Here is a 41,120-nt window from a genome sequence, read left to right on the forward strand (position 1 = left end):
CGGCCCGCTTGCCCAGCTCGCCCACCGCCGCCTTCATGTCGGCCACGAACCGCTCGGGCGCGATCTCCCCGAGCTTGGCGGTGGCCTGCGCGGTGTCGGTGAACGTCGCCGTACCGCCCTCCCTGGACAGCAGGTCGAGCGCCAGAGCCGAGTAGCCGCTGGCGGCCAGGCGGCCGGCGACCGAGCGGATGTGGTCGGTGAGCCCGCGGTTCTCGTGGATCACCAGCACCCCGCCCTTCGGTGAGGCGGCCGCCGCCCAGGCCCCCTGCAGCGTCGCCCCCTCCGGCCCGGGGAAGGTGATCGCCTCGGTGGGCAGCGGCGACGGCCCCGCCGGGCTCGCCGTGGTGGCCGGGGGAGCAGGGGCGGAGGTGGTGGGGGCCGCGGGTTCCGGCGGCGCGCCGCAGGCCGTGAGGAGGGCCGTGGCCGCGGGCAGGCCAAGGCCGAGCAGGGCCAGCCGACGCAGCGCTTCGCGGCGGGGGATCAGGCCGTCCACGTGATCGTGGGCGACCTCTTCTGCGAGATAGCGCTGGATGGGCGTCATGTCGGAGGTCTAACCCCATCGACCGAAAAACCGTGTAAAAGCGGCGGTTACGCGGGTTTTCGCGGTCGCTTGATGGCATGGGCCCCACGCCGATACGAGGGACGAGGAGAACATGCGTACATCACGTTTCGCTCTTGTGCTGCTGGCCGCGGGGGCCGTGCTCATGACAGGCAGCGCCGCGTTCGCCGACCCCGAGCCTTCCGCGCTGGAGCTACGGCTGGTCGTGGACGACTGCCCCCTGAAGAGCGTGCAGCCATGACCGACCCGGCACTGCTCGAACGGGCCCTGTTCGAGGTCAAGCGAGTGATCGTCGGGCAGGACCACATGGTCGAGCGGCTGCTCGTGGCGGTGCTCGCCAAGGGGCACTGCCTGCTCGAAGGCGTGCCCGGCATCGCCAAGACGCTGGCCGCCGAGACCCTGGCCACGGTGGTCGGGGGGACGTTCGCCCGCATCCAGTTCACGCCCGACCTGGTGCCCGCCGACATCATCGGCACCAGGATCTACCGGCCCTCCACCGAGTCGTTCGACATCGAGCTGGGCCCGGTGATGGTCAACCTGCTGCTCGCCGACGAGATCAACAGGGCGCCCGCGAAGGTGCAGTCCGCGCTGCTGGAGATCATGGCCGAGCGGCAGGTCAGCATCGGCGGTGTCACCCACGAGGTGCCCACGCCGTTCCTGGTGCTGGCCACGCAGAACCCGATCGAGTCCGAGGGCGTCTATCACCTGCCCGAGGCCCAGCGCGACCGCTTCCTCATGAAGATCGACGTGGACTATCCCAGCGAGTCGGAGGAGCTCGCGATCGTCTACCGCATGAGCGTGGACCCGCCCGCCGCCCAGCCCGTGCTCGACGCGGCCACGGTCGTCGCGCTGCAGCGCCGGGCCGAGCAGGTCTTCGTGCACCACGCCGTCGCCGAGTACGCCGTCCGCCTCGTCTACGCCACCCGCGAACCCGAACGGTACGGGGTGGAGGACGTGCGGCGGCTGCTGGGGTTCGGGGCCAGCCCGAGGGCCACGCTCGGCCTGCTCGCGGCCGGCCGGGCGCTGGCGGTCCTGCGGGGGCGCGACTACGTGCTGCCCGAGGACGTACGGGACCTCGCCCACGACGTCATGGCCCACCGGCTCGTGCTGTCGTTCGACGCGCTGGCCGACGGGGTGGCGCCCCGGCAGATCGTGGACCGGGTGGTGGCGGCCGTACCGATGCCGATCATCTCTCCGCAGCAGCAGGAAGCCGTGGCATGAAGCCGTACCTGATGGCCGAGCCCGCGCTGCGCAGGCTGGAACTGACGATCACGCGGAGGCTGGATGGGCTGCTGCAGGGCGAACACCTGGGCCTGGTGCCCGGACCGGGGAGCGAGCCGGCGGAGTCGCGGGCGTACCAGCCGGGCGACGACGTGCGGCGGATGGACTGGAACGTCACCGCCCGCACGAACGAGCCGCACGTGCGCGACCTGGTCGCCGACCGGGAGCTGGAGATCTGGGCGCTGCTCGACGCCACCGCCAGCATGGACTTCGGCACCGCGGCGATGGAGAAGCGGGAGCTGGCCCTGTCCGCCCTGGCGGCGGTCGGCTTCCTCACCCAGCGCACCGGCAACCGGATCGGCGCCCACCTGCTGCACGGCGGCGGCGTCAGGACGCTGCCCGCCAGGACGGGCCGGCCGCACCTGATGGCGCTGCTGCAGGCGGCGTACGCGCTGCCCCGCACCCGGCCCGGGGTCACCGAGCCGCTGATCGGGGTGGCGGCCGACCAGCTCGGCCGGGTCGTACGCCGCCGCGGCCTGGTCACGGTCGTGTCGGACTTCCTCGACCCGCCCGAGACCTGGGAGACGCCGCTGCGCAGGCTCACCGCCCGCCACCAGGTGCTGGCCGTGGAGGTGCTCGACCCGCGCGAGCTGACCCTGCCCGACGTGGGCGTCCTGACGCTGGTCGACCCGGAGACGGGACGCCGGCGCGAGGTCGCCACCGGCAACGCCCGGCTGCGCCGCAGGTACGCGGAGGCGGCCACGGAGCAGCGCGACACCATCGCGCGGGCGCTGCGCCGGGCCGGGGTCACGCACCTGCGGCTGCGTACCGACGGCGACTGGGTGCGCGACCTGGTCCGCCACGTCATGAGACAGCGTCGTCTGGCCATGCTGGCCGTGAGCCCGCCCGGAGGAGGTGATGTGGCATGACGCTTCTCGCGCCCATCTGGCTGCTGCTGCTCATTCCGGTGGCCCTGCTCGCCGTGACCTACGTGGTCATGTCACTGCGCAAGAGCTCGTACGCCGTCCGCTTCACCAACCTCGACCTGCTCGACAAGGTCGCTCCCCGGAACCCCGGCTGGCGCAGGCACGTGCCGGCGGCGGCGCTGCTGCTGATGTTCGCGCTGCTGGTGGTCGGGTTCGCCCGGCCGACGGCCGAGCTGCAAGTTCCGAGGGAGCGGGCCACGATCATGGTGGCGTTCGACGTGTCCGCGTCCATGAGCGCGACCGACGTGGCCCCGAACCGGTTCGAGGCGGCCAAGCAGGCGGCCAGGCAGTTCGTCCAGGGGCTGCCGGAGCGGTTCAACCTGGGGCTGGTGTCGTTCTCGTCCGACGCCACGGTGGCCGTGCCGCCCACGCTGGACCGGCGTGCCGTGCTGGACGCGGTCGAACGGCTCGGCACCGCCTCGGGCACCGCCATCGGCGAGGCCGTCTACTCCTCGCTGGAGGCCATCGCCGCCCTCGACTCGGAGGAGGAGGCGCCGCCCGCGCACATCGTGCTGCTGTCGGACGGCTCCAACACCACCGGCCGCACGGTGAGCGACGCGGCGGCCGAGGCGTCCTCCAGGGGTGTGCCGGTCACGACCATCGCCTACGGCACGGCGGACGGCACCATCAGCCTGTCGGGCCGCCAGGTCCCGGTGCCGGTGGACGGGCCGGCGCTGCGCGACCTGGCCGAGGCGGCCGGCGGCGGGTTCTACGAGGCGGCCAGCGGCGACGAGCTGCAGGCCGTCTACGAGGACATCGGCACGTCGGTCGGCTACCGCACCGAGACTCAGGAGATCTGGCAGTGGTTCGTGGGGGCGGGACTGATCTTCGCGCTGATCGCGGCGGCGACGTCGATGCTCTGGTTCTCGAGGCTCCCGTGAGAGGGCTGGGCCGGCCGAGCGGGCCGGAGTTCCTGACCCCGCCCCTCGTCATCCGCGAGGAGGAACCGCCGCGGGTCGTGAGGGGCCCGCGCGGGGGACGCCTGCTGCTGACCGCCACGCTCGTCGCGGCGCTCACCGGGGCGGCGGCAGGCGTGGCCGGGGCCAGGCTCTCCGAGGGCCCGGCGCCGGCGGCCCTCCCGAGGGCCGCCCCGAACCCGTCGGCGAACCTTGCTGGGCTGAGCGCGACGGCCGCCCGCGTGCTGCCCAGCGTCGTCTCCATCGAGAGCGACGGCTCGGGCGGCTCCGGGTTCGTGGTGGACGGCCGCGGGCACGTCCTCACCAACGCCCACGTCGTCAGGGGCAGCGACCAGGTGACCGTCGTGCTGAGCGACGGCAGCCGGCTGACCGCCCAGGTGATCGGCGAGGACGACGACGAGGACCTGGCCGTCCTGGAGGTGAACTACCCGCGCGAGCTGACGCCCGCCACGCTCGGCAGGTCGGCGGACCTGTCCGTCGGCGACCAGGTGCTCGCGATCGGCTCGCCGCTGGGCCTGTCGGGCACGGTCACCGCCGGCATCGTCAGCGCGCTCGACAGGGAGGTACGGCTGGGCGGCGCCCGGCGTACGGCCGTGCAGACGGACGCGTCCATCAACCCGGGCAACTCGGGCGGCCCGCTGGTGAACGCCCGCGGTGAGGTCGTGGGGGTGAACACCGCGATCGCGACCGGCCGGGGCGGCGGGAACATCGGCATCGGTTTCGCCATCCCCATCGACCGGGCCGCGCCGATCGCGGAACGCATCATTCGAAATTAGGGTCCTGAACATGCGATTGCTGGTGGTCGAGGACGAGGAAGACCTGGTCGACGCGTTGCGCGTGGGTCTCATCCGGGCGGGATACGCGGTGGACGTCGCCTACGACGCGCCGACCGCCCACGAGAAGGTCCAGGTGAACACGTACGACCTGGTCCTGCTCGACCTGAACCTGCCGGGCGGCGACGGCTTCCAGCTCTGCCGCACCGTGCGCGCGGCCGGCCAGGGCGTGCGGATCATCATGGTGACCGCCCGCGACCGGCTGGACGACCGCGTGCGCGGCCTCGACGAGGGGGCCGACGACTACCTGGTCAAGCCGTTCGCGTTCCCCGAACTGCTGGCCAGGGTGCGGGCGCTGCTGCGCAGGGACGCCGGCGGCGGCACCTCCGTGCTGGAGGTGGGCGGTCTGCGGATCGACACCGCCCGGCTGGAGGTGTCGCTGGACGGCAGGTCGCTGGCGCTCACCCCCAAGGAGTACGGCGTGCTGCACTACCTGATGACCAGGCCCGGCCACGTCGTCTCCGCCGAAGAGCTGCTCGAACACGTCTGGGACGAGCACACGGACCCGTTCACCAGCACCGTACGCGTCACGGTGGGCAACCTGCGGCGCAAGCTGCAGGAAGAGGGCCTGATCGAGACCGTGATCAGCCGGGGCTACCGGCTCAAGGAGCCGACATGATCCACACCATCCGCTTCCGGATCACCGTGCTGTACTCGGGGCTGCTGTTCGTGCTGGCCACGATCGTGCTCGGCGGCATCTACTTCGCGGTCTCCAAGAGCACGGACCAGCGCCCGTACACGACGCGCTACGCCAAGACCTACAACGGCGGCGAATACGTCGGCAAACAGGAAGTGGTCTTCGTCGAGGAGGTCGAGAACGCGGTCAACGTCGAGACGCTGGCCACGCTGCGCACCTACTCGCTGCTCACGCTGGCCGGCCTCTACGTCGCCAGCCTGGGCATCGGCTGGGTGCTCGCGGGCCGCGTCCTGCGCCCGGTCAGGTCGATCACCCACACGACCGAGGAGATCCAGGCCACCGACCTGAAGCGGCGCATCAAGCTGAACGGGCCGCGCGACGAGCTCAAGGACCTGGCCGACACCATCGACACCATGCTCGACCGGCTGGAACAGGCGTTCAGCGCGCAGCGCCAGCTCATCGACGACGCCTCGCACGAGCTGCGCAGCCCGCTGACCATCATCAGGGCCAACGTGGACGCCGTGCTGGCCGCCCCCGACACCAGCGACGAGGAGCGGGCCAGGGCCGTGGCGATCATCGACCGCGCCACCACCCGCATGACCAGACTGGTCGAAGACCTGCTCGCCACCGCCAGACGCCAGGGCACCGCGTTCGCCGACGCCGACCTCGACCTGGCCAGGGTGGTGGCGGAGGCGTGCGAGGAGTACGCCGCCCCGGCCGGGGCCCGCGACGTGACGATCACCCGGGTGCTGGGGTCCGGCCTGGAGACGACCGGCGACTCCGACGCGCTGCGCCGCGCCGTGGCCAACCTGCTGTCCAACGCCGTGCGCCTCTCACCGCCCGGCGGCACGATCCGGGTCGCGGCGGGCCGGTCGGAGGGCTGGCTGTGGGCGGCCGTCCGGGATGACGGGCCGGGGCTGGAGGAGGCCGACCAGGTGCGGGTGTTCGACCGCTTCTGGCGCGGCGAGGCCAGCCGCCGCGATCGTCACACGGGCCTGGGCCTGGCCATCGTCCGCCAGATCGTGGAGTCGCACGGGGGGCGGGTGGCGGTGTTCTCGCGGCTCGGCGAGGGGTCGACGTTCGTGCTCTGGCTGCCGCCGCGCGACGGCGTGCCCGGTTCGCCGCCCGAGGACAATCCGCTGTGAACCGCCCGGTGATCTCGGACGTGTGATGAGGTGAAGGAGGCATACATGCTCACACGTCGTACGTTGATCACCAGAGGTGGCGCCGCGGGCGCCGGGGTCGTGTTCCTGTGGCCGCGCCCGGCCGAGGCCGCCGAGACCGCCGAGACCGCGGGCCCGGCGCTGGCCAAGGCCAGGAGCATCCCCGTGGGTGGCGGCAAGGTCGTCAAGGGCAAATACGTGATCACCCAGCCGAAGAAGGGCGTCTACCGGTGTTTCAGCGCCAAGTGCACCCACCAGGGCTGCACCGTGGCGAGCGTGAGCGGGGGCACGATCAACTGCCCGTGTCACGGCAGCAAGTTCAGCGCCTCGACCGGTGCCGTGGTGCGCGGCCCGGCCAAGCGGGCGCTCACCCGTAAGAAGATCAAGGTCGCGAAAGGCGTGATCAGTCTGGCCTGACCGGTGCGGCGCGTCTGGCGCACACCGCCCGGGTGATGAGGAAGGCCAGCACCGGCAGGACGAACACCGCCACCCGCAGCCCCGTCACGATCACCTCGTAGGTGCTCTGGGGGACCGTCAGCAGCGCGCCGGGCGCGGGCGGCGGCTGCGGGAGGCCGGGGGCCGAGTGCATCGCCGGCGGGACCGCCGACACCCACATGCCCGCCCACAGCACGGTGAAGAATGTGATCACGGCGGCGCCCAGCGCGGCGCGCACCGGGGCCTGCGCGGGCCGGTCGAGCAGGTGGTGCACGTCGCCGTCGCCGGTGAAGCGCCGTTCGAGGAACGGGTAGAGGAACAGCAGGGCGAAGAAGGCCAGCAGGACCAGGGGCGGGATCCAGAGGCCGAGCTGGAGCACGTACCCGCCGATGGGGATCTCCCACGCGGGGACCAGCCGTTGCGCGCCGTCCAGCACGCCCGCGTACCAGAACGGCTGCGCCGACGGGGGAGCGGCGCCCGGCCGGTACGCCCCGTGCTCCCACACCGGGTTGACCCGGACGAACGTGGCCAGCAGCGAGATGAAGCCGATCGTGAACAGCGCGGTGGCGCCGTTCTTGATCGCGAAGTAGGGGAAGAACGGCCCGCCGGTGACCTTGTCTTCGGCGGTGGCCGCCGCGCGCCGTTCGTGTTCATGGCCGCGACCGCTTCGTCCCTCGCTCTCTCGTCGCGGGCTCCTTCGCTCGGTGTGCTTCTGCCGCCACGTGAGGATCAGCGCGTGCCCGGCACCACCGCCAGCAGGATGCCGGGCACCAGCAGCACGTGGGTGACGAACACGCGCGGGATGACCTGGCCGGGGAACGGGCCGTCGAAGACGAAGGCCGCCAGGTAGGTGCCGATCAGCGGGATCGACAGCAGCAGCCCCTCCGCCTGCTTGAGCCCCGTCATCCCGAGCTGGTCGCCGGGCAGGGACACCCCCAGGAACGACTCGAACAGGGCCAGCGCGAACAGCGTCACGCCCAGCATCCAGGTCAGCTCGCGCGGCTTCCTGAAGGCGCCGGTGAAGAAGACACGGCACATGTGGGCCACGATCGCCAGCACGAACACCGTCGCCGACCAGTGGTGGAGCTGACGTATCAGCAGCCCGCCGCGTACGTCCAGGCTGAGCTCCACGACCGACTCGTAGGCCACGTCCGGGTTCGGTTTGTAGAACAGCGTCAGGAACGTCCCCGTGAGCACCAGCATGACGAACGCGTACAGCGCCAGCTCACCCAGCAGGAACGACCAGTGGCTCGGGAACAGCTTGCGCAACTGCGGCCGGAGCCAGCGCGCGAACGGCAGCCGGTCGTCGAGGGAGATCAATGAGTCTCGGGCGACCTTTGCCGAACCGGCGACGATCTGCGCGCGCCTCTTGGGCTTGGTAGGAGTGGCCATGGGGGCCTCCTGGTGGGGGTGTGATCCGATTGTGCACCTAACCTCCTCCTTTCTCAAGAATTGGTTTATACCAATTGGTCTAATCCAATTTTCCGATGTTCGGTCGTATAATTGGATTAGACCTGTCATAGGCCGTTCACCTGCACAAACGATGACTTATACGAGGAGTGCAGTTTCATCATCAATTCCACCGGTAGAGTCCGGGCAGAGGCGTTGGATTGGAGCGTGTGGTGGCCAAGTATGTTTACGACTTCACCGAGGGCAACAGGAATCTCAAGGATCTTCTCGGCGGTAAGGGTGCGAACCTCGCCGAAATGACCAATCTCGGGCTGCCCGTTCCCCCCGGCTTCACGATCACCACCGACGCCTGCCGCCACTACCTGGCGGAAGGCGCCGCGCCGGAGGGCCTCGAACGGGAGGTCGCCGGGCAACTGGAGGCGCTCGAATCCCGGATGGGCAGGAAGCTCGGGCAGGCCGGCGACCCCCTGCTCGTCAGCGTCCGGTCCGGGGCGAAGTTCTCCATGCCCGGCATGATGGAGACGGTGCTCAACATCGGGCTCAACGACGAGTCGGTGCACGGGCTGGCCAAGCAGGCCGGCGGCAACGACCGCTTCGCGTGGGACTCCTACCGCAGGCTCATCCAGATGTTCGGCAAGACCGTGCTCGGCATCGACGGCGACCTGTTCGAGGAGGCGCTCGACGAGCTGAAGGGCCGGCGCCAGGACACCGACCTGGACGCGGGTGAGCTGCAGCGGCTGGTGGAGACGTACAAGGGGATCGTCAGGGAGCAGACCGGCAAGGAGTTCCCCACCGACCCGCGCGAGCAGATGCGGCTGGCCGTGCTCGCCGTCTTCGACTCCTGGAACGCGCCGCGCGCCATCCTCTACCGCCGCCAGGAGCGCATCCCCGCCGACCTCGGCACCGCCGTGAACATCATGGCCATGGTCTTCGGCAACTACGGGGACGACTCCGGCACCGGCGTCGCCTTCACCCGCGACCCCGGCTCGGGCCGGCAGGGCATCTATGGCGACTACCTGCAGAACGCCCAGGGCGAGGACGTGGTGGCCGGGATCCGCAACACGATCCCGCTCGAAGACCTCGAACACCTCGACAAGGACTCCTACGACGAGCTCGTCGGCATCATGGAGACCCTGGAGAACCACTACAAGGACCTGTGCGACATCGAGTTCACGGTCGAGCGCGGCAAGCTCTGGATGTTGCAGACGCGGGTCGGCAAGCGTACGGCGGCGGCCGCGTTCTGCATCGCCACCCAGCTCGTGGACCAGGGCCTGATCACGCTCGACGAGGCCGTCACCCGCGTCACCGGAGACCAGCTCGCCCAGCTCATGTTCCCCCGCTTCGACGCCGACGCCCCCAAGAAGAAGATCGCCAAGGGCATGAACGCCTCACCGGGCGCGGCCGTCGGCAAGGCCGTCTTCTCCTCTGAGCGCGCCGTGGAGCTGGCCGGCCAGGGCGAGGACGTGATCCTCGTCCGCCGCGAGACCAACCCCGACGACCTGGCCGGCATGATCGCCGCCAAGGGCATCCTGACCAGCCGTGGCGGCAAGACCTCGCACGCGGCGGTGGTGGCGCGCGGGATGGGCAAGACGTGCGTGTGCGGGGCCGAGGAACTGGAGGTCTCGGTCTCCCGCCGTACGTTCACCGCGCCCGGCGGCGTGGTCGTCTCGGAGGGCGACGTCATCTCCATCGACGGGACGACGGGCCAGGTCTTCCTCGGGGAGGTGCCGGTGGTGGACTCGGCCGTGGTCGAGTACTTCGAGGGCGCCTCGCCGGACGACGACCTGGTGCGCGCGGTGGACCGGGTCATGCGGCACGCGGACGGGGTGCGGCGGCTGGGCGTACGGGCCAACGCCGACACGCCTGAGGACGCGGCGCGGGCGCGGCGGTTCGGTGGGGAGGGGATCGGGCTGTGCCGTACGGAGCACATGTTCCTGGGGGAGCGCCGGCAACTGGTGGAGGACCTGGTCTTGGCGACGACGGACGACCAACGCCAGGCCGCCCTGGACGCTCTGGAGCCTCTCCAAAAGACCGACTTCATCGGGATTTTTCAGGCTATGGACGGCGCTCCCGTCACGATCCGCCTGATCGACCCGCCCCTGCACGAGTTCCTGCCCGACATCATCGACCTGTCGGTGAAGGCGGCCACGGACCAGGCCACCTCGAAGGACCACGAACTGCTGGCGGCCGTGAAGCGCCTGCATGAGCAGAACCCGATGCTGGGGCTGCGCGGCGTACGGCTCGGCCTGGTCATTCCCGGCCTGTTCACGATGCAGGTCAGGGCCATCGCCCAGGCGGCCAAGGAGGTGCCCGGGGCCAAGCCGGAGATCATGATTCCGCTGGTGGCCGCCGTACAGGAGCTGGAGTCCGTACGCGAGGAAGCCGCCGCGATCCTCACCGAGGCCGGCGTGGACGCCCTGATCGGCACCATGATCGAAGTCCCGAGAGCGGCCCTCACGGCCGCCCAGATCGCGGAGGCCGCCGAGTTCTTCTCCTTCGGCACCAACGACCTGACCCAGATGGCCTGGGGCTTCTCCAGGGACGACGTGGAGGCCGCCTTCTTCTCCCGCTACCTGGACCTCGGCATCTTCGGCGTCTCCCCCTTCGAGACCCTGGACAGGGAGGGCGTGGGCCGCCTGATGCGCATCGCGGTGGAGGAGGGCCGGTCGGCCCGACCGGACCTGCACCTGGGGATCTGCGGCGAGCATGGCGGAGATCCGGACTCGGTCCACTTCTGCCACGAGATAGGCCTGGACTACGTCTCCTGCTCCCCCTTCAGAATCCCGGTAGCCCGCCTCGAAGCCGGCCGAGCCGCCCTGACCCAATCCGACTCCGACACCCGCTGACCGTGAGGGCGCGCGCCCACCCGTTGCCTGGCTACACGGTGGGCCGGCTGATACCCGCCCCGAGCGGTCCTCGCTAACGCTCGGGCGTCCACATGTGGGGCTCGCGGCTCCGCCACGAGCCCCACGGTGAAAGGGCTTCCAGCCCTCTCACACTCTCCCGGCCGTGGACCAGGCTCCATCCGGCCGGCTGGTCGACCTGGCACCACACAACCGTGTTGCGAACTGCGGCGGTCGCCATCGCCTCGGGACCGGTCCCGAGGGGTGCGTGGAAGGCTTCCCGAACATGACGAGCGAGCAAGATTCCCCGCCGTCCGACGAGCGGTTCGGCGAGGGCCACGAACCGGACGAGAGCGTGTACCGGACACCTCCGCCCCGAACTGTGACGATCGCCGCGACCCTGTGGATCTCCCTCGGAGCCCTGCTGGTCGCCGGCATGGTGTACTACGCCTTGGACCCGCGATCAGCCCCTCTGAGCACAGGCCTGCTGACCCTGGTCGTGTGGATCGGAGTCGGCGTGGCCTTCATCGTCCTCGGCAAACTCATGCGCCAAGGCAGCACCCGCGCCCGGACCGCGCTGACCGTCATGGGAATCGTGTCATTGGCCGGCCTCTGGACCGCCCTGCTCGTCGTCCCGGCGATCGTGCTGCAGTTCCGGCCGGCGAGCAGCGCCTGGTTCAAGGCCATCAACACGGGCAAACCCTAGCGCCGCGACTGGAACGATCGCCCGGGCCGGACGTACCTCCTCCGACTATCGAGACGCGATCAAGGTCATCGCCACCGTTCGTATGGCACCAAGCCGGGTCACGCTGGTTGAGCCAACAGGTGACGGTGGCGATGGTATGGCCCTTGACCTGGCCGAGCAGCCCCTGCTGCTGGACAGTTCCACGGACCCGGAAGCCAGCGATCCACCGCATTCGTCCACGTGCGGGTGTTCTCATCCAGCGTCCAATGGGCCGTCCCCGGCGCGCCGCGACCACTCGGGCTGGGTGGGCAGCACCCGGTGTGCGTGTTTGGTGAACGCCGCGGACGCGATCGGCCAGTACGTCCTCCGGCCGGCCCAGAAGGTATCGACCTGGTTCTTCCGCCGGCTCGCTCCTACGGGTATCCGCGTTCGCTCTTGCCCGACCATAGACGGGCAGGGCCAACGCGTACGTACACGCCGCCTACCGGTTCCACATGCGTCGCCCGGCTCAACTTGCAATTCAGCCGCACGTAAGACTTCGAATGGCGGAAGCCAGGCCGCTCCTGTCCGTAGGATGGGGGAAGCTCTGAGCGAAGGACGGAATCGATGACAGACCCCGCGCGTCCTCAAGACGTGATCGAGGAGCACTTCCTGGATAAACCGTTGGACGTCGAGGCCGAACTCGATGACGGCGATTTGGATCGTGGGTTGCCCTGGCAGCCGGATGACATCAGGGTCAGCTCCCGGAACTTTTCCCTCCGCAATGTCCTTGACATGATCGACGAAGGTGAGCTGGAGTTGGCACCAGATTTCCAGCGCAACCAGGTGTGGAAACTTCCCCAGAAATCCGGCCTGGTCGAATCGATTTTGTTGCAGATTCCTCTGCCTGCCTTTTATTTCGCTCAGGACAAAGATGGCAGCATGAAGGTGATCGATGGGCTGCAGCGCCTATCAACTGCGCATGATTTCGCCCGTACGGAGAAGTTCGCTCTCGCTCATCTAGAGTATCTCGACCTTGCGAACAAGCGTTTTTCCGATCTGTCTCCAGCGTGGCGTCGGCGTTTTAATCAGACCCAGCTCGTGGTGCACGTCATCGACCCACAGACCCCCGCCCAGGTGAGATACGACATTTTCAAGCGAATCAACACCGGTGGCACGCCTCTCAACGCCCAGGAAATCAGGCACTGCCTGACCAGTGACCGCTGCCGTAATTTCCTCAAGCGCTGCGCGGCTCGCTCCGAGTTCCTCGACGCCGTAGGGAAAACCTTCCGGGAGCATGTGCGGATGGCCGACCGTGAACTCGTCCTTCGTTTCTGCGCCTTCCGGCTTATGGGTCTCGACCAGTACCAAGGAGCGATGGACCCCTTTCTCGACGACGCGGCCGCGCTCATCGACAACCCAAAGCAGGTTTCCACGGAAGACCTTGCGCGCCTAGAGAACGACTTCATTCGAGCCATGGTCCTGGCTGTGGAAATCTTCGGGTCGCGCGCGTTCCGAAAAAGTCCCAGCTCGCCACTCAATCGCCCGATGTTCGAGAGCCTGGCAGTGACATTGGCGGAGGCCGTCGACCGAGGAGATAGGCTTGACGCTCCCCGGATCTCGGCCGAGATGAAAGTTCTCATCAGCGAAGACCGCGAGTATTACGAGGCCATCAGCTCATCGACCGGTGGCAAAAGCAAGGTCGTGTACCGTTTCAGCAAGGCGAGGGCATTGGTGCTCGATCGATGATCACTGGGCTATGCGTCCGGAACTTCAAACGCTTTCTCGATCTCTCACTGCCATTGCGCTCGCTGACCGTGCTGACAGGACTCAACGGGGCAGGCAAAAGTACACTGATCCAGTCTTTGTTGCTTGCCCGGCAGGCGGCGTACCGGGTTGAACTGGATGTGGTCGCGCTCAACGGTGTCTTCGGTCTTGCTCTGGGCGAAGCCGAAGATGTCCAGCACCCGGAGGCTGAGGAGTCCGCCGAGGTGGCGGTTCAGCTAGAGATCGACGGTGCCGTGGAGGTGAAGTTCGGTTTCCGGCCGTCAGCGGCTCGAGCATTGAACCTTGTCATCGCCCCTCCTCGTCCCGATGGCCCAGCCATCCTCAAAGGCCATGGCACCGCCTTCACCTACCTGTGCGCCGAGCGGCTCGGACCACGTGACCAGCTCGAAGTGACCGCCGAAGACGTCGCGCATCTCGGGGTGGGAGAGCAGGGGCAGTTCTCTGGGCAGTTGCTCGCCGTCCACGAGAACGACGAGGTACGGCCGCCGCTCCGGCACCCGCGAACAGAGGAACACGGAGTGACCACCCTGCGCGCGCAGGTGGAGGACTGGGCCAGTGAAATTATCCGGCCTATCCGGGTCACCGCGCAGTGGCCACCAGGAATCGCCGCAAGCGTCATCCGCTATTCCGAGCCCGGCTCGCTTCTGGACGGCATTCGGCCGCCGAACATGGGATTCGGCGTTTCTTACGCCCTTCCCATCATCGTGGCGGGCCTGCTGGCACCTGAGAACGGCCTTTTCATTGTCGAAAACCCCGAAGCCCATCTCCACCCCGCCGGCCAGAGCAAGATAGGCCGCTTCCTGGGACGGTTGGCGGGCAGCGGTGTCCAGGTGATCGTGGAGACCCATAGCGACCATGTACTTAACGGGATCAGACTTGCGGCGGCCGATGAGCGTACCGTTAGCCCTATGGACGTGATCGTCCATTACTTCGATGGAGTCGAGCCAGTATCAATTGAGATGACCGAGCGCGGTGGCCTGACAAAGTGGCCCGACGGTTTCTTCGACCAGCTCGAAAATGATCTGGGAGGGCTCGCCCGTGCCCAACGGCGATGACTCACCGCGTATCGTCATCGATGAAACCAGTTTTGACTTCAGAGAGGTGCCGGGCGACCAGCTCACTGAATTTCTGGACACCTTCAACGACGTACTCATGCAACTGCGTCAGGATGGGAGCCCAGCCTACAAGCCGCCGTACTTCGAGAACGTCCAGTGCACCGACGGCCATGAGTTGTACGAATATCTCGCCTCGGAGGCAGGCGACGAGGTGGACCGTGACGCCAAGTTTCGCTTCTACAGCCTCGTTCAAAAATGTCCGGAGTGGGATGCATCAGTTCCGGTGTGCGATCGTATGGGGATCGATGGCGGAGAAGACCGTGAGGCATGGTCGATCGCCTACGCCCTTACGATGGTTCTCCAGAACCGCGGCGTCGCCTGCCTCGCCTTAGGTCTTCGTGAGCGCCGCGGTTTCCTTCCCATCCGTGCCGATGTCGGCTGTGCCGAAGTTTTCTTTTTCGCCGAAAACGGAGAACTACCCGCTTTCTGGCGATCCCTCTTCAGGCTGGAGAACGTCGCCGAACAAGAGTTCTTCGTCCTCGCCGATCGGGCCTTCCCCAATCTGATCTTCCACGAGGACCTGACCTTCCGTCGTTTCCAGGGCGCCTATCGTGATCTGCGCGAGCCGGTCGTCGTGCAGCTGGCCGTCCTTAACGACCACTTTTTGATCGTATATGCCGATTATCTAGGCAACTCCCGTACCATGAAGATGGCCATGGCCGAGCACGGCTGTGATGGCTTGTCTCCAGAAAGCCCGAAAACTCGTAGCAACGCCGCTGCTATGCGTCTGCGAGATATAGAGTATGCCGGCAAGATCTACCGCTGCGAATGGCATATGAAGATCAGGCCCAACGTTGAGCGTATTCACTTCGCTTTCGGAGGAGACCTCGAAGACCGAATTCTTATTGGGATCTTCGTCGACCACCTCACAGTCTGATATGCCAATCGTCCAGAGCTTCGGCGTATTTTGTCCTGTTTCTCGATCATGCGAGGCCGAGGACGGTGCGGGCGGTGTCGCGCGAGCTGAGGCAGAGGGTCTGAGCGATGTGGTCGCTGTTGGTCGGGTATAGGCCCGACCGGCGAGGCCGCGCAGGCTGGCCATGGTGCGGGGCGTTGCTGGTACGGGCCTGGCCAAGCGGCTGGTGGAAGAGGGAGCCCTGACCGATCCCGGCTGGCACCGAGCGGTGGAAACCGTACCGCGGGAGACATTCCTCGGCGAAGCCGTCCTTTCCAAGACGAGGGGATGGCCGGTGACGAGTGGCGTTCCATGCCGCGAGGTCGTACGCCCGAGGAGAAGTGGCTGGAGATGGCCTACTCCAACAAGACGTGGATCGCCCAGGTCGACGGCGGGCATCCGCGACGGCGACAAGATCCTGGAAGCCGGCGCTCGCGCATCTGACCCTGGCCGACGACGGCGCGGCCAGCGGCCGGTTCCTGCCGGACAATGTCTCTACGCCCGCATGGAAGGCCGCCCCGATCGTCGTACGTGATCGGGATCGGCTACGAACGCGAAAGCAGGATCGACCCGGACCTTCTGGGCGACTCGACGGGGCGCTTCGTCGCGCCCTCCGCCGAGAAACCGGGGTTCGATGAGCAAATCATCCTGCTCGATGTGGCAACCGGCTCCCAGGCCACCACGCGCCGCACCCCGGAGGGCGATGGGTGGCTGGTCCGGCAGCACGGCCCGCTTGAGCTGTGGCGGGCAGCGGAAGACACCATTCTGACCTGGCAAGGCGCGGGCAGCCCGCACCAATCCGGCTTCGGGCTCCCCGTGACGCCCGAGCGGCAATCGGTGTGGCTCGGTGACCCCGATGGGGCGAGCCGAGATCTTCCCGCCCAGCAACGAAAGGTCCCCGTACGGAGCTCTGCTTCCTCTCAAAGGCGTCCATGGCATGGCGGCGTGGCGCGGATCACAGAGAAAGGGTGACACGCCGCTGTCGCGGGTGGCTGCCACCCTCGACGGCATGACGATCACAGACGAAGACTGCCTCCCCGAGACCCTGGCGTTCAACGAGCAGTTCGAGGCGGCCGCCGCGAGCCGCCCGGCTCGCGGGCCGGCGCCGAGTGCGGCCACGCTGGCGCTTCTGCGGCGTAACCGGCTCGGTGGCGACAGGCCGCCGGTGAGACTGCCGCACGGCCGGGACCGCGTCGTCGAGGGCGGAGTGAAGGTACGGGTCTTCGCGCCCGACCACGTCGACGGCGTCTACCTGCACATCCACGGAGGCGGCTGGGCGTTCGGTTCCGCGGACGGGCAGGACGAGCGGCTCTGGCGGCTCGCCGGGCAGGCACGGCTGGCGGTGGTGAGCGTGGACTACCGGCTCGCGCCGGAGCACCCGTTCCCCGCCGGGCCCGACGACTGCGAAACGGCCGCCCGGTGGCTGGTGAAGCACGCCGGGGACGAGTTCGGCACCGACCGGCTGATGATCGGTGGTGAGTCGGCCGGTGCCCACCTCAGCGTCGTGACGCTGCTGCGCCTGCGCGACCGGTACGGCATCACCGGCGCGTTCCGGGCGGCCCACCTCCTCTTCGGCCCCTACGACCTGTCCATGACGCCGAGCCAGCGGTCGTTCGGCCCCCGGCGGTTGCTGAGCAACACCGACACGCTCCGGGGCGGATATGAGCTGTTCACGCCCGGGATGGGGGCGGAAGAGCGGCGCAGTCCGGAGGTCTCACCCCTGTTCGCGGACCTGGCCGGGTTGCCGCCCGCCCGGATCGTCGTCGGCACCGAGGACCCGCTCCTGGACGACTCGCTGTTCCTGGCCGCACGGTGGCAGGCGGCGGGCGCGCCGGTGCGGCTCGGCGTCGTCGCCGGCGCGATGCACGGCTTCACCCTGTTCCCGCTGGCCATCACCGAGCGGGAGCTGCGGCGAGAGCGCGACTTCCTGGTCTCCGCGTGACGGTACCGTCAGCGGCATGAACCGAACGGCCCGGTTGTACGCGCTGGTGGAAGAGTTGCGCGCGGCGGTGCCCCGCCCGCTGACGGTCGGGGCGCTCGCCACCCGGTTCGAGGTCAGCGGGCGTACGGTGCAGCGCGACCTGCAGGCGCTGATGGAGACCGGTGTCCCGGTGCGCTCCATACCCGGGCGGGGCGGGGGCTGGTCGATCGACCCGGGGATGACCCTGCCCCCGATCCGTTTCACCGCCGACGAAGCCTCGGCGCTGACCGCCGCGCTCGCCGCGGCCGGCGCCGCCACGCCCTACGCCGGCGCGGCCCGTACGGCGGCTCAGAAGATCGCGGCCTCGATGGCCGGACCCGCGTCGGCGGCGGCCCAGGAACTCGCCGCACGGATCGTGGCACTGCCGGCGCGCGGCGACTCCGCGATCCGTACCGCGGTGGAGCGGGCCCTCGCCGGCAACCTGGTGCTGCGGCTGTCCTACACCGACGCGACCGGGCGGGAAAGCGACCGCGTCGTGGAGCCGGCCGGGCTGCTCACCGCCGACGGCCGCTGGTACCTCATCGCCTGGTGCCGCACCCGCCGCGCCGGCCGGGGCTTCCGGCTGGACCGGATCGCGGCCGCGGCACCGACCGGCGAACAGGCGCGGCCCCATGAGCTGACCGAACTCCTCCTCGGCTCGGTCGCCGCCGGCGCGGCGCGGCCCGCCGCCCTGGCCTCACTCACCGCCCCACCACGACAGAACGGAACAGACTAGACCTGCTCCCTGGGCGGCGCGCCGGCGACCTTCTCGACCACATCCTCGACAGCGACCGCGGCGACCTCGGCGCTGTCGCCGTCCGCGGCAGGGATGATCACGAGCTCGAAGTCGCCGTCGTACAGCTCGTGGCCGTTGATGACGGCCGACTCCACGGCCTCCTCGCCGCGCTGCCCGCGCAGGATCAGCGGGTCGTGCCGCAGGTCACGGGTGAGTGCCACGCACATGCCCACCATCACCAGCATGAACGGCACCGCGGCCAGAATGGTGACGTTCTTCAAGCCGGTGAGCGCCGCGTCACCACCACCGCCGAGCAGCAGCATGATGGCCGCGACCGCGCCGGTCAGGACGCCCCAGATGATCACCACGGCGCGGGTGGGCTCCATGGTGCCGCGCTGTGAGAGCGTGCCCATGACGATCGACGCGGCATCGGCGCCGGAGACGAAGAAGATGCCCACCAGGACCATCACCAGCAGCGTCGTGACGCCCGCGACCGGATACTGGTTCAGCAGCGCGAACAGCTGACCCTCCGCGGTGGCCTCGCGGGTCAGCCCGGCGCCGTCGGCCTCCAGCTTCATGCCGGTGCCGCCGAAGATCGCGAACCAGAGCAGGCTGACCAGGCTGGGCACTAGGATCACGCCGCCGACGAACTGCCGGATGGTACGCCCCCGGCTGATGCGGGCGATGAACATCCCGACGAAGGGCGTCCAGGAGATCCACCACGCCCAGTAGAACACCGACCACGACGACAGCCACGTGGCGACCTCGTCGCCGCCGGTGGCCTCGGTACGGGCCGCCATCTGGGCCAGGTCACCGATGAACGAGCCGACGGAGGTGGGCAGCAGGTTCAGGATCAGCACGGTCGGGCCGGCCACGAAGACGAACAGGACCAGCCCCAGCGCCAGCACCATGTTGATGTTGGACAGCCACTGGATGCCCTTCTCCACCCCGGACACCGCCGACAGGACGAACGCCAGCGTCAGCACCACGATGATCGCGACGAGCAGGCCCTCGCCGACCTCCGACATCCAGCCGACCTCCTTGACGCCGCTGCCGATCTGCAGCGCGCCGAGACCCAGCGAGGCGGCCGAGCCGAACAGCGTGGCGAGGATGGCCAGAATGTCGATGACCTTGCCGAGTGCCCCGTTGGCGTGCCGTTCGCCGATCAGCGGGGTGAACACCGCGCTGATCGTCTGACGCCGGCCGCGGCGGTAACACCCGTACGCGATGGCCAGGCCGACCACGGCGTAGATCGACCAGGGGTGCAGCGTCCAGTGGAAGAGCGTGGTGGCCAGCGAGGTCTCCATCCGCTCGGCCGCCGCCGCGGTGGCCGGATGGGTGCCGGGCGGTGGCTCGGTGAAGTGCGTGAGCGGCTCGTTCACCCCGTAGAACATCAGCCCGATGCCCATGCCCGCGCTGAACATCATCGCGACCCAGGACACCGTACGGAACTCCGGCTTCTCGCCTTCCTCACCCAGGGTGATCTTGCCGTACTTGCTGAACGCCAGCCACAGCACGAACACCACCAAACCCGAGGCCACGAGCACGAAGGCCCAGCCCAGGTTGTGCATCGCCCCGTTGAGCAACGAGGTCGACACACCTTCCAGCGAGTCGGTGCCGACGGCTCCCCAGACGACGAAGGCGAGGGTCAGCGCGGCGGCCACCCCGAACACCACCCAGTCGGTCCGGGGCGGGAGGACGCCCTTCAGTCCTCCCGACGTATCCATGATTTTTTCGGTGTCCTGTGGTTCGCGTTCCAAGAGCTCTTCCGGCCTTCCTACGTGTCCGCGTCCGTCTCCGATGCCCACGAACGATTTGACAGACGCTACTGACTAAACGTCAAATGACCAAAAGAAGACCATTGCGATCTCGTGAACCTACCCCCTGATCGAGCGTCCGCCAAAACCTCCGGCCCGCTCATCGGCGCATGTCAGATCACTTTTGATGCCCAGAACGGCCGGGCACCACACCGGCGACCGGCCTTCGGCTGACACGATGGGCAAGGTCAGGATGGCGCTCCGTAGCGGGTAGCGATCTTGGTGGCGCGGTCGCGCAGGGCGTCGCGCAGCCACTGCGGAGTCAAGGCCTCCGCGTTCGTGCTGAGCTGCCACAGCGCCCATTCGGCGTGTCTGTGATCTTGGAAGGTCACCTCCATCCGCAGCCAGCCGTCCGAGTCGCCTTCCTCGGCGAGTACGGCCAGCGCGGTGCCCACCAGGTCTTCCCGCCGCACCGGATTCACCCGTACCAGCACGGTGACCTGGTCGCCGCCGGCCCGGAACCGGGTGCTGCGTTCCTGCCAGGCCCGGTCCAGATCGACCCGGTCGGGTCGCTGCGCGGGCTCGGCGAGCTCCTTGGCTGCCAGGATCCGCGACAGCCGGTACGTGCGGTCCTCGCCCGACCTCGTGGCCAGCAGGTATCCCCGGTCGCGGATGGTGACCAGGCCGATCGGGTCCACCGTGCGCCACTTCGGGGTCTGGTCCACGGCCGCGTAGTGGATCTCCAGCCTGCGTCCGGCGAACACCGCGCGCAGGACCTCGGCCGCCACGGCGTCGGGCACCTCCTCATCGGCCAGCCGGCGCGAGAGGAGGTCGGTCTCCGGGTCGATGAGCAAGCGCTCGGCCGCGCCGGCCGCGGTGTCCCGATAGCTCTCGGGCAGCGCGTCGACCACCTTGAGCATCGCCGAGGCGAGCGACGAGCCGAGGCCGAACGCCTGCGCGCCGCGCCGCGATCCGGCGACCAGCAGGGCGAGGGCCTCGTCGGGGTTCAGACCGGTGAGCTCGGTACGGAACCCGGGCAACAACGCGAACCCGCCGTGCCGCCCACGTTCGGCGTAGACCGGCACGCCGGCCGCGGACAGCGCCTCGATGTCGCGCAGCACGGTGCGGGTGGACACCTCCAGCTCGCGGGCCAGCGCGTTCGCGGACAGCCGGCCGTGCTGCCGCAGCAGCAGAACCAGGGAGACCAGCCGGTCGGCGCGCATGCCAGAACGTTACCGAAATACACGACACAGGATGTCGTGATTCGCTGGGAGGCTCTTCCACGCGGCCGGACAGACGGCCGCACGTGATGAATGGAGTCGATATGGCGATGCGGCGAACGGCGGTCAACCCGTGGGCGTGGTCGGTCGAGATGGGCTACAACCAGGGGGAGATCGTCTCCGGGAACACCCGGACCCTCTACTGTTCGGGGCAGACGGCGATGAGCGGCGACGGCAAGCCCCAGCACGTCGATGACATGGGTGCGCAACTGGCGCTGACCCTGGACAACCTGGAGGCCGTGCTCGGCGAGGCCGGCATGTCCCTCGCGAACCTGGTCCGGCTCAACGTCTACACCACCGACGTCGACCGGCTTTTCGAGCACTACGGCGTGCTGGCGGCGCGGCTGGGCGCCGCCGGGGTGGCGCCGCCCACCACCATGCTCGGGGTGACGCGGCTGGCGCTCCCCGGCCTGATGGTGGAGCTTGAGGGCACCGCGGTCGCGTGAGGCGGCACGAGCAGCAGACGGACAGGTGCTTCGCGATGCTCGAAATGGTGACCATCGGCGTCTATGGCTTCGACGGTGAGTCCTTCCTGCGACGACTGCGGCACGCGGACGTTCGTCTGCTGCTCGACGTACGCCAGCGGCGCGGCGTCCGCGGACCCGAGTACGCCTGGGCGAACGCACGCCGGCTGCGGACGGCCCTCGACCAGGCGGGGGTCGCCTACGAGCACCACCTGGAGCTCGCCCCGACCACCGAGTTACGCCGGCTCCAGTACGCCGAGGACGACCGCCAAGGGGTCGGCAAGCGCTCGCGCCGCGAACTCGCCGCCGAGTACGCCCGCCGCTACACCACCGAGATCCTCGACCGCGCCGACCTCGCGCCGATCGTGGCGGCGCTGCCGAGCAGCGGGACGGCGGCGCTGCTCTGCGTCGAACGCGACCCCGAGGCCTGCCACCGCTCGCTGATCGCCCAGCGAATGACCGAGCGGCACGACGTCACGATCGAGCACCTACGCCCGTAAGGTTCGCGAGGCCGGGGCCGGGAAGCCGGGGCGTGACCCCGCCGCCGTCGGGCTCTGGCCGAGGATGATCGCCCGCAACCGGGCGAGTGCTCCGAGGAACTGCTCACGTGCTGACCGTCACGGGGATCACCTCGAATGCCGGCGAAGGACACCAGAGGAGTGGCCGGCCCAGGCGAGGTCGTCGACCGCCGGCCATGGTTCGCCCGCCACGGTCGCCGGGGTCACCCCGGTGAACGCCAGCACGTCCCGATGCAGGTGGGGCTGGTCGGCGTAGCCGCCATCGGCCGCGACCCCGGCCGGTCCGTCGCCGCCGACGTGAAACCGGCCCTGGACGCGACCGTTAGGGCGTCTCCCACACGAAGCCGTCCGGGTCGGTGAAGGGGCCGGCGTCGCCGCCGATGACGAGCCGGTGCGATCCGTCGCCGTCGGGAGCGACGCCGGCGACCTTGGCGAGGGCGCGGCGCTTGTAAAGGGACAGCTTGAGAGGGCTCGGCGAAGGGGCGAACTCGACGTATCTACGGCCGTAGCTCTTGGTCACGGCGAGTCCGTGGTCGACGTAGAACTTCCTGCTCGCGGCCACGTCCGCGACCCCGAGCTGGAGCACGATGTCGTCGATCTGCCGGGTGGCCGGGCCGGTGTCCTTCTTCGCCGACGACGCGACCGTCCAGATCGTCCCGTCCGGGGCCTGGACGACGCCGCCGTAGCCCCACATGGACTTCGCGGCCGGCTTCAGCGCCGTGGCGCCGGCGTCGAGGGCGGCGCCGATGAGGCCGTCGACGGTGGCCGGCTGGGACACGATGAGCGACATCGTGAACCCACGGAAGCCGGACGTCGGTGCCGCCGACTCCCGCAGGCGCATCCAGTCGCCCAGACCGAAGGCGTTGGTGTAGAAACGGCCGGCCGCCTCGGGGTCGACCGTCTCAATGGTGACGAATTCGATGGAAGCCATGGCCGTCACGGTAGGTGCGGCCGGTGAACGGTGCTTCTCGATTCCTGATCGCTCTGGTCACACCGGGTACTCGGGCAGGACGAGGGCGGTGTGCGCGGTGCGGCCCTCGGCGCCGGACGGCAGCGCCGTCCGTCCGCGCAGCATCGCGTCGCGCGCGTCGAGGTCCTCCCGGGTGCGCGGGGCGACCGCGCCGCCGCCCTCCGTGGCGAGGGCCTGGTTCTGCTCGACGAAGTCGCGGACCGTCTTCTCGTACGCCGCGAAGGCGGTGACGTGGTCATCGTGCGTGGCCAGTTCGCCCGCCAGCACGTACGCCCCCACCAGCGACACGCTCGACCCCTGCCCCGACATGAACGACGTCGCGTACGCGGCGTCCCCGACCAGGGCGACCCGACCGGCGGACCAGGCGGGCATGTGGATCTGGCTGACGACGTCGAAGAACAGGTCGCCGGCCGACCGCATCGCCGCCACCATGCGCGGGATCTCCCACACCGTGTCGGGGAACGTCGAAGCCACGAGGTCGCGCTGCGCCCGCGGAGTGCGGAAGGCCGTGAAGGGCGGCTCGTCCCGCGCGAAGGTCAGGAAGCCGTGCACCAGGTCACCGGGTTCGTGCGCGTAGAGGACGGCCGCCCTGCCGGGAACGTTCCACAGCACTCCCTCGCGTTCAAGGCCGAAGTCATTCGGCATGGTGAAGCCGGCGAAGCAGAAGCCGAGGTAGCGGTGGTAGCGCTCCTCGGGGCCGAAGACCAGGCCGCGGGTGTTGGAGTGCAGCCCGTCGGCGCCGATCACCAGGTCGAACGTGCGCCGTACACCGCTGTCGAAGGTGACCTCCACGGCGCCGCCGCGATCGTCGAGCGTGGCGATGGAGTCGTTGAACAGGAACTCGACCTTGCCTTCGACCAGGCCGTAGAGACAGTCGGCCAGGTCGCCCCGGCGAATTTCGACGTCGAGGTTCTCGGCGCCGCCGGTGAGGGCCTCCGGCCGCAGACCGGCGAGGACGGTGCCGTCGGGGTTGAGGAAGGTGATCCGCCGGGTGTCCACGTGGAGCTCCCGGAGCCGGGGGAGCAGGCCCATGCGTTCGACGACGTCGCGGGCGGTGCCGCGGATGTCGATGGCGTAGCCTCCGCCGCGCAGTTCTGGAGCCTTCTCCACGACGGTGACCTCGAAGCCGTAGCGGTCGAGCCAGTACGCGAGCGACGGGCCGGCGATGCTGGCCCCGGAGATGAGGATCTTGCGGTGCGATAGATGCATGCTTTAGGTATCCTTATCGCGGGCAGGGTGCGGCCATGGGTTCAGCCGCGAAGTCCACTATATAGATACATGTTTTAAGTATGCAAATGGAGTGTCGAATGAGCAGTGCGGATGACGACCAGATCCTGGCCGTGATGCCCCGCCTCGCGCAGTTGGGCACCGCCATCAGCCGCGGCCGCCTGACCGAGCACGCCATGGACTCCGCCGGGGTAGGGGTCGATCGGCCGGCCTTCTCCGTCCTGGTCACCCTGCACCTGACGGGCAAGCCGCTCCGGATCAGCGAGATCGCGGAGCGGATGCAGCTCGTCCAGCCGCACGTCACACGGCAGGTCCAGCAACTGGAGCGGCACGGTCTGGTACGCCGCACCGGCGACCCGAACGACCGCCGCGTCAGCTTCATCGAGCCGACCGACGAGGGCAGGGTGGCCGCCGAACGCTACGCGCGTACGCTGATCGGCTGGTTCACCGGCGCGATCGCCCACTGGTCCGAACAGGACCGCGCGGACCTTGGCCGCCTGCTGGCCCGCTTCGCCGACGACGTCACGGCCCGGCTGGCCACCCTTGAGGACACCTGAGCGGGGGTCAGTTGATGGTGACGGTGTGCAGGAGCTTGTTCAGGCCGGTCGCCGCCTCCCAGGTGCCCTCGTTGGCGAGCCGGATCGCGTACTCGGCCCTGGACGAAAGCTGCGGATCGGGCAGGCCGAGCAGGAGCGCGTAGCTGCCGGCCGGGATCGAGGCGGGCAGTTTGAGCGTCTGCGTGATCGTGCTGGTGGCCCCGGCCGCCCACTTGCGCGGGTCGGCGGTCAGTGGCAGGCGGTGGATGGCCGAGGTGGCGGTGTCGCGCAGCACCAGTTCGAGCCCGCGCGGGTTGAAGGGGGCGGCGTACCCGTCGTTTCTGAGGGTGAGGCTGATCGGCAGGTTGCCGCCCCGGGTCGCGGTGGCCGGGTAGGTGCCGTTCTGGAGGGCGAAGCGGTAACCGAGGCTGCGAGTGATCTCGGCCAGGCAGCCGCCGGTGCTCCAGCTTCCGAGCACGCCGGGGTGGTAGTCGGTGTTCAGGTACGAGTAGTGGAAGCGCGACAGCTCGTCCTTGGCCGTCGGGCACTCCGAGCGCGGCGGGTTGGGGTTGCACGTCTCCCCGCCCATCGCCAGGTACGCCGTCTCGGCCTGCAGGTACGGATACTCCACCGCCGCGTCCTCGTACGTCCCGTAGTCGTCGGGGCTGGCCAGGAAGCAGTCGTTGTGGTGCCCCAGCCGCGCGAGCGCCGAGCCGTTGTAGGCCTGGCCGGCGGGCAGCGGGCTGGTGGAGTACATCGTGCGCTTGAACTTGGGCGTCCGTAGCTGCACCATCCGCGTCGAGGGCAGCACGTTGAGGATCTTGTCCACCACGGCCTTGCGGTTGGCCCAGTCGGCGGCGGTCACCGTGCCGGCGTTGCCGAAGTTCTGGGTGTAGTACCACTCGCCCCAGGCCCCGATGAACCCGGCCTGCATGAGGTAGATGACGTCCTTGTTGCCGCTCAGGTAGGGCGCGAGCTGGTCGAGGTGGGCCAGTACCTGAGTTCTGGAGGCGTCGGCGCCGTCGGTGGAGGTGGTGTAGGCGAAGCGCAGGATCATCTTCAGTCCCGCCGCGCGTACCGTGTCGAGCTGCTGCCGCAACTGGTCCAGCGCGGCCTGGCTGATCGGGGAGGTCTTGAACTCGGCCAGGTAGAACACGCACATCACCAGCGAGATGCCCTGGCTGTCGCGGTAGCCCCGCAGTGTGGCGAGGTCGAAGTCGTTCTTGTCGCAGTCGCCGGTGTGGTGGTAGAGGCCGCGCTCGGGGTTGGCGAAGTTCTCGGTCGTGGGTGCGTAGGTCACCGACCCGCCACCGCTGTAGACGTGCGTGAGCTTGGCGGAGGTCTCCAGCGGGGACTCGACCTGGAAGACGAGGTCGGCGTCGTTCGGCGTGGCGCTCTCACCGAGGTTCGAGCGCGGCACCGTCCACCTGGCCGTGCCGCCGGCGGCGGAGTAGGTGGCTGCTCCCACGAGCGTCCAGCTCCAGCCGCCGCCGTTGTGGCGGTAGAGGGAGGCGTTCTCCAGGAGGTAGTCGGCGCCGACGCCGTTCTGGGCGAGACCGGTCGCGGGATTACGGTCGGTGTCGATGTACGTGCGCGCGTACGCGGGACTGCCGGTGTAGCCGAACTGGTACGTCACCGTCGTGGCCGTGTTGGTGGCCGACTGGCCGGTGATGGCGGCCTGCGCCGCTGAGGGTAAGACGAGGACCGACGCGCACAGGAAGGCGAGGAGGGCGAGGACACGAGTGAGCATGGGGCTCCTAGGCGGATCGTCGAGGAGTCGCGGACTTGCGACTAATCATGGAGTCCATGCGAATTAAGTCAAGCCCCACTACGCCTGATCCAGGGAACCGCCGCCGATAATCAGGGACTCCGGGTGAAGTCAGACGTCGAGCCGCGCGGCCCGGTCACTCCCGCCCACGATCACCGCCCCCGGCCGCGCCTGTGCGGCCCACGCGTTCGGCACGGTCGAGAGCGCCAGCACCCGATCGTAGGGCCCGCGCTCGGGGCACCCGCGCACGCAGTCGCCGACGACCAGGTGCGGCCGGACCCCGGCGGCGGCCAGGTTGCGGCCGGCGACGGCGGCCACCCCGGCGTCCTCCTCGACCGAGGTCACGTTGCCCGACTCGCCCGTCAGCCGGCAGAGCAGCGCGGTGATCCACCCGCTGCCCGTGCCCACCTCCAGCACCCGCTGCCCGGGCCGGGGATCGAGGAGTTCGAGCAGGTCGACGACGGCGCTGGGGGCGGGGTTGACGCAGGTGTAGGCCATGCCGCGGCCCTGGCGGAGCGGGGTGGCGATCGGCTTGCCGGAGTAGACGGCGTCCCACCAGGCCGGCGGATCGGCCTCGCGGTCGATCGGCACGGCGCCGCCGTGGTCGTCGAGCGCCAGGCCCACGGAGGGGACGAACCAGTGGCGGGGCGCCTTCCGCAGCGCCTGCACGATGGGGCCGGTGGCAGGCGGGCGTCGTTCGCCGATCGCCGCGATCATGGCCTCGAGTCGCCAGGCGATGTGGGGCAGCATGGTCGAGCTTCGCTGGGTACCGCCGTCATGCCTGCTCACAGCGCCTCCTCCGCCGGGCGAATGCTAAGGGTGACCGTACGGGCACAGATCGTACTGTGGCAAGGTGGTCGATGAAATACACCGGCCATCCGGCATGCTGGGCCCATGCCCGAAACACCCCTCCCTGGCGGGTTCGTGAATGCCGTTGTCCGCGTCGACGACACCGCCCGCCGTCGCCGCCCCGAACTCGAACGAGCCCTGGAGGTCAGTTGACGGAGGGCTCCAGCATGGGGACGTAGTCGTGGCGCATGCCGTGGTCGCCCAGCCACCGCCGCAGCCCGCTCACCGCCGCCGGATCGGCCGCCACCTGCGCCGCGTACTCCGACAACGCCACCTCCTCCCCGTCATCGAACAGCAGCTTCGACGGCCCCGACCACGACAGCGTCCACTTGGCCTCCCCGAGCTGGATCAGCACCGCCTCCAGCGCCTGCCCCAGCACCCCGGCCAGCAGCGTCTCCGACGCGTTCCAGCCCTGCTCCAGCAGCTTGGCCTCCAGCTCGGCCTGCCGGCCCCGCGCGATCGCCTCGAAGGCGGCGTCCAGGTACGGCCGCGAGGCCCCCATCACCTGCTGCCCGGCCATCGCCAGGTCGTGCAGGGCGTCGGCGTTGCGGCCGGCGTACATGCCCTGCTCCACCAGCTCCTCCCACGACACCGGCCGCAGCGACGTCAGCGCCTCGGCCGACCACATCGACCGCTCCACCGCGTGCACCGCCAGGTTCGCGTCCTGCAGCAGTGTCAGGGCCGAGCGCGGGTCCGGCACGTGCTGCGGCTCCGGCAGGTGCTCGATCGCGGCCAGGCGCTCGGCCAGGCTCGGATGCGAGTCGTACGGGGACACCTCCTCCGGCTCCTCGCCCAGCCGGGCCAGCTCGGCCTGCCGCTCCGGGTCGCTCATCAGCGCGTGGAAGCCCCCGAACACCGCCGCCGGCCTGAACCCGCCGACGCCGGCCAGGGACAGGTAGTTGCTGACGTACAGGTCCCAGCCCATGGAGGTGGAGTGGATCTTGCGCAGGGCGCCCGCCATCGCCTGCCGGCCGCCGATCGCGACGGCGAACTGGTCGGCCTCCAGCTCCTGCTTGCGCGAGACGGCCTGCGAGATCCGCAGGTAGAGCTTGGCGTACCAGGTGAACAGGCGCTGGATGAACGGATGGTTGCGCAGGCCCTGGACGGTCGCGATGAGCGAGACCCGCCCCCGGTAGACCGGTGCTCCCAGGCGGGTGTGCGCGCCGCTGTAGTGGCCGAGCTCGTGCCCGAGCACCGCGCGCAGCTCGTCCACCGTGAGCGTCTGCAGCAGCGGCAGGCCGATGAACATGCGTCGCCGGGTCGCCTTCATGCCCAGGAACCTGGTGTCCTCGGAGACGGCCGCGTTCACCTCGGCGACCAGGCGGATCTCGTCCGGGGGCGCCGTGCGTACCCGCTGGGCCAGGTCCTCGACCGTCTGCCACAACGTCGGCTCGTGTTCGCGCCCGACCGGCACGCCGGGCTGCTCGCCGTCGCGGCGGCGGCTCACCATGACGAGCGCGCGGACGAGCGCCCCCGCCGCTAGTGTCAGCACGATCGCGAACTTGACGGTGTTGGCGTGGAAGTCGACCAGAAGCAGGACGTCGAAGAAGATGGCGGCGACCAGGAAGAGGCCGACCAGCACGTAGAAGCCGGCGAGCAGGGTAAAGGCCAGCACTGCTCGGAACGCTGTCGTCATGGGGGAGGGCTCCCGGGGAAGGGGTTCTCGCGAGGCTTGACATTAGCGGAGACGGGAAACTGGATAAAATTACTGCACTGATGCCGTACTACGACGAGCATGACCAAGAGCGTTGGGTTCCGGAACTTCCCGGCAATCCCGGACGCACCGCGTTCGAACGGGACAGGGCTCGCGTGCTGCACAGCGCCGCCCTGCGCCGCCTGGCGGCGAAGACGCAGGTCGTCGGCCCAGGGGAGACCCTCGGCGGCGGCCAGCACATCCCGCGCACCCGGCTCACGCACTCCCTCGAATGCGCCCAGGTGGGCCGGGAGATGGGCGCCACCCTCGGCGTCGACCCCGATCTGGTGGAGACCGCCTGCTTGGCCCACGACCTGGGGCACCCGCCCTTCGGGCACAACGGCGAGGTGGCGCTCAACGCGCTGTCGGCCTCGTGCGGCGGGTTCGAGGGCAACGCGCAGAGCCTGCGGCTGCTCACCCGGCTGGAGGCCAAGGTGCTCACCGGGGACGGGCGCAGCGCCGGGCTCAACCTGACGCGGGCGGCCCTGGACGCCTCGATCAAGTACCCGTGGACGTGTGACAAATCACCCAAATTCGGTGTGTACGACGATGACCTGCCCGTGTTCCGGTGGATCAGGGAGGGCGCGCCGGAGGGCCGGGTGAGCTTCGAGGCGCAGATCATGGACTGGGCCGACGACGTGGCCTACTCCGTCCACGACCTGGAGGACGCCCTGCACTCCGGGCACGTCACGCCCGAGGCCCTGCAGTCGCCCACCGAGCGTGCGCAGGTCTGCCAGATCACCCGCACCTGGTACGCCCCCGGCGCCGACCTCAACGAGCTCGAAGACGTCTTCGCCAAGCTCATCGCCGACCCCCTCTGGCCGCGTCGCTTCGACGCCACGATCGCCGACCTGGCCGGCCTCAAAGCGCTCACGAGCGGACTCATCGGCCGCTTCTGCCAGTCCGCGCAGACCGCCACCAAAGAGGTGTACGGCTCCCGCCACCGCGCCGACCTCGTCGTGCCCCACGCCACCCGGCTGGAGTGCGCCCTGCTCAAGGGCATCACCGCCCACTACGTGATGACCACCGAGGACCACAACGCCAACCAGGCCAGGCAGCGCGACCTCATCACCGAGCTGGCCTCCCTGATCACCCTGGGCGCGCCGAGGACGCTGGAGCCGGCCTTCCGGCCCGCGTACCTGACGGCGAAGGACGACGCGGCGCGCGTCCGCGTGGTGATCGACCAGATCGCCTCGCTCACCGACACCTCCGCCGTAACCTGGCACCGCAGGTTGGCCACCTGACACAACCCGCTTTCCGGATGACTCCCGCGGGCGGATACTGCGCCCATGGCCACATATGTGATCGTCGGCGCCGGGCTGGCCGGAGCCAAGGCCGCGCAGACGCTGCGCGAGGAGGGGTTCGACGGGGAGATCGTGCTGATCGGCGCGGAGACCGAACGGCCCTACGAGAGACCGCCCCTGTCGAAGAGCTACCTGCAGGGCAAGAGCGAACGCGAGAAGATCTTCGTCCACACCCCCGAGTGGTACGCGGACAACAACGTGGACCTCCGGCTCGGCATGCGGGTCACCCGGATAGAGCCGGACCACCACCTGATACGCCTCAGGGACGGGTCGCGCCTGCCGTACGACAAGCTGCTCGTCGCGACCGGCGCCGTGCCGAGACGCCTGCCGGGGCCCGGCTACTACCTCCGCACCGTCGAGGACAGCGAGGCTCTGAGGGCGCACTTCGCCGCCGACGCCCGCGTGCTCGTCATCGGCGCCTCCTGGATCGGCCTGGAGACCGCGGCGGCCGCGGTCGAGGCCGGCTGCTCCGTCACCGTCGTCGAGCCCGAACCCACCGCGCTCAACCGCGCGCTCGGCCCCGAACTCGGCGAACTGTTCGCCCGCCTGCACGCCGGCAAGGGCGTGGACCTACGCTTCGGCACCGCCGCCGCGGAGATCACCGAGACCGGCGTGCGCCTCAGCTCGGGCGAGCGGCTCGCCGCCGACCTCGTCGTGGTCGGCATCGGCGCCGCGCCCGAGGTCGGGCTCGCCCGAGACGCCGGCCTCGAAGTCGGCCAGGGCATTCGCACCGACGCCGCCCTGCGCACCTCACACCCCGACGTGTACGCCGCCGGCGACGTGGCCGAGTTCTTCCACCCCCGCTACGAGCGCCACCTCCGCGTCGAACACTGGGCCAACGCCCTGCACGGCGGCCCGGCCGCGGCCCGCTCCATGCTCGGCCAGGAGGTGTCCTACGACCGGCTGCCCTACTTCTACACCGACCAGTACGACCTCGGCATGGAGTTCTCCGGCGACATCGAGGGCTACGAGGAGATCGTCTACCGCGGTGACCCGGAGAGCATGGAGTTCATCGTCTACTGGCTGCGCGGCGGCCGGGTGATCGCCGGCATGAACGTCAACGTCTGGGACGTCGTGGACGACATCCAGGAGCTGATCACCTCGGGCGTCATTGTGAACCAAACGGAGCTATCGAAGGGGTGATCACCTCGGGCGGGTCGCCCTGGTCGCGGGTCTTCCTGGGCTTCGGGGTGCTGCTGCCGCTCGGCTGGGACTGAGGTGTGATCGCCTGCCTGCCGGCGCACTGGACGGTGCAGCCCGGCGTCTCACCGAGCTTGCCGCGCAGCTTCAGCGTCTCCTCCCTGGGGGAGTAGGTGCGGTTGCCCGAGTCCCAGGCGTCCAGGTAGTCCCACGGCTTGACCATGCCCCTGCGCACCCACCAGAAGGCCGGGCCGGTCTTCCACGAGATCGCGAAGTAGAGGTTCGGCCCGGTGTCGCGGGCGTTGCCCGTCCGGCCGATCCGCCCGAGCAACTGGCCCGCCTTGACGCGCGCGCCCGGCTTGACGCCGTCGGCCACCGAGTCGAGGTGGCCGCCGAGGTAGCGGACGCCGTCGTCGCCGATGATCGTGACGAACTTGCCCTCGCGGTCGGCGCCCGCGTCCGTGGCCGGGTTCCACCGGTTCTGGAGGCTCACCTCGTCGACGACGCCTTCGATGGGCGCCACGAACCCGCACCCCTGCTTGGCCCAGATCGTCGTCTTGGGCAGCACGAGGAGCTTGCGCTGGTAGGTCGTCTTACAGCCCTTCACCGGGAAGGTGTAGCTGTACTTCGACAGCTTCGGCGGCGGCACCTTGATCGCGTCGCCGCCCGTGGGGGGCTGCTCGGCGGACTGGTGCTCGACGTCCGGGATCGTGGCCGTCACCTCCGGCGTGCCCGTCACCGGGGCCGTGGAGGGCGACTGCGCGCTGACCCCGGCCAGCCCCGTGGCCTGCGTGCAGGCGCCGGTCATCAGCAGAGCGCCCATGACGGCCGCCCATCGTCCGAAATGCCCCGATCGCATGGTCTCCACCCGTGTCACCGTTTCCACCGACAACCTTTACCTTTGTAGCCGACCGGGCGACCTCGCATAGCCGCTTTCCCCCTTTAGCAGCCCAGTGGTAACCCCCTCCTTCCCCGCGAGGGGGCCGAGGGGGCGGGAACCGTCGGTGGGGCGGATTAGACTCACCGGCGTGGCTGGCCGGATCCGTGATGTCGACATCGCCCTCGTACGCGAGCGCTCCCCCATCGCCGACGTGATCGGCGAGCACATCCAGTTGCGCAACGCCGGAGGTGGCAACCTCAAGGGCTTGTGCCCGTTCCACGACGAGAAGAGCCCGTCGTTCAACGTCACCCCCGAGCGGGGGATGTATTACTGTTTCGGCTGCTCAGAGGGCGGCGACGTGATCACGTTCGTCGAGAAGACCGAGCATCTGACGTTCGGCGAGGCCGTCGAGCGGCTGGCGCAGCGGGCCGGCGTCCAGCTCCAGTACGAGCAGGGCGGCTACGTTCCCAAGCGCGACCACGGCGAGCGGGCCCGGCTGATCGAGGCGCACAAGGCGGCGGCCGAGTTCTACGCGGGCAAGCTGTTCGGGCCCGACGCGGCGCCCGGGCGGCGGTTCCTGTCGGAGCGCGGGTTCGAGCGGGCCGACGCCGAGATGTTCGGGGTGGGTTACGCGCCGGCCGAGTGGGAGGCGCTCACCCGCCATCTGCTCGGGCGCGGGTTCTCCGCCGACGAGATCGTCAAGGGCGGGCTGGCCAAGGAGGGCCGCCGGGGGCCGATCGACCGGTTCCGTGGGCGGCTGATCTGGCCTATTAGGGATGCTACGGGCGATGTGATCGGATTTGGCGCCCGGAAGTTGCTCGATTCCGACGATGGGCCGAAATATCTGAATACACCTGACTCCCCGCTTTACAAGAAGAGCCAGGTCCTTTATGGGATCGATCTCGCCAAACGAGAGATCTCCAAGCGCGCGCAGGCGGTGATCGTCGAGGGCTACACCGACGTCATGGCCTGCCATCTCGCCGGCGTGCCGACCGCCGTGGCCACCTGCGGCACCTCCTTCGGCGAGGAGCACATCAAGATCCTGCGCCGGTTCCTGCTCGACCAGGCCGAGTTCCGTGGCGAGGTGATCTTCACCTTCGACGGCGACGCGGCGGGGCAGAAGGCGGCGCTGCGGGCGTTCGCCGACGAGCAGAAGTTCGTCACGCAGACCTACGTCGCGGTGCAGAGCGACGGGCTCGACCCGTGCGACCTGCGCATCAAGCAGGGCGACGCGGCGGTGCGCGACCTGATCGCGAGCAGGGAGCCGCTGTTCCAGTTCGCGATCAGGAGCACGATCTCCCGCTACGACCTGCGCAGCAACGAGGGCAAGATCGCCGCCCTCGACGCCGCCGCGCCCATCGTGGCCGGGATCAAGGACGTCGGCCTGCGCAAGCGCTACGCCATCGACCTCGACCGGTGGCTGGGGTTCATGGACGAGCGGTTCGTCATGCAGCGCATCGCCGAGGTGTCCGGCGCCCAGCAGGGCCGGCAGCAGCGGGCACCCAAGGCGGCCCCGCTCGACCCGAGCGTGCGGGTGGAGGGCGAGCTTCTCAAGCTGGCCGTCCAGCGCCCCGCGCTCCTCGGGCCCCGCTTCGACGCCCTAGACGCGCAGGCGTTCACCACCCCCGACCACATCACCCTGTACAACGTCATCACCGCCGCCGGCGGCCTGACGGCGGCCGGGCACGGCGGGCGGGAGTGGGTCGACCGGCTGCTGGAGCACGCGCACGAGGACGGGGCGCGCGGGCTGGTGACCCGGTTCGCGGTCGAGCCGATCCACGCCGACGCGCACGCCGAGGAGCGCTACGCCGGCGACATCCTGACGGCCGTCGAGGCCATGCCGGTCGACCGGGCCATCGCTCAGGTGAAGTCGCGCATCCAACGACTCAATCCGGTCGAGGAGCAGCAGGAGTACAACAAGTTGTTCGGTGAGCTGGTGGCCCTGGAGCAGCAGCGCCGGGTCCTGCGTACCCGCGTCGCGGGTAGCTGACCCACACCCGGTTTGATAACGGTTCGGCCGCGATCGCAAGCGGTATACCCGGGCGGTTGACCAGGGAATTTGGCGCGGTCCAACGGATGACAAAGTGATCGGACAAGGGAGTCGGGGCCGCGAAAGAGTTGCGTCCGGCCAGCGGAGGTCACCGGGCGCGCGAATCCAGACCGCGTAATTGACTTTACTTTCCTGATCAAACTCAGGCTAAACCTTATTGCGATCTCAAATCGGTAAGGACGATCGTCTTACCTTCGGTGACAAAAATGGGTCTGCCATTTGATGGAACCAATACTGCAGACTGTCTCCCGTGGGTGCATCGGTGCTGCCAAGCGGGCCGCCATCGGTAGATCAGGTGGCGGACCTCGTCGCGAAGGGAAGGGAGCGCGGAAGCGTAACCGTCGATGACGTCGCAGCCGCGCTTGACCGATCCGAGTTGCCGTCCGACGCGCTGGAACGCGTCGTGCGAATGCTCGCCGAGAACGGTGTGGAGGTCCTCGAGCCCCAGGGCGATGAGGAGACCACCCGCGCCGATGAGGAAGACGTAGGCAAGCGGGCGCCGACCAGCGATCTTGTCCGTATTTATCTGCGGGAGATCGGCCGTGTGCCACTGCTGACCGCTGAGGAGGAGGTGGAGCTCGCCAAGTCGATCGAAGCCGGCCTGTTCGCCGAGGACAAGCTGGCCAACGGGGTCTCGCGTCTGGCCTTCCCGGAGTTCAGGGAGCTCGTCTGGCAGGGCACGCGAGCCAAACAGCGGCTCATCGAAGCCAACCTGAGGCTCGTGGTGTCGATCGCCAAGCGTTACGTGGGCCGCGGCATGCTGTTCCTGGACCTGATCCAGGAGGGCAACCTGGGACTCATCCGGGCGGTCGAGAAATTCGACTATACGAAGGGCTACAAGTTCTCCACGTACGCGACCTGGTGGATCAGGCAGGCGATCACCCGGGCGATCGCCGACCAGGCGCGCACCATCCGCATTCCGGTGCACATGGTGGAGACCATCAACAAGCTCGTCAGAGTCCAGCGCCAGCTCCACCAGGACCTCGGCCGCGAGCCGATCCCCGAGGAGATCGCCAAGGAGATGGACCTCCCTGTCGATCGCGTGGTGGAGATCCAGCGCATCGCCCAGGAGCCCGTGTCGCTGCAGTCGCCGATCGGCGAAGAGGATTCGGACCTCGGTGACTTCATCGAGGACGCCGACGCCGTGGTGCCCATGGAGGCCGCCGCCTTCATCATGCTGCAGGACCAGCTCGACGACATCCTGGCCACGCTGTCGGACCGCGAGCAGCGCATCATCCAGCTCCGCTTCGGCCTGGCCGATGGACATCCGCGCACGCTCGAGGAGGTGGGCAGGGAGTTCGGGGTCACGCGGGAGCGCATCCGCCAGATCGAGTCGAAGACCCTGGCCAAGCTCCGCCACCCGACGCGCGCGCAGATGCTGCGGGACTACCTGGACTGATACGTGCGTGAGAACGGGCCCGGGCCGACGCCCGGGCCCGTTCTCGTTCGTTCAGGAGCAGCCCTCGAACTGGGGCACGGCGATCGTGCCGAACTTCAGCCCCGCCTTGCCGAACCACTTGCGCAGCAGCTCGGCCGCGGTCCCGTCCTGGTACATCGCGGTGATCGCCCGGTTCACCGCCTCGCAGCCCGGCACGTCGCCCTTGCGCAGGCCGATCCCGGTGCGCTGCTCGTTGAACTGCGCGTTGGCCAGCCGCAGCCCCGAGTTGTCCTGGGCGGCCAGGCCCGCCAGGATGACGTCGTTGGTGGTGACCGCGTCCACCTGGTCGCTCTTCAGCGCCGCCAGGCACTTCGCGTAGTCGGGGAAGGGCACCAGCTTCGCCGGCACCTCGCGCTCCTCCACCACCCGCTGGGCCGCGTTCGAGCCCTTGACCTCACAGATCCTGCGGCCGCCGAGATCGCGCACGTTCGCGATCGTCTCGCCCGGCCGGGTCAGGATGTCCTGATAGGAGATGTGGTACGGCCCCGCGAACAGCACCCGCTTCTTGCGTTCCTGATCGATCGTGAACGTGGCCACCACCAGGTCAGCCCGCCCGTCGCCGAGCACCTTCTCCCGGTCGGCGGCCAGCACGCCCAGGTAGGAGAACTCCTTGCCCAGCTTTCCCGCGACGTAGCGGGCCACGTCCACGTCGAAGCCCTCGAACCCGCCGCCGGGCGTGCGGAACCCGACCGACGGCAGGTCGACCCGCACCCCGATGACCAGCCGCTCCTTGTCCACGACCGACTCCTGGCCGTTCATCCCGCAGCCCGTCACGGCCGCCGCGACCAGGACCAGCACCACCGCCAGCACCCGCTTCACCGGTACTCCTTGAGTCGTGGCCACACCCCGGCGACCACCAGCAGCCCGATCGCGCCGATCGCGAAGGGGAGCAGCCGCCACAGGTTGTCCAGCGCGCCCTCGCCGCGGTCGATCGCGCTCTTGAACGCGCTCTGGTGCCGGTTCGCCAGCGCCACGAGCGCGTCGTCGTAGCCGTCGAACGCCGTCGCGACCTGCCCGAGCCGCTCCGCGACCGCCTCGTCGGCCTGCCCGCCCGTCACCAACCGGCGGAAGCTCCGGTCGGTCTCCTGGAAGGCCCGGTAAGCCTGGAACACGTTCTTCCCCTCCGCGCCGACGAGCTCGGGCCCCAGCATGCCGAGGAAGTCCTTCGTGCCCTTGCTCACCTGGTCGTGGTAGGTCCGCAGGTTGCCGGCCGGCAGGTAGATGATCGACAGCGACTTGTCCAGGTACGTGTGCTCGTAGGTGTCGGCCCGCTCCTTGTCCAGCAGGAAGCGGCTCTGGTCGCCCTGCATGCTGTTGCTGATCGCCCGCGTCTTGGCCAGGGTCAGCACCGAGTCGAACCCGGCCGTCTTGGCCATGCGCAGCGCCTCCTCGTCCTGGCTGAGCACGCTCACCCCGAAGAAGAGCGCGACCGCGGTCGTGACCGTGGCCACCAGCAGCGCGGGCCCGAACACCCGCCGGAAGCGCCGCGCCAGGAAGATCTGCAGCCAGATCAGGCAGCCCAGCGCGACCAGCCCGGCCACCACCACGGCGACGCGCACGATCGGCACCCAGAGCGCCTTGTCGTCGTAGGTGCGGCGGACGATCGTGCCGCTCTCCAGCGTCAGGTTGTACGCCTGCGGCAGCAGCACGACCCGCATGAGGTCGGTCGCCGCGCGATAGGTCCGCACCACGTCCACCGGCGGCGGGCCCGGCGCGTGCTTCGCGTTCTCGTCCAGCAGCAGCGCCTGCCCGGCCAGCCGCTCGTACCGGCCGAGCCCGTCGAGCACCGACTGCACGGTCATGCGCTCGGCCTGGTCGTCGCCCGACAGCTCGAACGCCTTCAGCAGCGCCGTGTTGGCCTCGGAGCGCCGCTGCTCGTACCGGGCGAGCGCCTCATTCCGCTGCCCCGGGTAGGCGGTCCCCATCACGATCGCGTTGGCCACCTGCGCGTCCATGTCGCTCAGCGCCAGGTAGAGCCCGGCGGTGGCGACGACCTGCGGGCCGGCGTCGCGGCCGATCACCCGCAGCCCGTCGCGCGCGCTCGAACTGCCGACCGCGAGCGCGGCGAACAGCAGCGCCAGCGAGGCGACCGTGACCCCGGAGATGACCCGGATCCGGCCGGGCACGCTGCTGCGGCGTACCGCGGACGGGGTGCCCCGGGCCTGCACCAGGGTCACGGCGTGCCCTCCCTGATCGTGATCACGGTCCAGGCGCCCAGATGGATCCGGTCGCCTGGGCCGACCCTGACCGGGACGTTCACCTTGACCGGCCGGCCGTTCACCTGGGTGCCGTTGGCCGAGCCCGGGTCCACCAGCATGTACGTGCCGTCCGGCTGAGCCAGCAGCACCGCGTGCAGGTGGGAGACGCCCGGGTCCTCGGGCGGCCCGGTCAGGTCGATCTCCGGCGTCGTGTTCCTGGCCCGGCTGCGCCGCCCGATGCGTACCTGCTCGCCGACCAGCCCGAACGAGCGCTCCGGGCAGTACGGCGGGAACGCCACCGCGTCGGCGTCGGGCCCGCCCTCGGCGATGACCTTCTCGTAGTAGGCCCGATCGGCCGCCGTCACGGCCTCCCACCGGGCCCCTGTCACGGGGGCCGAGATGGAGGCACCGGTGCCCTGTCCGATCGCCGAGCCGTGCCCGGAGTGCGGTGATGGATGTCCTCGCTGCGCCGCGGATCCATCACTGCTGTAGTCGTGGCCGCACACCTCACAGAACTGCCCGGCGCGCGGCGTCCGGCAGATCGGGCACGCCTCGGCCGTCGCCTCCTCGGCCGGGGGAGGCGGAGGTGCGGCCTGGGGAGCCCCCGTCATCTGGATGCCGCACGTGTCGCAGTATTCGTCGTCGCCCGACGGGTGCCCCTGCGGGCAGGTCGCCATCAGCTTCCGTCCTTCCGCAACCGGCTCGTACGCACCGAGCCCGTGTCCAGCTCGATCTCGTCGGCCTTCTCCACGTTCCTGCGCAGCCGGGCCGTGCCGGTGGCCGGATCGACCTCGACCACCTTCTCCAGCAGCCTGGCGGTGTCCTCCCGGCCGGACTCGGTGGCGATCTGCCTGGCCTTGGCCAGCCGGGCGGTCGCGGTGTCGACGTCGCCCATCGCCCGGGCGCTGAGCCCGTCCTGGATCAGCTCGTGCAGCTCGGCCTGCCCGGTGTAGTGGGCGACCTTGCCGTTGATCCGGGTGGAGGCCGCCAGGTCGTCGGTCCACTGCGCCAGGACGTTGCCGCTGGCCAGCACGTCCTGGGTGTCGGGGCGTACCAGCTTGACCCAGCCCGCCCTGATCTCCTGGCCGATCTGCCCCTTCTGCACCTCGACGCAGAGGTGATACTCGCGCTCCTCCGCGCCCCAGGAACCGGTCGGGTAGTCGCCGGTCAGCGGGTTGACGTCGGTACGCTTGCCGGTCAGGTCGAGCAGCGTGGGGGAGACCTGCTTGACGAACTTGAGCTGCGCGGTCTGCGGCACCCACACGCGCAGCGACAGCTCGGCCACGGTCTTGCTCATCGACGTCTGCGTGAGCCGGCGGAAGAACTCCGGCAGATCCCCCTGGTTACGTACGAAGTCGAACGTGCCGAGCATCGCCTCGGCCACCTTCCGCAGCTCCCCGGGCACCCAGTCGTCGCCGACGCCCAGGCAGTCGACCACGAACTTGCCGCTCCAGCCCGTCAGCACCGACTCGAACACGTCGGAGCGCTCGTTGTTCTGGCCGTCGGTCATCAGCAGCGCGTGCCTGATCGCCGACGGGTGCGCGGTCAGCAGGTGGCCGGCCAGCTTCAGCCACTCGCCCATGGCGGTGCCGCCGTGCGCGAGCAAGCGGCTGATCGCCCGCTCGGCCTCCGCCCTGGTGGCCGGGCTCGCCTTGACCAGCTTGGGGGCGCCGCCGGGGTAGACGACCTTGGCCGACTCCGTACCGGCGATCACCGCGAAATGCACGCCGTCGCGCAGCGTCTGTACGGCGGTCGCGGCCGCCTGCCTGGCCTCACGGATCTTGCTGCCGCTCATCGAGCCCGACGTGTCAACGATGATCACTTCGGCCGCCTCCGCGTCGGTGGCCCGCGTGGTCATGCCGCCGCCGGTCGAGGCGACCGTGAGGATGGCGTGCACCTCGCGGCCGTCGACGGACAGGTATTTGTTCTGGTCGATGTTCAGCGTGAAAACGGGCTGGTCAGCCATGCGCTTCTCCTAGGGGGATCATGGCAATGGTCACGTTGTCCTGGCCGCCGGAGTCCAGCGCGTGGCGGAGCATCTCGCGGGCCATCTCGATCGGGGTCCCCGTCGCGGGGAAGGCGTAGCCGTCCAGGTAGCGCCACAGGCCGTCGCTGCAGATCAGCAGGTGCCCGGGGCCCGGCGCGGCGAAGGTGACGACGCGCGGCGCGACGTCGCCGGCGTCGGCGCCGAGCCAGGCGGTGATCTCGCCGGTCTCGATCGCGTCGTCCTCGGTCAGCAGGGTGCCGGCGGGCAGCAGGTACGCGCGGGTGTCGCCGGCCCAGGCCAGCGTGATCCGGCCCCGCTCGACCACGGTGGCGACGTACGTGCAGGCCGGGGCGTCGTCGATGGAGGGCGCGAGCTTGGCCACCGCCCGCGCGGCCAGGTCGAACGCCTCCTCCTGCGGCAGGCCCCTGGCCAGCGCGGCGGCCGCGACCTCCACCGCCACCGCGGCCGCCTCGTCGGCCCGCGGCGAGCTGCCCACGCCGTCGCAGACCACGGTCACGATCCCGGCGGGGGCCTCGACCAGCGCCACCGCGTCCTCGTTGCGGCTGCGGCGCAGGCCCCGGTCCGTCACGGCGGCCGCGCCGACGTCGAGCACGATCTCGGCGTGGTCCCTGCCGGTGGGCTGGCGCACGCCGCAGCGCTCGCAGTAGCCCTCCGCGTCCACGGCGGCCGCCCCGCAGGCGGCACAGGTCGGCGCCCCCAGCGCGTGCCCGCACGCCTCACAGTAGGCATCCCCGACCGCCACCGAAGCCTCACAAACAGGACAAACGGCATCGGTCCGCAGATCCACGGTGTCCTCGCTACGCTGCGGATCCGCAGCGTCTGCCTGCCGAGCTGCGCTCGGAGTGCTGTGATGGATGTCCTCGCTACGCTGCGGATCC

The 41,120-nt window shown here is 69.4% G+C and carries 40 protein-coding genes (1 of these 40 only partly in view); 24 read left to right on the forward strand and 16 right to left on the reverse strand.

The genetic code is table 11. The features are described 5' to 3' along the window. On the reverse strand, positions 1 to 541 hold the 5' portion of the coding sequence (locus tag C4V41_RS02350) for a dienelactone hydrolase family protein (RefSeq protein WP_103954038.1). Its footprint begins 365 nt before the window's first position; 541 of the gene's 906 nt are visible here — the first part of the coding sequence; the start codon lies at positions 539 to 541; the stop codon falls past the left edge of the window. 112 nt (positions 542 to 653) lie between these two features. Between C4V41_RS02350 and C4V41_RS61625 the strand changes: the two genes are divergently transcribed. Genes C4V41_RS61625 through C4V41_RS02385 form a run of 8 tightly spaced genes read left to right on the forward strand, consistent with a single transcriptional unit; the run spans position 654 to position 6,733 of the window. Next, positions 654 to 800, forward strand: coding sequence for a hypothetical protein (locus C4V41_RS61625; RefSeq protein ID WP_160150142.1), 147 nt, complete (start codon positions 654 to 656; stop codon positions 798 to 800). After that, positions 797 to 1,780, forward strand: coding sequence for an AAA family ATPase (locus C4V41_RS02355; protein WP_103954039.1), 984 nt, complete (start codon positions 797 to 799; stop codon positions 1,778 to 1,780). Before C4V41_RS61625 ends, C4V41_RS02355 begins: the two co-directional genes overlap by 4 nt. After that, entirely contained in the window at positions 1,777 to 2,709 is a 933-nt protein-coding gene (locus tag C4V41_RS02360) for a DUF58 domain-containing protein (protein WP_103954040.1), read from the forward strand. The genes C4V41_RS02355 and C4V41_RS02360 overlap by 4 nt, the downstream gene beginning before the upstream one ends. Then, the gene (locus tag C4V41_RS02365) at positions 2,706 to 3,647 is read left to right on the forward strand and encodes a VWA domain-containing protein (protein ID WP_103954041.1); all 942 of its coding nucleotides are present in this window, start codon (positions 2,706 to 2,708) and stop codon (positions 3,645 to 3,647) included. The genes C4V41_RS02360 and C4V41_RS02365 overlap by 4 nt, the downstream gene beginning before the upstream one ends. After that, a complete protein-coding gene (locus tag C4V41_RS02370) occupies positions 3,644 to 4,459 on the forward strand; it encodes a S1C family serine protease (RefSeq protein ID WP_103954042.1) in 816 nt (271 codons plus the stop codon). The genes C4V41_RS02365 and C4V41_RS02370 overlap by 4 nt, the downstream gene beginning before the upstream one ends. Before the next feature lie 10 nt (positions 4,460 to 4,469). Beyond that, positions 4,470 to 5,135 (forward strand): response regulator transcription factor, encoded by a 666-nt coding sequence (locus tag C4V41_RS02375; RefSeq protein ID WP_200823692.1) that lies wholly within the window; start codon positions 4,470 to 4,472, stop codon positions 5,133 to 5,135. After that, positions 5,132 to 6,298 carry a sensor histidine kinase gene (locus tag C4V41_RS02380; RefSeq protein ID WP_103954043.1) on the forward strand — a complete coding sequence of 389 codons (1,167 nt, stop codon included), beginning with the start codon at positions 5,132 to 5,134 and terminating at the stop codon, positions 6,296 to 6,298. Before C4V41_RS02375 ends, C4V41_RS02380 begins: the two co-directional genes overlap by 4 nt. 45 nt (positions 6,299 to 6,343) lie before the next feature. After that, positions 6,344 to 6,733 carry a Rieske (2Fe-2S) protein gene (locus C4V41_RS02385; protein ID WP_103954044.1) on the forward strand — a complete coding sequence of 130 codons (390 nt, stop codon included), beginning with the start codon at positions 6,344 to 6,346 and terminating at the stop codon, positions 6,731 to 6,733. Here the strand turns inward: C4V41_RS02385 and C4V41_RS62725 are convergent. Beyond that, on the reverse strand, positions 6,720 to 7,256 hold the full coding sequence (locus tag C4V41_RS62725) for a cytochrome b family protein (RefSeq protein WP_200823693.1): 537 nt from the start codon (positions 7,254 to 7,256) through the stop codon (positions 6,720 to 6,722). The genes C4V41_RS02385 and C4V41_RS62725 overlap by 14 nt on opposite strands. A 224-nt stretch (positions 7,257 to 7,480) precedes the next feature. Further along, on the reverse strand, positions 7,481 to 8,143 hold the full coding sequence (locus C4V41_RS02390) for a cytochrome b (protein ID WP_200823694.1): 663 nt from the start codon (positions 8,141 to 8,143) through the stop codon (positions 7,481 to 7,483). Between the two features lie 230 nt (positions 8,144 to 8,373). On the opposite strand from C4V41_RS02390, the gene ppdK reads away from it, so the two are divergent. From ppdK to C4V41_RS02430, 9 genes are all read left to right on the forward strand, one after another. Further along, a complete protein-coding gene (gene ppdK, locus C4V41_RS02395; protein WP_103954692.1) occupies positions 8,374 to 11,007 on the forward strand; it encodes a pyruvate, phosphate dikinase in 2,634 nt (877 codons plus the stop codon). A gap of 283 nt (positions 11,008 to 11,290) precedes the next feature. Then, positions 11,291 to 11,710, forward strand: a complete 420-nt coding sequence (locus C4V41_RS02400; protein ID WP_103954045.1) for a hypothetical protein — start codon at positions 11,291 to 11,293, stop codon at positions 11,708 to 11,710. A gap of 585 nt (positions 11,711 to 12,295) precedes the next feature. Continuing rightward, entirely contained in the window at positions 12,296 to 13,417 is a 1,122-nt protein-coding gene (locus C4V41_RS02405) for a DUF262 domain-containing protein (RefSeq protein ID WP_103954046.1), read from the forward strand. After that, on the forward strand, positions 13,414 to 14,511 hold the full coding sequence (locus tag C4V41_RS02410; protein WP_103954047.1) for an AAA family ATPase: 1,098 nt from the start codon (positions 13,414 to 13,416) through the stop codon (positions 14,509 to 14,511). The genes C4V41_RS02405 and C4V41_RS02410 overlap by 4 nt, the downstream gene beginning before the upstream one ends. Beyond that, positions 14,495 to 15,448 (forward strand): hypothetical protein, encoded by a 954-nt coding sequence (locus C4V41_RS02415; protein ID WP_103954048.1) that lies wholly within the window; start codon positions 14,495 to 14,497, stop codon positions 15,446 to 15,448. The genes C4V41_RS02410 and C4V41_RS02415 overlap by 17 nt, the downstream gene beginning before the upstream one ends. 306 nt (positions 15,449 to 15,754) lie before the next feature. Beyond that, positions 15,755 to 15,910 carry a hypothetical protein gene (locus C4V41_RS62730; RefSeq protein ID WP_200823695.1) on the forward strand — a complete coding sequence of 52 codons (156 nt, stop codon included), beginning with the start codon at positions 15,755 to 15,757 and terminating at the stop codon, positions 15,908 to 15,910. An 87-nt stretch (positions 15,911 to 15,997) separates the two neighbouring features. Next, a complete protein-coding gene (locus tag C4V41_RS62735; protein ID WP_200823696.1) occupies positions 15,998 to 16,438 on the forward strand; it encodes a hypothetical protein in 441 nt (146 codons plus the stop codon). A 37-nt stretch (positions 16,439 to 16,475) separates the two neighbouring features. Next, the gene (locus C4V41_RS02425) at positions 16,476 to 17,408 is read left to right on the forward strand and encodes an alpha/beta hydrolase (RefSeq protein WP_103954693.1); all 933 of its coding nucleotides are present in this window, start codon (positions 16,476 to 16,478) and stop codon (positions 17,406 to 17,408) included. Between the two features lie 16 nt (positions 17,409 to 17,424). Beyond that, on the forward strand, positions 17,425 to 18,162 hold the full coding sequence (locus C4V41_RS02430) for a helix-turn-helix transcriptional regulator (protein WP_103954049.1): 738 nt from the start codon (positions 17,425 to 17,427) through the stop codon (positions 18,160 to 18,162). Here the strand turns inward: C4V41_RS02430 and C4V41_RS02435 are convergent. Then, positions 18,159 to 19,889: a BCCT family transporter gene (locus C4V41_RS02435; protein WP_200823697.1), complete on the reverse strand. Its 1,731-nt coding sequence runs from the start codon at positions 19,887 to 19,889 to the stop codon at positions 18,159 to 18,161. The genes C4V41_RS02430 and C4V41_RS02435 overlap by 4 nt on opposite strands. A 278-nt stretch (positions 19,890 to 20,167) precedes the next feature. Next, the gene (locus tag C4V41_RS02440) at positions 20,168 to 21,142 is read right to left on the reverse strand and encodes a helix-turn-helix transcriptional regulator (RefSeq protein ID WP_103954050.1); all 975 of its coding nucleotides are present in this window, start codon (positions 21,140 to 21,142) and stop codon (positions 20,168 to 20,170) included. Between the two features lie 107 nt (positions 21,143 to 21,249). Here C4V41_RS02440 and C4V41_RS02445 point away from each other — a divergent pair, with 107 nt between their 5' ends. Both C4V41_RS02445 and C4V41_RS02450 read left to right on the forward strand, forming a co-directional pair. After that, entirely contained in the window at positions 21,250 to 21,645 is a 396-nt protein-coding gene (locus C4V41_RS02445) for a RidA family protein (RefSeq protein ID WP_103954695.1), read from the forward strand. Between the two features lie 35 nt (positions 21,646 to 21,680). Next, positions 21,681 to 22,163 (forward strand): DUF488 domain-containing protein, encoded by a 483-nt coding sequence (locus C4V41_RS02450; protein ID WP_103954696.1) that lies wholly within the window; start codon positions 21,681 to 21,683, stop codon positions 22,161 to 22,163. Between the two features lie 340 nt (positions 22,164 to 22,503). Here the strand turns inward: C4V41_RS02450 and C4V41_RS02460 are convergent, their stop codons facing one another. Both C4V41_RS02460 and C4V41_RS02465 read right to left on the reverse strand, forming a co-directional pair. Continuing rightward, positions 22,504 to 23,112: a VOC family protein gene (locus tag C4V41_RS02460; RefSeq protein ID WP_103954697.1), complete on the reverse strand. Its 609-nt coding sequence runs from the start codon at positions 23,110 to 23,112 to the stop codon at positions 22,504 to 22,506. Between the two features lie 57 nt (positions 23,113 to 23,169). Further along, positions 23,170 to 24,360: a Rossmann-fold NAD(P)-binding domain-containing protein gene (locus C4V41_RS02465; protein ID WP_103954051.1), complete on the reverse strand. Its 1,191-nt coding sequence runs from the start codon at positions 24,358 to 24,360 to the stop codon at positions 23,170 to 23,172. Between the two features lie 98 nt (positions 24,361 to 24,458). Between C4V41_RS02465 and C4V41_RS02470 the strand changes: the two genes are divergently transcribed. Beyond that, positions 24,459 to 24,935, forward strand: coding sequence for a MarR family winged helix-turn-helix transcriptional regulator (locus tag C4V41_RS02470; RefSeq protein ID WP_200823698.1), 477 nt, complete (start codon positions 24,459 to 24,461; stop codon positions 24,933 to 24,935). 7 nt (positions 24,936 to 24,942) lie between these two features. Here the strand turns inward: C4V41_RS02470 and C4V41_RS02475 are convergent, their stop codons facing one another. From C4V41_RS02475 to C4V41_RS02485, 3 genes are all read right to left on the reverse strand, one after another. Further along, positions 24,943 to 26,664, reverse strand: coding sequence for a DUF4832 domain-containing protein (locus C4V41_RS02475; protein ID WP_103954053.1), 1,722 nt, complete (start codon positions 26,662 to 26,664; stop codon positions 24,943 to 24,945). Between the two features lie 129 nt (positions 26,665 to 26,793). After that, on the reverse strand, positions 26,794 to 27,471 hold the full coding sequence (locus C4V41_RS02480) for a protein-L-isoaspartate O-methyltransferase family protein (RefSeq protein ID WP_146103495.1): 678 nt from the start codon (positions 27,469 to 27,471) through the stop codon (positions 26,794 to 26,796). A gap of 205 nt (positions 27,472 to 27,676) precedes the next feature. Then, positions 27,677 to 29,167 carry a M48 family metallopeptidase gene (locus tag C4V41_RS02485; protein WP_103954055.1) on the reverse strand — a complete coding sequence of 497 codons (1,491 nt, stop codon included), beginning with the start codon at positions 29,165 to 29,167 and terminating at the stop codon, positions 27,677 to 27,679. An 80-nt stretch (positions 29,168 to 29,247) separates the two neighbouring features. Between C4V41_RS02485 and C4V41_RS02490 the strand changes: the two genes are divergently transcribed. Then, positions 29,248 to 30,468: a deoxyguanosinetriphosphate triphosphohydrolase gene (locus tag C4V41_RS02490; protein ID WP_103954056.1), complete on the forward strand. Its 1,221-nt coding sequence runs from the start codon at positions 29,248 to 29,250 to the stop codon at positions 30,466 to 30,468. Positions 30,469 to 30,513: 45 nt separating this feature from the next. Beyond that, positions 30,514 to 31,671 carry an NAD(P)/FAD-dependent oxidoreductase gene (locus C4V41_RS02495; RefSeq protein ID WP_235029865.1) on the forward strand — a complete coding sequence of 386 codons (1,158 nt, stop codon included), beginning with the start codon at positions 30,514 to 30,516 and terminating at the stop codon, positions 31,669 to 31,671. Here the strand turns inward: C4V41_RS02495 and C4V41_RS02500 are convergent. After that, the gene (locus tag C4V41_RS02500) at positions 31,637 to 32,491 is read right to left on the reverse strand and encodes a M23 family metallopeptidase (protein ID WP_235029866.1); all 855 of its coding nucleotides are present in this window, start codon (positions 32,489 to 32,491) and stop codon (positions 31,637 to 31,639) included. The two genes, C4V41_RS02495 and C4V41_RS02500, sit on opposite strands and share 35 nt — an antisense overlap. Positions 32,492 to 32,696: 205 nt before the next feature. Between C4V41_RS02500 and dnaG the strand changes: the two genes are divergently transcribed. Both dnaG and rpoD read left to right on the forward strand, forming a co-directional pair. Then, complete coding sequence (gene dnaG / locus C4V41_RS02505) at positions 32,697 to 34,538, forward strand: DNA primase (RefSeq protein WP_103954058.1); 1,842 nt, start codon at positions 32,697 to 32,699, stop codon at positions 34,536 to 34,538. A 310-nt stretch (positions 34,539 to 34,848) separates the two neighbouring features. After that, positions 34,849 to 35,997, forward strand: coding sequence for an RNA polymerase sigma factor RpoD (rpoD, locus tag C4V41_RS02510; protein ID WP_407669898.1), 1,149 nt, complete (start codon positions 34,849 to 34,851; stop codon positions 35,995 to 35,997). A 51-nt stretch (positions 35,998 to 36,048) separates the two neighbouring features. Here rpoD and C4V41_RS02515 read toward each other — a convergent pair whose 3' ends face one another. The 5 genes from C4V41_RS02515 to C4V41_RS02535 are packed head-to-tail and all read right to left on the reverse strand — an operon-like array spanning position 36,049 to position 40,984. Further along, complete coding sequence (locus C4V41_RS02515) at positions 36,049 to 36,855, reverse strand: transporter substrate-binding domain-containing protein (RefSeq protein WP_103954060.1); 807 nt, start codon at positions 36,853 to 36,855, stop codon at positions 36,049 to 36,051. After that, on the reverse strand, positions 36,852 to 38,213 hold the full coding sequence (locus tag C4V41_RS02520) for a hypothetical protein (protein ID WP_103954061.1): 1,362 nt from the start codon (positions 38,211 to 38,213) through the stop codon (positions 36,852 to 36,854). The genes C4V41_RS02515 and C4V41_RS02520 overlap by 4 nt, the downstream gene beginning before the upstream one ends. Beyond that, positions 38,210 to 38,911, reverse strand: coding sequence for an FHA domain-containing protein (locus C4V41_RS02525; protein WP_103954062.1), 702 nt, complete (start codon positions 38,909 to 38,911; stop codon positions 38,210 to 38,212). The genes C4V41_RS02520 and C4V41_RS02525 overlap by 4 nt, the downstream gene beginning before the upstream one ends. After that, positions 38,911 to 40,200 carry a vWA domain-containing protein gene (locus tag C4V41_RS02530; protein WP_103954063.1) on the reverse strand — a complete coding sequence of 430 codons (1,290 nt, stop codon included), beginning with the start codon at positions 40,198 to 40,200 and terminating at the stop codon, positions 38,911 to 38,913. Before C4V41_RS02530 ends, C4V41_RS02525 begins: the two co-directional genes overlap by 1 nt. Further along, a complete protein-coding gene (locus tag C4V41_RS02535) occupies positions 40,193 to 40,984 on the reverse strand; it encodes a PP2C family protein-serine/threonine phosphatase (RefSeq protein WP_200823699.1) in 792 nt (263 codons plus the stop codon). The genes C4V41_RS02530 and C4V41_RS02535 overlap by 8 nt, the downstream gene beginning before the upstream one ends. Positions 40,985 to 41,120: the final 136 nt, after the last annotated feature.

The organism is Nonomuraea solani (assembly GCF_900108335.1).
Lineage (GTDB): Bacteria > Actinomycetota > Actinomycetes > Streptosporangiales > Streptosporangiaceae > Nonomuraea > Nonomuraea solani.

Coding starts and splice junctions, on each gene's coding strand:
- C4V41_RS02360 (WP_103954040.1), top strand. CDS start 1,777: ATGAAGCCGTACCTGATGGCCGAGCCCGCGCTGCGCAGGCTGGAACTG.
- C4V41_RS02485 (WP_103954055.1), bottom strand. CDS start 29,167: ATGACGACAGCGTTCCGAGCAGTGCTGGCCTTTACCCTGCTCGCCGGC.
- C4V41_RS02390 (WP_200823694.1), bottom strand. CDS start 8,143: ATGGCCACTCCTACCAAGCCCAAGAGGCGCGCGCAGATCGTCGCCGGT.
- C4V41_RS02355 (WP_103954039.1), top strand. CDS start 797: ATGACCGACCCGGCACTGCTCGAACGGGCCCTGTTCGAGGTCAAGCGA.
- C4V41_RS02465 (WP_103954051.1), bottom strand. CDS start 24,360: ATGCATCTATCGCACCGCAAGATCCTCATCTCCGGGGCCAGCATCGCC.
- C4V41_RS61625 (WP_160150142.1), top strand. CDS start 654: ATGCGTACATCACGTTTCGCTCTTGTGCTGCTGGCCGCGGGGGCCGTG.
- C4V41_RS02365 (WP_103954041.1), top strand. CDS start 2,706: ATGACGCTTCTCGCGCCCATCTGGCTGCTGCTGCTCATTCCGGTGGCC.
- C4V41_RS02385 (WP_103954044.1), top strand. CDS start 6,344: ATGCTCACACGTCGTACGTTGATCACCAGAGGTGGCGCCGCGGGCGCC.
- C4V41_RS62730 (WP_200823695.1), top strand. CDS start 15,755: ATGGCCGGTGACGAGTGGCGTTCCATGCCGCGAGGTCGTACGCCCGAG.
- C4V41_RS02475 (WP_103954053.1), bottom strand. CDS start 26,664: ATGCTCACTCGTGTCCTCGCCCTCCTCGCCTTCCTGTGCGCGTCGGTC.
- C4V41_RS02525 (WP_103954062.1), bottom strand. CDS start 38,911: ATGGCGACCTGCCCGCAGGGGCACCCGTCGGGCGACGACGAATACTGC.
- C4V41_RS02460 (WP_103954697.1), bottom strand. CDS start 23,112: ATGGCTTCCATCGAATTCGTCACCATTGAGACGGTCGACCCCGAGGCG.
- C4V41_RS02470 (WP_200823698.1), top strand. CDS start 24,459: ATGAGCAGTGCGGATGACGACCAGATCCTGGCCGTGATGCCCCGCCTC.
- C4V41_RS02440 (WP_103954050.1), bottom strand. CDS start 21,142: ATGCGCGCCGACCGGCTGGTCTCCCTGGTTCTGCTGCTGCGGCAGCAC.
- C4V41_RS02430 (WP_103954049.1), top strand. CDS start 17,425: ATGAACCGAACGGCCCGGTTGTACGCGCTGGTGGAAGAGTTGCGCGCG.
- C4V41_RS02530 (WP_103954063.1), bottom strand. CDS start 40,200: ATGGCTGACCAGCCCGTTTTCACGCTGAACATCGACCAGAACAAATAC.
- C4V41_RS02435 (WP_200823697.1), bottom strand. CDS start 19,889: ATGGATACGTCGGGAGGACTGAAGGGCGTCCTCCCGCCCCGGACCGAC.
- C4V41_RS02380 (WP_103954043.1), top strand. CDS start 5,132: ATGATCCACACCATCCGCTTCCGGATCACCGTGCTGTACTCGGGGCTG.
- C4V41_RS02450 (WP_103954696.1), top strand. CDS start 21,681: ATGCTCGAAATGGTGACCATCGGCGTCTATGGCTTCGACGGTGAGTCC.
- C4V41_RS02495 (WP_235029865.1), top strand. CDS start 30,514: ATGGCCACATATGTGATCGTCGGCGCCGGGCTGGCCGGAGCCAAGGCC.
- C4V41_RS02500 (WP_235029866.1), bottom strand. CDS start 32,491: ATGGGCGCTCTGCTGATGACCGGCGCCTGCACGCAGGCCACGGGGCTG.
- C4V41_RS02445 (WP_103954695.1), top strand. CDS start 21,250: ATGCGGCGAACGGCGGTCAACCCGTGGGCGTGGTCGGTCGAGATGGGC.
- C4V41_RS02400 (WP_103954045.1), top strand. CDS start 11,291: ATGACGAGCGAGCAAGATTCCCCGCCGTCCGACGAGCGGTTCGGCGAG.
- C4V41_RS02405 (WP_103954046.1), top strand. CDS start 12,296: ATGACAGACCCCGCGCGTCCTCAAGACGTGATCGAGGAGCACTTCCTG.
- C4V41_RS02410 (WP_103954047.1), top strand. CDS start 13,414: ATGATCACTGGGCTATGCGTCCGGAACTTCAAACGCTTTCTCGATCTC.
- C4V41_RS02375 (WP_200823692.1), top strand. CDS start 4,470: ATGCGATTGCTGGTGGTCGAGGACGAGGAAGACCTGGTCGACGCGTTG.
- C4V41_RS02490 (WP_103954056.1), top strand. CDS start 29,248: ATGCCGTACTACGACGAGCATGACCAAGAGCGTTGGGTTCCGGAACTT.
- C4V41_RS02425 (WP_103954693.1), top strand. CDS start 16,476: ATGACGATCACAGACGAAGACTGCCTCCCCGAGACCCTGGCGTTCAAC.